At 50.3% G+C, this 48,230-nt stretch carries 37 protein-coding genes; 22 read left to right on the top strand and 15 right to left on the bottom strand.

All coding sequences use genetic code 11. From position 1 onward, the window contains the following. Nucleotides 1-1,514 (bottom strand): filamentous hemagglutinin N-terminal domain-containing protein (locus IQ256_RS13500; RefSeq protein WP_193856063.1); only part of this gene is annotated, 1,514 nt, incomplete at its 3' end. Between the two features lie 439 nt (nt 1,515-1,953). Here IQ256_RS13500 and IQ256_RS13495 point away from each other — a divergent pair. Beyond that, entirely contained in the window at nt 1,954-2,187 is a 234-nt protein-coding gene (locus IQ256_RS13495; protein ID WP_193856062.1) for a hypothetical protein, read from the top strand. Nucleotides 2,188-2,236: 49 nt separating this feature from the next. After that, complete coding sequence (locus IQ256_RS13490; protein WP_193856061.1) at nt 2,237-2,548, top strand: hypothetical protein; 312 nt, start codon at nt 2,237-2,239, stop codon at nt 2,546-2,548. 63 nt (nt 2,549-2,611) lie between these two features. Here IQ256_RS13490 and IQ256_RS29645 read toward each other — a convergent pair whose 3' ends face one another. Together IQ256_RS29645 and IQ256_RS29640 are read right to left on the bottom strand one after the other, a co-directional pair. Continuing rightward, nucleotides 2,612-3,364: a transposase gene (locus IQ256_RS29645; protein WP_370623444.1), complete on the bottom strand. Its 753-nt coding sequence runs from the start codon at nt 3,362-3,364 to the stop codon at nt 2,612-2,614. Nucleotides 3,365-3,377: 13 nt separating this feature from the next. Further along, nucleotides 3,378-3,974, bottom strand: coding sequence for a DUF6444 domain-containing protein (locus IQ256_RS29640; protein ID WP_228024851.1), 597 nt, complete (start codon nt 3,972-3,974; stop codon nt 3,378-3,380). A 645-nt stretch (nt 3,975-4,619) separates the two neighbouring features. On the opposite strand from IQ256_RS29640, the gene IQ256_RS13480 reads away from it, so the two are divergent. The 6 genes from IQ256_RS13480 to IQ256_RS13455 all read left to right on the top strand — a co-directional run bounded on the left by IQ256_RS13480 (nt 4,620) and on the right by IQ256_RS13455 (nt 14,229). After that, on the top strand, nt 4,620-6,716 hold the full coding sequence (locus IQ256_RS13480; RefSeq protein ID WP_193856060.1) for a response regulator: 2,097 nt from the start codon (nt 4,620-4,622) through the stop codon (nt 6,714-6,716). A 306-nt stretch (nt 6,717-7,022) separates the two neighbouring features. Beyond that, nucleotides 7,023-8,189: a pyridoxal phosphate-dependent aminotransferase gene (locus tag IQ256_RS13475; protein WP_193856059.1), complete on the top strand. Its 1,167-nt coding sequence runs from the start codon at nt 7,023-7,025 to the stop codon at nt 8,187-8,189. A 70-nt stretch (nt 8,190-8,259) separates the two neighbouring features. Then, nucleotides 8,260-8,736, top strand: a complete 477-nt coding sequence (locus IQ256_RS13470; RefSeq protein WP_193856058.1) for a GNAT family N-acetyltransferase — start codon at nt 8,260-8,262, stop codon at nt 8,734-8,736. 80 nt (nt 8,737-8,816) lie between these two features. Beyond that, complete coding sequence (locus IQ256_RS13465) at nt 8,817-9,482, top strand: Fe2+-dependent dioxygenase (RefSeq protein WP_193856057.1); 666 nt, start codon at nt 8,817-8,819, stop codon at nt 9,480-9,482. 576 nt (nt 9,483-10,058) lie between these two features. Continuing rightward, nucleotides 10,059-13,922 carry a kelch repeat-containing protein gene (locus IQ256_RS13460; RefSeq protein ID WP_193856056.1) on the top strand — a complete coding sequence of 1,288 codons (3,864 nt, stop codon included), beginning with the start codon at nt 10,059-10,061 and terminating at the stop codon, nt 13,920-13,922. A gap of 112 nt (nt 13,923-14,034) precedes the next feature. Beyond that, nucleotides 14,035-14,229 carry a hypothetical protein gene (locus IQ256_RS13455; protein ID WP_193856055.1) on the top strand — a complete coding sequence of 65 codons (195 nt, stop codon included), beginning with the start codon at nt 14,035-14,037 and terminating at the stop codon, nt 14,227-14,229. Between the two features lie 103 nt (nt 14,230-14,332). Here IQ256_RS13455 and IQ256_RS13450 read toward each other — a convergent pair whose 3' ends face one another. The 3 genes from IQ256_RS13450 to IQ256_RS13440 form a co-directional block, all read right to left on the bottom strand. Continuing rightward, nucleotides 14,333-14,575: a hypothetical protein gene (locus IQ256_RS13450; protein WP_193856054.1), complete on the bottom strand. Its 243-nt coding sequence runs from the start codon at nt 14,573-14,575 to the stop codon at nt 14,333-14,335. A 152-nt stretch (nt 14,576-14,727) separates the two neighbouring features. Then, nucleotides 14,728-15,648 (bottom strand): N-acetylmuramic acid 6-phosphate etherase, encoded by a 921-nt coding sequence (gene murQ, locus IQ256_RS13445; protein WP_228024850.1) that lies wholly within the window; start codon nt 15,646-15,648, stop codon nt 14,728-14,730. Between the two features lie 249 nt (nt 15,649-15,897). After that, on the bottom strand, nt 15,898-16,332 hold the full coding sequence (locus tag IQ256_RS13440; protein ID WP_370623443.1) for a DUF3110 domain-containing protein: 435 nt from the start codon (nt 16,330-16,332) through the stop codon (nt 15,898-15,900). 192 nt (nt 16,333-16,524) lie between these two features. Between IQ256_RS13440 and glyS the strand changes: the two genes are divergently transcribed. From glyS to IQ256_RS13400, 8 genes are all read left to right on the top strand, one after another. Then, entirely contained in the window at nt 16,525-18,672 is a 2,148-nt protein-coding gene (glyS, locus tag IQ256_RS13435; RefSeq protein ID WP_193856052.1) for a glycine--tRNA ligase subunit beta, read from the top strand. 190 nt (nt 18,673-18,862) lie between these two features. Continuing rightward, nucleotides 18,863-20,263 carry a UDP-N-acetylmuramoyl-L-alanine--D-glutamate ligase gene (gene murD / locus IQ256_RS13430; RefSeq protein WP_193856051.1) on the top strand — a complete coding sequence of 467 codons (1,401 nt, stop codon included), beginning with the start codon at nt 18,863-18,865 and terminating at the stop codon, nt 20,261-20,263. Nucleotides 20,264-20,633: 370 nt separating this feature from the next. Continuing rightward, on the top strand, nt 20,634-21,137 hold the full coding sequence (locus IQ256_RS13425) for a DUF2231 domain-containing protein (RefSeq protein WP_193856050.1): 504 nt from the start codon (nt 20,634-20,636) through the stop codon (nt 21,135-21,137). Between the two features lie 29 nt (nt 21,138-21,166). Then, nucleotides 21,167-21,814, top strand: a complete 648-nt coding sequence (locus tag IQ256_RS13420) for a DUF2231 domain-containing protein (protein ID WP_193856065.1) — start codon at nt 21,167-21,169, stop codon at nt 21,812-21,814. A gap of 168 nt (nt 21,815-21,982) precedes the next feature. After that, nucleotides 21,983-22,981: a cytochrome c oxidase subunit II gene (locus IQ256_RS13415; protein WP_370623442.1), complete on the top strand. Its 999-nt coding sequence runs from the start codon at nt 21,983-21,985 to the stop codon at nt 22,979-22,981. Beyond that, nucleotides 22,974-24,704, top strand: coding sequence for a cytochrome c oxidase subunit I (gene ctaD, locus IQ256_RS13410; protein WP_193856049.1), 1,731 nt, complete (start codon nt 22,974-22,976; stop codon nt 24,702-24,704). The genes IQ256_RS13415 and ctaD overlap by 8 nt, the downstream gene beginning before the upstream one ends. Then, nucleotides 24,701-25,315 (top strand): heme-copper oxidase subunit III, encoded by a 615-nt coding sequence (locus tag IQ256_RS13405; RefSeq protein ID WP_193856048.1) that lies wholly within the window; start codon nt 24,701-24,703, stop codon nt 25,313-25,315. The genes ctaD and IQ256_RS13405 overlap by 4 nt, the downstream gene beginning before the upstream one ends. 3 nt (nt 25,316-25,318) lie before the next feature. Continuing rightward, complete coding sequence (locus IQ256_RS13400) at nt 25,319-26,857, top strand: GMC oxidoreductase (RefSeq protein WP_193856047.1); 1,539 nt, start codon at nt 25,319-25,321, stop codon at nt 26,855-26,857. An 80-nt stretch (nt 26,858-26,937) separates the two neighbouring features. On the opposite strand, the gene IQ256_RS13395 is transcribed toward IQ256_RS13400, so the two are convergent. From IQ256_RS13395 to IQ256_RS13375, 5 genes are all read right to left on the bottom strand, one after another. Continuing rightward, nucleotides 26,938-27,720, bottom strand: a complete 783-nt coding sequence (locus IQ256_RS13395) for a trypsin-like serine protease (RefSeq protein ID WP_193856046.1) — start codon at nt 27,718-27,720, stop codon at nt 26,938-26,940. 168 nt (nt 27,721-27,888) lie between these two features. After that, complete coding sequence (locus IQ256_RS13390; protein WP_193856045.1) at nt 27,889-28,752, bottom strand: segregation/condensation protein A; 864 nt, start codon at nt 28,750-28,752, stop codon at nt 27,889-27,891. Nucleotides 28,753-29,073: 321 nt separating this feature from the next. Then, nucleotides 29,074-29,427, bottom strand: coding sequence for a LapA family protein (locus IQ256_RS13385; protein WP_193856044.1), 354 nt, complete (start codon nt 29,425-29,427; stop codon nt 29,074-29,076). Between the two features lie 93 nt (nt 29,428-29,520). Beyond that, nucleotides 29,521-29,934, bottom strand: coding sequence for a hypothetical protein (locus IQ256_RS13380; protein WP_193856043.1), 414 nt, complete (start codon nt 29,932-29,934; stop codon nt 29,521-29,523). A gap of 171 nt (nt 29,935-30,105) precedes the next feature. Continuing rightward, nucleotides 30,106-31,287 (bottom strand): metallophosphoesterase, encoded by a 1,182-nt coding sequence (locus IQ256_RS13375; RefSeq protein WP_193856042.1) that lies wholly within the window; start codon nt 31,285-31,287, stop codon nt 30,106-30,108. A 131-nt stretch (nt 31,288-31,418) separates the two neighbouring features. Between IQ256_RS13375 and IQ256_RS13370 the strand changes: the two genes are divergently transcribed. Then, a complete protein-coding gene (locus IQ256_RS13370; RefSeq protein WP_193856041.1) occupies nt 31,419-32,147 on the top strand; it encodes a glycosyltransferase family 2 protein in 729 nt (242 codons plus the stop codon). On the opposite strand, the gene IQ256_RS13365 is transcribed toward IQ256_RS13370, so the two are convergent. After that, nucleotides 32,144-33,208: an SGNH/GDSL hydrolase family protein gene (locus tag IQ256_RS13365; RefSeq protein ID WP_193856040.1), complete on the bottom strand. Its 1,065-nt coding sequence runs from the start codon at nt 33,206-33,208 to the stop codon at nt 32,144-32,146. The genes IQ256_RS13370 and IQ256_RS13365 overlap by 4 nt on opposite strands. A gap of 396 nt (nt 33,209-33,604) precedes the next feature. On the opposite strand from IQ256_RS13365, the gene IQ256_RS13360 reads away from it, so the two are divergent. The 3 genes from IQ256_RS13360 to IQ256_RS13350 are packed head-to-tail and all read left to right on the top strand — an operon-like array spanning nt 33,605 to nt 35,491. Next, nucleotides 33,605-34,210, top strand: a complete 606-nt coding sequence (locus IQ256_RS13360) for a Uma2 family endonuclease (protein ID WP_193856039.1) — start codon at nt 33,605-33,607, stop codon at nt 34,208-34,210. 12 nt (nt 34,211-34,222) lie between these two features. Next, the gene (locus tag IQ256_RS13355; RefSeq protein WP_193856038.1) at nt 34,223-34,645 is read left to right on the top strand and encodes a calcium-binding protein; all 423 of its coding nucleotides are present in this window, start codon (nt 34,223-34,225) and stop codon (nt 34,643-34,645) included. A 6-nt stretch (nt 34,646-34,651) separates the two neighbouring features. Further along, nucleotides 34,652-35,491 carry a hypothetical protein gene (locus IQ256_RS13350; protein WP_193856037.1) on the top strand — a complete coding sequence of 280 codons (840 nt, stop codon included), beginning with the start codon at nt 34,652-34,654 and terminating at the stop codon, nt 35,489-35,491. 52 nt (nt 35,492-35,543) lie between these two features. On the opposite strand, the gene IQ256_RS13345 is transcribed toward IQ256_RS13350, so the two are convergent. From IQ256_RS13345 to IQ256_RS13335, 3 genes are all read right to left on the bottom strand, one after another. Beyond that, nucleotides 35,544-44,339 (bottom strand): type I polyketide synthase, encoded by an 8,796-nt coding sequence (locus IQ256_RS13345; RefSeq protein WP_193856036.1) that lies wholly within the window; start codon nt 44,337-44,339, stop codon nt 35,544-35,546. A gap of 158 nt (nt 44,340-44,497) precedes the next feature. Beyond that, nucleotides 44,498-46,324, bottom strand: coding sequence for a fatty acyl-AMP ligase (locus IQ256_RS13340; protein WP_193856035.1), 1,827 nt, complete (start codon nt 46,322-46,324; stop codon nt 44,498-44,500). A gap of 270 nt (nt 46,325-46,594) precedes the next feature. Then, entirely contained in the window at nt 46,595-47,293 is a 699-nt protein-coding gene (locus IQ256_RS13335; RefSeq protein ID WP_193856034.1) for a bifunctional 2-polyprenyl-6-hydroxyphenol methylase/3-demethylubiquinol 3-O-methyltransferase UbiG, read from the bottom strand. Between the two features lie 161 nt (nt 47,294-47,454). Here IQ256_RS13335 and IQ256_RS13330 point away from each other — a divergent pair, with 161 nt between their 5' ends. Then, nucleotides 47,455-47,850 (top strand): hypothetical protein, encoded by a 396-nt coding sequence (locus IQ256_RS13330; protein ID WP_193856033.1) that lies wholly within the window; start codon nt 47,455-47,457, stop codon nt 47,848-47,850. Further along, nucleotides 47,840-48,148: an HNH endonuclease gene (locus IQ256_RS30405; protein ID WP_193856032.1), complete on the top strand. Its 309-nt coding sequence runs from the start codon at nt 47,840-47,842 to the stop codon at nt 48,146-48,148. Before IQ256_RS13330 ends, IQ256_RS30405 begins: the two co-directional genes overlap by 11 nt. The last annotated feature ends 82 nt before the right edge of the window (nt 48,149-48,230 follow it).

Here is a 48,230-nt window from a genome sequence, read left to right as displayed (position 1 = left end):
TCCCCCGCCGCCCCAAACGAACCGGCAGTCAGCTTGCCGTTGACAGCAATATCACCAGCGGCAGTAAGGCTAATATCCCCCGCCTGCGATGTCCCCTCTGCAAATAGGTTGTTGTTCGTAGCGATCGCACCCTGTTCACTGCTGAGATTAATATCTCCCCCATTACCTGCTTCGCTACGACTATCTAATAGCCCTGTAGCAACATCGCCTAGCGCTGAAAGAGTAATCGCGCCGCCATTGCCAGTGCGGCTACCCGTGACAATTGCCGCCATCGCCGTATCGATCTGACTAGTTTCATCAAAATCGGCAGCGGCAATACTAGCAGCGCCACCATTGGTGATAATCTGAGCGCCTAATCCCATCGTAAAAGCGGCCACGCCAGGATCGCGATCGCCTGGATTAACCGAGGGAGCATTGATCTGCGCGGTGAAATCGCCGCCGTTGAGCTGAACGCTGCGATCGGGGCTCAGCGTGAGCGATCGCCCCGATAAAAACGTCAGATCGTTGTCGGTAGTACTGGCAATATCATCGTTAATAGTGATGTCGTTGTCGGCCTGAAAGATGACGTCGTTCGTCACTAGCGCCGTGCCAATTGCATCACCATTAAGCAATTCGCCTGCCTGAATAAGAATGTTTTTAGGATCGATTAATAGAGATCCCACTGTGCCATCAGGCGATCGCGTATCTACAGTGCCGACTAGTGCGATCGTCTCACCTGATAGCTCTACTAAACCGGCTGGGGCTAGAATCTGTCCGAGCTGGCGAACGGTGCCACCGTTCAATACAAGCTGCTGCTGCGGGCCTATCGCTAGCACCGCCCGATTTTCGATGGCGCTCTGCGGCTGACGCCTGCCGTATTGAATTCCCGGCGATACGCTCATCGTCAGTAGCGGCAGAGTCTCTGGGCGGAGCGCACTAAACTCAGTGCCAGCTACCCAGAGCTGGTCTGCAGTTGTAGCCGCAAACGAACCCAAGATATCTAGCTGTGCCTCTTCTCCAAATACAATTCCATTAGGATTCATCAAGAACAGATTCGCACTGCCTTCGACACCCAACGTTCCTAGAATATTAGACGCCTGCTCGCCTGTTATCCGCGTCAGAATGTTGGTGATACCCTCTGGGTTAATGAAATAGACCTGCTGCTCTATGCCCACATTAAACTCAGAAAAGCTATGGAACAAAGCAGATCCTCGCGCCGCACCGCCGTCAATTCGAGTGCGACTAGGTGCTTCGATTAGCGTTGAGCGCTCGCTACCTAGGGTGAGATCTGGATTTAGTTGAGCAGTGAGTTGAGTAGTGAGTTGAGTAGTGAGTTGAGCAATTGATTGAGCCGTCGGCTGCCGAGCAACAGATTGTTGAGCTGTAGACTGAGCTGCAGACTGAGAAGCAAGCGGCTGAGGTTCAAAGCGTTCAATTGCTTTAGCGGGCTGTGCCAAACCTAACGCTAGGACAGCAGCAGATCCTAAGACAGTCTCGGCAATTCTTTCACAAAACGGCCTAACTAGCGGATACATAATGAAGGCAAAGCAATAAACGGATCTAGTACTGCGCTGTCAGTCACGCCGCCTGAGTAAGCAAGGCAAAAAGCTTACTAGGGAAACGCAATGAAGCCGTACTTCGGGGGCTGCTAAGAAACCTAGCGTGATTCGTTGAGCAATATTGTTATCTTTTGTTGCAGCCAAAGACAGACGTTAGTGGCTCTTTTTTGCCAACTGTTTGTTTTCGAGCGATTTGATCGGCATAGCGCGAAAAGCACTTTTAACACTTTATACGAACGAAGCTACGAGCTTCAGAAGCCCTCTTGAGTCTGAGGATCTAATTCTGAGCGGCTAAAAAGGACTTCGGATTTACGGTAGCCAACCGATAGAGTAGATATCACTTTTATACCTTTTCTCTGAATGGGAAAACACTTTATACGGCTATGAGCAGTGGCTCTTTACACATATCCTGGATGTGGACTTCCTTTCATATTTTAATCGGGCGCTTTCTTACCGATCGGCGATCGCCATTGTCGAACCTTGGGAGCACGTCGGCTACAACCCTCAAAGCGAGCCGGTTTGCGCCTCGGTAAACGTCGCCTACATCGCCCAGAAGATAATAGATCTACTAAGCGTTCATATCATTAGTGTTGCAGACGCTTTTACACGGCCTCGACGAGATACAGCTACTCTTGCTCAAAAAGCCTAGCTGAACTTACTTTGTCCTAAATTATTCCTGATTATCAGGAGAAATTTCTATGTCCGCTAATCAACAGATCACTAACCAGCAGGCGGTCATCACCGCCATGAGCGTCCTGCTATCGACCACGCCCGATCTTCCTCTAGGCAAACTGTTGAATGTTTGTCTGATGGCCAAAGTTGAGAACAATTCAGCAGCAAAAGCACAAGAACTTTTTGATGACCCTAGCAAGGTCGCCTATTGGGTACAAGAAGTGATCGGTAGCGATGGGAAATACACCCCTGAAGAGTGTCAGGCGCTAGGTGATATGGAATTAACCGATGTGGATAGCTACGTCAGCGAACTAAGCGCAGAGATCGCTGCTCTGTAGCTGCTGTCCTGTAGCCGCCGTCCTAGTGCCATATCCATTCTGACTCGATCAATCTGTAATTGCTCAACTGGGTTGAAAGAGCGATTGACCATCGAGTGCCCTTTCAATCGCCTGCAAGTCAGAAAAGCCTTGCCTTCTGCCTGTGTTGACAACAGAACGAACAGCAGCGAACAAGTCCCTCCCCCAATCAGAGCGAAAGCCATTAGTCACTTTTCGGAAGAGTGTACTCATCCGAATCGCTTGCTCGCTGGAGTTGTTGGTCGGCGGAATCGACGCATCTTCGAGAAACAGAAATAGATTCTCCTGAATCGCTTCGTAGCGCTTTCTCAAACGGATGCCGTCGGCTTGGTCAGGGTCTAAGTCTAAACATCGCCTGAGCCTGCGTTTAATATCCAGTCGATACTGATAGCGCGTTGAGAGGGCCAGCGTATCTCTACGCTGGTGAATGGCGAGTGCTCTAAGCAACAACCGCTTCATCATCGGTGCAAAGACCCTATCGCCCGCATCGATAGCGAACTGAAGGTTACGCCGTTGATGGGCTAAACAGACCTGCCACTGCATAGCAGGATGCTTACGCTGGGCGCTGAAGAGGTCTGAGACCCAAGTCTGAGGCACATGGTCACCCAACACCGAGTAGATCACACTCGCACCGCGCGTCGGACAAATGAGGTGAAAGCAAACATCTTCATTCTGAAATACCCACTCCCACTGGGTCTTACCCGCGACTCTAGCACTAGTTTCATCAGAGCAAATTAGCTCAGCCTGCTGCAACCGCGACTGTATCTCTGCGGTTGGGCTGACCAGACGGGACTTCACACGAGCGAGCAAGTTAGCAATCGCACCTTCTGAGTATCGATAGATTGAACAGTTCTCTCAAGAGCCGGGATAGTCGCTGATAGCTAATCGCATGGCCATAACGCAAGTACGCCACCAGCCGCTCTATCGTTTTGCCGAATGGACTCCCTGGCGATAGCTCATCAGGCACAGGCGCAACGAAGTGACCAGAGCAGTGAGGACAACTGCCTTGATAACGCTCTACCCTAGTCACTATCGGTTCTATCGGCGGCAGCTCTATCTTGTCGTAGCGGCTATGCAGGCGTTGCGAAGTCACGTTCAGCGGCATCTCGCAACTCGGACAACAGGATAACTGCGCCACTACTGTTTTATGCGGATGGGGATGCAACTGCCGACCACCGCCTGCTCTACCCACACTGGCCTCTCGTCGCTCGCTGCCTTTTGGCTGCTCTTTCTTATTGGCCTTAAACCCTTGAGTCGGGGGCCGACTTGAATTCTTACTCGTTTTCTTCGGTCGTTTTTCTATGGCTTCGAGACGCTTGCTGAGTGTCTGATACTTTTCCCACAGCAACTGTATCAAGGCGTCTTTCGCCTCGGATGACAGACCGCTCAAATCAGGGAGTTCTTGCATACCATTACACTATTGACTTTGCGCTTCTGTTGCAAGCCACTTCGGGGGGAGTTGAGCAATTACAACAGAAGTATCGGCGCGGATTCAAAACGAGTTAGAAAGCTACTTTGCAATTCCTCACGAAATTAATCGTTTAAATGCAGCGGCGCTATTAGACAGACAGCAAAGCAAGACCCTTTTGAGCAAGTAGAAGAAGCAACAAACGCTCACACCGAATCTATAGAAATCCACACATAGTTTAAACCACGTGTTTAAACCATTGAAAGCTATAGACTAAAGTTACGAGCTTCCTGTTTACGGCAATCCGCCAAAAACTTTCGTGCAGGTTAAGGCAATAATCGTCTTACAGTATTAGTGACAAGAAGTGTTAGCTCAGTTAAAGCTATCGAGCCTATTACCGAAGCCAATCTATAGGCAAAGGCTCGTCTAAAGCTTACTAGACTAAAGCTAGACTAAAGCTGATAGAAATGGCGCTGATAAAGCCAGCGCTCATGAAAGATAACGCCGCCTGACGCTGCCTAGAGCCAGTATCAGACAGGCTGAATAGGAGCTGCCCGTCGCTTAGTCGGGCACTGTAGCACAGTGCTATAGTACACCTTTGTTATCTGATCTTTATGAGCGGTAGACAATAGTGCTGATAAGACGATGGAACGGGTTGAAGCTATGAATGGATTGGCTGCTTTTTTAGAGCCTGTGAATATTCTTTTGCTCGAAGATAACGCAGCCGATGTAGATCTGCTTTCAGCTATTCTGCTCGATAGTGATATTGCCTGTAGGCTGACTGTTGTTGATCATCGCGCAGCGTTTTTATCGACGCTCAATACCCAGCCAGTTGATATTGTCTTATCAGATTACTCACTGCCTGATTTTGATGGACTCAGTGCGATCGCGCTGGTCAAAGATAGTTTTCCAGATGTTCCTTGTATCTTGGTTTCAGGCGTCTTGGGCGAAGATCGCGCCGTAGGAGCCCTAAAAAGCGGTGCGACCGATTATATTTTGAAGCAAAACCTGGATTGTCTGGTGCCTGCAGTCAAACGAGCGCTGCGAGAACAACAAGAAAGGCGAGCGTTACTCCAGGCTACGGCTGATCTACAGGACAGCGAGACTCGGTTTCGGACTTCTGTCGAAACGATGGCAGACTGCTTTATGCTGCTACCAGCCGTACGAGACTCTGAAGGGTTTATCCAAGATTTCACGGTAGGCTATTTGAACTCAGCGGCCTGTAAGTATCTCTCCGTATCCCAGAGTGGGCAAGTAGGAAACCCCTTGTATACTGTCATCCCAGCCTTCAAGAACACAGCTAGAGAAAAGTCTAAGCGACTTGAAAAGTTTGATTTGTTTTTGGCGTTTTGTGGGGTGATAGAAACAGGCTATCCTTTTTCAGGAGAACTTATTTGTAATGCTTATCAGCTATCCGATCAGTTTGTTGTAGTTGATATTAGAGTTGCCAAGCTAGACGATGAACTAGTAGTGACTTGGCGCGATGTAACCGAGAAAAAACAAGACGAACAGAGATACTTACAGCTATTAGCGACGGCTGACTCTAGCTTTAATCAGGTAGAGCAAGCCAATCAGTTTAGGGATGTTTTTTTAGGAAATCTCTCTCATGAGCTGCGATCGCCCCTATCAACAATTATGGGCTGGCTAGAGATTTCAGGCGATCACCTAGACAATGAAGCGCTGCTATCTAGAGCGATTCAGACCAGCTATCACAACGCGGAGCTCATAGACCGACTAATTCAAGATCTTCTAGATGTTTCTAGGCTGCCTTATAACGGCTTAGAGTGCGATCTCGAATCACTCTCACTCGATAGACTTGTTAGCTTGGTCTCAGATATCGTCGAGACTAGCAAACCAGCCGCTCGAAATAAAAACATCGAGATTACACTTTTGCCTTTGCTGCTGTCAGATAGCAGCAGAGGTTCAATACTAGGTAACTTTGCTAGGTTACAGCAAGTTTTTCGTAATTTGATTTCTAATGCGCTTAAGTTCACCCCTGCGGGCGGTCAGATCAGCGTCAGCCTCGAACAAACCGCCGACTTAATAGCTGTGTCGGTGCAGGATACGGGCATCGGCATCTCGTCTGCCGCAATGCCTCATATTTTTGAGCGATTTTGGCAGGGGGGACAGTCTTCGCCTGCGGTTTCATACCATCGCTTTTATGGTGGATTGGGGCTAGGGCTACCGATTGTCAGCTATATTGTCGAGGCACATGGTGGCCAGGTGAGCGCCGACAGCGCTGGCTTTGGCAAGGGTAGCTGCTTCAAGGTAGATCTGCCGCTGGCTTCAAAGCAGATTTTGTCTGAGGCTGATAGTGCAAAAGCATCAGCGTCTGAGCCGCTAGAGGCGGATTCTCTAGCGGGGTGCCGGGTTCTAATATTTGAAGACAACCCGGATGGACTAGAGGTCTACACATTTATGCTAGAAGCCTATGGCGCTACGGTAGAAGCAGCGCTGTCCGCTGATGCTGGGCTCAAAATCTTTCGAGAATTTCAGCCTGATGTCTTGGTGAGCGATTTGGTGATGCCCGGTAAAAGCGGTTACGAACTGATCAGAGAGATTCGGTCTTTACCAGCAGTTGCCGGTGGCAGCGTTCCAGCGATCGCACTGACTGCCCTATCAGAACCCCAGTACCGTACCCAAGCGCTGCTAGCAGGATTTCAGCAACACGTTGTCAAACCCATAGAGCTGCAAGAGATGGCAGCGATCGTTTCAAAACTGTATCGGCTCAGCTCTACCTAGGCTTTAGGCTATCTAGACTCTAGCCAGGATCTAGCCAGAGTCTAGCCAGAGTCTAGCCAGAGTCTAGCCAGAGTCTAGATAGAGCTAAGTGAGGCTGCATTCTTGCTTTGCCAGTAAAGTTGCTCTAGCTGATGAGAGTATTCTTAGCCATTTTACAAAAGCTGATGAACAGGGTTTCACAGCATATATCTGAAGAATTTGACTTTAACTGTCTATTTAAGGGACAAGAACGTTCGGAATCGATCTACGGTAGTGTACTGACCACTCGCCCACCCCCTTGATGCAGGTTTGGTACCTGTCGTACACATGAAGATCGCCTCTCGAATCAGCCGAGTCAATCCCTCTATGACCCTCGCCATTTCGGCCAAGGCCAAGGCCATGAAAGCCGATGGACTAGACATCTGTAGCTTTAGCGCTGGAGAACCTGATTTTGATACCCCCGAGCATATTCGAGCGGCGGCCAAGCGCGCACTAGACCAAGGCAAAACTCGCTACGGCCCAGCGACAGGAGAACCCGCCCTTAGAAGTGCGATCGCCCAGAAGCTTCAGCAGGATAACCAGCTTGCCTATGAAGCTAAAAACGTCATGGTTACGAACGGCGGCAAGCACTCACTCTACAATCTGATCATGGCGATCATAGAACCGGGCGACGAGGTGATTATTCCTGCGCCATTCTGGGTCAGCTATCCAGAAATGGTCAAGCTAGCAGGCGGTGTGCCGGTGATTGTTGAAACCACTGCCGAGACCGATTACAAGCTAAGCGCCGAGCAGTTAAAAGCGGCAATCACACCCAAAACGCGGCTGTTTATCCTAAACTCTCCTTCTAATCCAACCGGGATGGTCTACACCTCCACTGAGCTGCGAGCACTAGCAGCGGTGATTGTTGAGTCAGATATTCTAGTCGTGTCTGATGAAATCTATGAAAAAATTCTCTACCAAAGAGCCGAACACATCAGCATGGGTAGTTTGAATTCAGAGATTTTTAAGCGCACGATTATTAGCAATGGATTTGCCAAAGCCTACGCAATGACCGGCTGGCGGCTGGGCTATCTAGCTGCGCCTGAGGCGGTTATTCAGGCGGTGAATACGCTGCAAAGCCATAGCACGTCCAATGTGTGTACGTTTGCTCAGTATGGCGCGATCGCGGCGCTAACTGGCCCTCAAGACGATCTGACAATGATGCGGCAAGCCTTTAGCAAGAGGCGGCTCGCCATTATGGAGATGGTCGCCGGCATCGCCGGGCTCAGCTACATAGAGCCTAAGGGTGCCTTTTACTTATTCGTAGACATCAGCCAAACGGGGTTAGGATCTATCGAATTTTGTGAAAGGCTCCTAGCCGAGAAGCAAGTAGCTACAATTCCTGGTATCGCATTTGGGGCAGAAGGCACTATTCGGATCTCTTACGCTACCGACCTAGACACAATCGAGCGCGGCATGAACAGAATAGACGGCTTTGTCAAAGCGTATACTTAGATCTAAACATCTTGTTTCAGACTTCAAGAATCTTGTAATCGGGCACTGTTGTAGTTTCTAGGCATTTATGATGATTCGACCGATTGTACCTAATGATAGGGATAATCTCATTGCTTTGGCCAGCGCGATCGCTCTATTCGAGCCAGATGAAGTCGCCGATATTGCTCGTATGCTCTCCGAACATTTCAGCAATAGTTCCAAGCATAGGGATATGTGGTTCACAGATGAAGAGAACGGCGAGCTTATCAGCATTGCTTATGTGGCACCAGAACGAATGACCGAGGGCACATGGAATCTATATCTAATTGCTGTTCATCCTCGTTATCAAAAACAAGGGCGCGGCGCGGCTTTGTTGGATTATGTCAAACAGACTTTAGTTGACCTGAAGGCGCGCGTATTGCTAGTAGAGACGCTGGCACTAGACGAGTTTGAATATGTTCGTCAGTTTTACCAGAAAAGCGGCTTTGAAGAAGAAGCTAGAATCCGAGAGTTCTATGCAGCAGGAGCCGATAAGGTAATTTTTTGGCAGACGTTAGCTCAGACCTGACAACTTTTCTCACTGGAGTACTTTGCTCGACGGATTTGTTAAAATGCTGGCTCGAGCAGAGCCTGGTGTGAGAAAACCATATGATTGTTTGCATTCCCGACCTACTGACAGGCAAAGAACTAGATTATCTAGAAAAAGCGCTATCTGTCGCTGACTTTGCAGACGGTAGGCTAACGGCAGGATGGCACGCCAAACTAGTCAAACAAAATCAGCAGCTCTCAAAAACGCCAGATACAGAGGCATTAAAAGATTTTGTTCGTAAAGCGCTAAAGCGAAACCCACTTTTTCAGGCGGTCGCTAGACCCAGGGCTATTCACTCTCTGCTGATCAGCCGCTATCAAGAAGGAATGTCGTACGGGCGGCATGTAGACAATGCGTTGATGAAATCAAGCGGCTTTTTGCGCTCTGATCTCTCTTTTACGATCTTTCTCAATAGCCCTGATGCCTACGAAGGGGGCGAACTAGTCATCGAAGGCGCAGATAGCGAAACCCCCTATAAGCTGGCGGCAGGGAGCGCGATTGTCTATCCCTCAACGAGCCTGCACCGGGTAGATCCAGTGGTGAGCGGCGAGCGTCTAGTTGCGGTAGGCTGGGTACAAAGTTTGGTTCGCCAGGCCGAAAGGCGAGAGATTTTGTTCGATTTGGTGACAGCGCAGCGCTCACTGTTTGCAAAAGAGGGCAAAACAGATGAGTTTGACTTGCTCTCTAAAAGTATCGCTAATCTGTTGCGAATGTGGGCCGAATAGTCGGTCAACCCAAAGACGCCACCCTCTGCAAAAGTGTTTACTCAAAACAAAAGAGAGTAAAAATAGCAGTGATAGAGATTACAATACAAAGGTGATCGAATCTCTGTTGTATTGCCATATGATCAGGCAGCGTGAACTTCTTTCAACAAATGCTAAGTTTTTTCATCTGACTCTTCTGTCACCATGTCTTCTAAGTAGGATTACTGATATCGGGGTACTCGATATTGAAAAATGATGGTTGTGCATTTGAAGGATCTAGCCCTCCAATGTATTGAGTTTAGAACACTGGTTCTAAAACGTTGAATCTAGAGCGTTGGAGTTAGATCGCTGGATCTAGAACGTCAGATTTAAGACATGGGTCTAAGTCTAATAACTTAGATTGAATTTAAGTTTTCGGAAATATTTAGATAGCGCTGTGTAGCTAACAACAGATCAGCGAAGACAAATTATTAGCTAAAAGCAGAGCGGCTAAAAACAGGGTGACTAAAGTATCTTTAGCCATCACAGTTTGACGTCCGTTAATTACTGCACATTGCTATTACACACATTGTTTATAGATAAAAAGTAGGGATCAACATGGTTAGACAACAGGCTGAAGACGCTTTGCTAAATGGCCCGATTATTACTGCCAACCACGCCGGCTCAGACGGTACGTTTGTTGACTTTCGCTCGCGTTTCGACGACTTTATCGAATGGACCGTCGATGCGGCTGCAGCAGGCGATTATGATCTAGCTTTTCGATATGCTCTCGCTGCTGCTAGGGAGCGTCCGCTAGCCCTCTCTATTAATGGGGCGACCCAGCTCGACCCACTAGAATTCGACAGCACGGGTAAGTGGAGTAACTGGGATTTAGTTAATCAGACTGCCACCTTAGACGCTGGTATCAACACCATTCGGCTAACGGCTATCGGCAGCAGTGGTGCCAACTTTGACTGGCTAGAAGTGACCCCGCTTGATGTTCCTTCCTCCCCCGATGTTCTTATTTCTGATGCGATCGCCACAGAAGGCGACGACTTTCTCGTTTTTGATGTCTCTCTTTCTACCGCTAGCACTGAAGATATTATTTTGGCTCTGACGGCTACCGACGGGACTGCTAGAGGCGGTGCGGCGATTGATTTTGATATTGACCCGGCTGGAGATCCGATCGACTATGCTAACCAAATGTTTGAGGTTAGTAGCGATGGTGGCAGTACCTGGCAGAGCGCCAACAATGAAACTGAGATTACTTTCGCATCTAATCAGACCCTGCTCAAAGTCAGACTAGCTATCAATGACGATGATGCGACCGAGTCTACAGAAACGCTCTCGCTGCAGGTTGCTAGCGTCTTAGCAGGTGGCGTTGGCAGCATCACAGCGGTAGGCTCCGGCTCAATTAATGACAACGATACGGTAATCGATAACGGCTGCGCCCCGATCTCTTTGTTGCCATGCACAGACATCAGACTAGAAGGCGATTTTAACTTCAGTTTTGAAGGGGCAGATGGCGGGCTGGTTGACAGAGACGGCGAAGGACTCGGTTTCACGATGGTCGATCCCTCCTCTAAACCGAGTAATACCAATCCGATTGCGGGCGTGGTGGGCTATCTACCAGACAATCTGAATGTAGAAGATGGCAAGCTGAAGATTACAACAACTTCAGGGCTACAGGTTCGAGGAAAAAACAGCCAGGACAATGCGCTAGGCGTCGGTCTCAATGTGCCCAGCGAGCAGCTGAGGCTAGAAACGACTTTGGTGGATTTGCCGACTGCGGCGGGTGGGTTTTCGCAGGCAGGGCTCTGGTTTGGACAGGCAGAAGACGGCGGCGTGGGCAGTAGCGAAGATGACTACATTAAGCTAGTTGTTGTTTCTAAATCGCCAGGAGATTACAGGTTACAGGCTTGGTTTGAAGTAGATGGCGCGGTTACTCAGCAAAAACTTATCGATATTCCTGATAATTTGACGTCGCTCGATCTGAGTATTGATATCGATCCTTCTGCTCAAACGGTCACGGCTCGGTACAACACAGGCGCAGGCGCAGAGACGCTCACGACGTTTACCGAGGTGCCTCCTGAGTGGTTTAGCTTCGATCAAGCGGGCCTCAATCCAGAGATTGGCACTCGCAGTTTTGGCGGTATTTTTGCTAGCGATCGCAAGGCCCCTAGTGAGCAGGTATTTAGTTTTGAAAACTTTTCAATCACTGAAACGCCGCTTGATGGCGACCCAGACGACCCAGGTGATCCAGGCGACCCAGGCGACCCAGGCGATCCGGCAGAAACAGCTCTGTTCGATCGATGGTCTATTCCCATCGTCAAAAAGCCCACGGCAATGGCTACAGGGCCAGATGGGCGTCTGTATGTAGCAACGCTTTTCGGAGAGATATATGCCTACACCATCGATGCAGACAATCGCACGTTCACAGAAGAACTGATTGAAACCATTCCTGAAAAAGAGAACGGCAGACGCCTGACGCTCGGTCTGGCCATCGATCCGGATTCTACGGCAACAGATGTCGTATTGTGGGTAGCCCATTCAAACGGCGCAGTTAGAGATGGAGCCTTTAATTCGGGTAAGATCTCTCGTTTGTCGGGGCCAGGATTTACAGAAAAAGAAGACATCATCACAGGACTTCCACGGGCGATCGCCAACCATGCCACCAACAATATCGACTTTGGCCCAGACGGCAAGCTCTACCTCTGGCAAGGCGGCAATACTGGGGCGGGCTCACCCAACACTGCCGATACCGAATTTGGCGATTTCGCTGAACAGCCGCTGTCTGCTGCCGCACTCGTCGTCGATATTCCACAGTGGAAGAACAACCCTACTGATTTCGATGGTGATGTCGCTGCGCTAGAAGGAGAATTCATCGACGAATTCTACGCGCGTAAAGCTCAAGCGCTAGGCCGTCCCTTTACCGAAGTTCAAGTCTATGCATCTGGTCTACGCAACACCTACGACGGCGTTTTTCATACCAACGGTAGTCTCTATGCGCCCGACAATGGTCTGGGCGTGACCGGCACGACACCGCCTGTGCCCCGACTAGGCGATCCAGCCGATCGCTCGATTACGACCCTCTTTGGACAAGTGCCAGAAGATAACCCTGGCAAACAAAAAGATCCGCTCAATCGAATTGTCGAAGGTGGGTATTACGGCCATCCCAACCCCTACCGAGACGAAGTTGTCTTCAAAGACGGGAGCTTTCAAGGATTTAATGCTGACAATATTCCAGTGGGTCATCCAGACTACATTCCACCAATAATCGATCTAGGCACCAACAAATCTGCTAACGGCATCATTGAATACACAGCAGATAACTTCTTTGGTCAATTGCAAGGTGATTTGCTGATTACCAACTTTTCTAAAGGTGATGATATCACCCGAATTGAGCTATCTGACGATGGGCTGATTGTAGAAGACTCTGCCGCTGCGCTGATTGTTGGATTTGAGGACGAATCTCCCATAGAATCATTCATTGACGGGTTCACAGAGCCACTACCTATTGCTATGGGGCCGGATGGCTCGATCTTTGTGGGTGAGTTCAACGGCGGTCAGATCAGCGTCTTAGAATCTGTGGGCACCTGGCGAGCCGATCTGCCAGCCGTACCAGCGCCTGCTGGCATTCTAGATGCGGGCAGCACCACCCTCGACAGCGAACTTTACATGGTCGGGGGCAAAACCTCTACCTCACATGTGAACAGCTTTTACATATACAGCCCTGGCGATCCGATCGATCCGACCGATGATGTTTGGTCAACCGGGCCAGACCTACCGGGCGTAGCTGTTGAGAATCCTTCTGTAGTCTCGTTCGACGGCAAAGTTTATGTCTTCGGTGGATCGACCAGTCCTTTTTCGGGGGCAGTGAGTAATGCGACAGTCTTTGATCCTGCTACGGGCGACTGGACGACGCTAGCGGATATGCCAACAGCAAGGGGAGGAGCCACTGCTCAGGTCATAGACGGTGAAATATACGTCATTGGCGGATTGGCTAACGGGTCATCAGTGGATACTGTGGAAATCTTCGATCCTGTGACGGGTACATGGTCGGCTGGGCCATCTCTGCAAACCGCTAGGGATAACGCTGGCAGCGCAGTGATTGACGATTTACTCTACGTCTTTGGCGGTCGAACAAGAAACGCCGATGACACGCTTACTAGCCTTGAAATATTTGATCCGACGAGCGATCTATGGACAACGGGGAGTTCGATGTCAGTTGGGCGGCGAGCGATGGCGGTAGGTCTGATTGGCGATCGCATTCAGGTCACAGGCGGCGAAGGCGGCGGCAACACATTCTCAGCGCACGAAGAATACATCCCCTCAACCGGCCAGTGGAGAACGCTAACGCCGCTTTCAACCGCCCGTCATGGTGCAGCGTTTGGGACAATTGACAATGTCACCTACGTGATAGGTGGCGGGCCTACAGCGGGCAGTTCTTTCACCAATGCGGTAGAGGCGTTCGACTTTTAGGCTTTCTTTTTACCAGCATCAGTGTGCTAAAGCTAGGACACGCTTGCTATTGATATGTAGTTTCATTAGCTATAGGATATTACTCTTAACCTAGTATATTTTTTGGAGCACCATGGCTAAAAAAATGAAACCCGTAGAGCTTTTTCTCTCTCTAGGTCTAGTCGCTTCTCTAACAGCGGTTGGCTGTACGCCCGAGGGCGGTGAAGACGTCGAGGTCATTGAGACTGAGCCTACTGAGGAAGTTGAACCCACCGAGGAAATCGAAGGCGGCGAGGGCGGTGAAGGCGGCGAAGGCGGCGAGGGCTAGTCTAGTGCCGCTATTAGCTGCTTAAATATGGCGGTGCGGAAACGTTCTCTAACAGTTTTTTGACATTAGAGGTATGCGTTCGAGCACCGTCCCGTCTATCTATCTATCTGTCTGTCTTCTCAGCGGCTTCATCTATACGATTCGTACCTACCAAGATTGCCTGAACCAGAATTCTCATCAGAGTATCAACATCCTCAGGCACACGGTAGCTCTCTAAACCCACATGAATATGCTGTTTAGTCCTATCTAACAAAGCAAATTCCCAGAGCTTGCCTGTGGTGACAGAGCCCAGTAGTGTTGGCTGCTGTGGCGTTCGCTCCCAGTTATCAAGCGCCCCAGTTATCAAGCGCTATGAGTTCGGCGACTAGTTGAGTCATGCCGTGGTCCAAATCTTGGCGTTTCGCTTCTATCACTAACAGTTCGCTGCGCCCTCTAAACAAGTAGTCTAGGTAACCTTGAAGCTGACTGTTTACAGAAAGACGCGTTAACCCAAATATGTTAGCGGGCCGTTGCCCAGTTGCTGGCTTGATCTAGCGCTACTCGCAAGTTACCCTCTGCGGCGGCTAGCGCCTCTATAGCTTTTTCTTTTTCTATATTGGCTAAGTGCATTACCAGCGCCACCTTAACCTGAAGATCGCTTTGATCTAGCAGATCGCTGGCCTGGTTGCGATCTAGCTCAGTGAGATCGCACAGAATACGAATAGCGCGATCGCGCAATTTACTATTGGTCACTGCCACATCGACCATGCGATTGCCATACACCTTCCCTAGCTTTACCATCACCCCGGTCGATAGGATATTCAGCGCCAGCTTGGTAACGGTTCCAGCCTTCAGCCGGGTTGAGCCTGCTAGCACCTCTGGCCCCACAATCAGGCGAATATCGACGTCTGCCTCTACGGGCACTTGCTCGGCTGGGACACAGGCGATAAAGATGGTGCTGGCTCCGCACTGCCTGGCCGCTTTCAAAGCGCCTTGTACGTAGGGCGTTGTCCCGCCAGCGGTGATTCCAACCACCACATCGCGCTTGGTGATTCGGTGATCGATCACGGTTTTAGCGCCGGATTCTGCTTCGTCTTCTAAAGCTTCAGAGCTACGCAGCAGCGCCGCTGCCCCACCAGCAATGATGCCCTGCACTAGCTCAGGCGGCGTACAAAAGGTGGGAGGACATTCTGCTGCGTCGAGCACCCCGAGTCTGCCGCTGGTACCTGCGCCAATGTAGAAGAGTCTGCCACCTTCTCGCATGGATGCGGCGGCGAGGTTGATCGCTTGGGCCAAGTGGGTTCTAGCGTGGGCGATCGCGTCCACCGTCTTTTGATCTTCTTGGTTGAACACATCCACCATCTCTAAAGCGGAGAGCTGATCCAAATTCTGGCTATTGGGATTGTTCTGTTCGGTCAGCAGATGGCCACGATCTTTCATATCACTCACCAGCGGTTCATTTATAGCGGTTTAGGATCGAGGATTAAATAATTCGTCCAAGCTACCGCTTCTTATCACCCTCACCCCAACCCTCTCCCAAAGGGCGAGGGGGCTAGATCTGGCCCCCTTCTCTCCTCCGGGAGAAGGGTTGGGGATGAGGGCTCGGAAACTAACTGTACATCTTGTTTGATCCTTGATCCTTGATTTCATAGCGGTTGGCTCGATAGCAGTTCGCCTGTAGCAGTTCACCTATAGCAGCTTCTCTAGCTGAGCTCGAATCTGATCCATTTCATCTGACGAAGCATCTTGAAAGCTGCCCTTTGCGGTTTCTTCTAGCTTGAGACGAGCAATCTCATTCGGATCGGCATCTGGGTTCCAAGTGGTTTCTTCTACCGCCTTTTCTGGCGGCATCAACAGCGTGCCATCTTCTACTAGTACTGCCTCATAGCCTGCACTTTCACAGAACTCTTCAATTTCTTCTGGGTCAAAAGCTTCTACTGAGGCGGTAGGAAAATCCTGCGCCTCTAGCATCACTGCAAAGCGAGTGGCATCGTCTTCTACTTCAAACATCAGTACTAGCTGGCGTCCTTCCATCTCCAAAGAGTGAATTCCTTCATTTTCGGTACGTGCATTGAACAGAACGACATAGACAGACATAGCGCTGATAGTTAAAGAGACTGACACGTTATTTACATTGGTCAGTGTAGCGATTAACTGTTCTTTTCGCCCTGTTCCCGCCTGCGACTTAGATCTAGTTAGTGGCTCTACCTAGAGAAAGATGAAGAACGGGCAATCGATCTTCCTATTAGCTGAGCGTAGTCGTAGCCTCAACCTTCTGCAATAATGAAAACGCTTTCCCACCGCTTGTGCATGCTCATGGCAACTTTCTTATTAGAAGTCGGCACCGAAGAACTTCCGGCCAGTTTTGTCAGCGAGGCGATCGCCCAGTGGAAAGGCAAAATCCCGGCTGATTTAAAAGAGCAGTCTTTAGAGAGTGAGCGCATTGAATTTTACGGCACCCCTCGCCGCCTAGCGGTAGTGATCAATGGCTTGCCAGAGCGTCAGCCAGACCGGGTAGAAGAAGCCAAAGGCCCCCCGGCAAAAGCAGCCTACAAAGACGGTAACCCCACCAAAGCAGCAACGGGCTTCGCCGCCTCTAAAGGCGTCAGCGTTGATCAGCTAGAAGTTCGCGATACAGACAAAGGAGAATTCGTCTTTGTGCGGCAGACGATTCCCGGTCGTGAGACGGCTGAGCTGCTGCAAGAGCAGGTGCCTGCGTGGATCTTAGGGCTAGAAGGCAATCGGTTTATGCGCTGGGGCGATGGCGATCTGCGCTTTCCCCGTCCGATTCGTTCTCTGGTGACGCTGCTAGACGACCGGCTGGTGCCAGTGACTTTAGAAAATGGATCGGAGGTGTGTGTGAGCGATCGCGTTACGGCTGGTCACCGCGTTCTACATCCAAAAGATGTCCGTTTAGATAACGCTCAAGATTATGTCAGTGCGCTCAAAAGTGCCTATGTCACCGTCGATCCTGCCGAACGAAAAAAGACGATTCTAGACCAGGTAGCCGCAGTTGCTAAGACGGTCGATGGACACGCCGTCATTGATCAAGATTTGCTGGCCGAAGTTGTCGATCTGGTTGAATGGCCGACTGCCATCGTGGGTAAATTTGACGAGGAGTTCTTAGCCCTGCCCTCTAAGGTCACAATCACTGAGATGGAAAGCCACCAGCGCTATTTCCCGGTTCGGCCCTCAGCCGAGGCTGACGAGCTGCTGCCCTATTTTATTACGGTGTCTAACGGCGATCCTGCCAAGTCCGATCTCATCACGCAGGGCAATGAGCGCGTCATTCGGGCCCGTCTTGCCGATGGTAAGTTTTTCTTCGACGCCGATCGAAAGCAGCCGCTAGCCGACTACCTGCCTCAGCTTGAAGCCGTTACGTTTGAAGCTCAGCTCGGTTCAGTCAGAGAGAAAGTGAGCCGCATTGAAAAAGTTGCCGGACTGCTGAGTGATCAGCTGGGTCTGAGCGCCGAGCAAAAGCAGCAGGCTCTTCGCGCCGCTCAGCTTTGTAAGGCCGATCTGGTCACTCAGATGGTGGGGGAATTTCCTGAACTGCAGGGCTATATCGGCCAAAAATATGCGGCTAATAGCGGCGAGCCTACAGCCGTTGCCGATGCTATCTACGAGCACTATTTACCGAAAGGCGCTGGGGACAGCTTGCCTCAGACGCTGATTGGCCAGGTCGTCGGTATTGCCGATCGGCTCGATACGCTAGTCAGTATCTTTAGCATTGGCAAGCTGCCAAAAGGCTCTAGCGATCCGTTTGCCCTGCGCCGGGCGGCCAATGCCATTATTAATATTGTCTGGGATGCTGGCCTGCCACTGCAGCTAAGGCCCGTTTTGGCCCAGGTTGTAGAAGACTTTGCCGCCTCGCGTGATGGCGTTAATGCCGATGAGCTACTGGCTTTGCTCACAGATTTCTTTGACCAGCGGGTACGAACGCTGCTGCAAGATCATCTAGAGATTGACTATGACTTGGTGAATGCAGTTTTTGGGCAAGATACGGCCTATCAACTACGCGCGCTCAGCGATCTGCTAGATGTACGTGATCGCGCCATTTTCCTCCAGTCTATTCGCAACGACACTCGCCTAGCCACCCTGTATGAAACCGTCAACCGCGCCGCTAAACTGGCCGTCAAAGGAGATTTAGGCACCGATGTCCTCGACCCAGCAGGAGTCGTTAATCCCGATCTTTTCGAGCAGCCTTCTGAGCAGGCTTTCTATGACAGTTTGCAAACGCTTTTGCCGCAGACCCAAGCGGCGCAGGCTGAGCGCGACTACAGTAAGCTCGTCGCCGGGCTAGAGCAAAGTGCCCCTACCGTTGCCGACTTTTTCGACGGTGAAAATAGCGTCATGGTCATGGCCGAAGCGGCGGCGGTTCGACAAAATCGACTCAACCTGCTGGGCCTTTTACGCAACCATGCAAGGGTGCTAGCTGACTTTGGAGAGATTGTGAAAAGCTAGCTGGACTGTATAGCCGCCCTACTCTTCGAGAAGAGCACAGCTCTACGACTCCGCTCGGGGCTCGGTTGTCGATTTATCCTGCTAGTCGATCTATCCCGCCAGATGAGCGGAGTCGTAACGCCAAGGGCGAGGCAGAGCCAACGCGAAGCGTCGCCGCAGGCGTTAGACACTAAACCCACCGTTCTCAACCATGAAAACCGCTCACGTCATCGGCCTTGGCCGTTCTGGAATCGCCGCCGCTCGGGTGCTGGCCCGCCAAGGCTACGCTGTCACCCTAAGCGATCGCGGCGCAGCGCAACGGCATCAATCCGATGCCCAGCGGCTAAAAGATGAAGGCATTACTGTCAAGCTCAACCATGCTTTTGATCCCCAAGTTGCCAAAGATAGTGGCCTCGATCTTTTAGTCGTCAGTCCTGGCGTGCCTTGGGATGCGCCCGCCCTGGTGACAGCCCGCGATCTAGGAATTGAGACCATTGGCGAAATGGAGCTGGCCTGGCGAGCTTTGCGCGATCGCCCTTGGGTAGGGATCACTGGCACCAATGGCAAGACCACCACGACCGCTCTAGTTGCCGCCATTTTCAAGGCGGCTGGATTGAATGCACCTGCCTGCGGCAATATTGGCTACGCAGCCTGCGAGCTAGCGCTGACAACCGCGCCCGACTGGGTAATTGCAGAACTCAGCAGCTATCAAATCGAGGCATCGGCTTCTCTCGCACCGACCATTGGCGTCTGGACGACCTTCACACCCGATCATCTCAGCCGTCACAAGACCGTTGAGAATTACTACCGCATTAAGGCTTCGCTACTGGCGCGATCGCAATCTGTCATCATCAATGGCGACGATTTAACGCTCCAGCGCAACGCCAAAGAGCATATCTCTACTCGGCATCACTGGACCAGTATTGACGGCAAAGATGCGCTATCACCGATCGCGGTTGATACCTATATAGAAGACGGCTGGGTGATGTACAAAGAGGAACAGATCGTCGAGACTAAGGCGCTACGGATGGTCGGCGCACACAATCAGCAAAACTTGCTGATAGCGGTTTCGGCGGCGCGGCTAGCTGGAATTGATCGAAGTGCGATCGCGCTAGGGGTGGCTAGCTTTCCGGGCGTTTCGCATCGTTTAGAGCATATCTGCACCTGGCGCGGCGTAGATTTTATCAACGATAGCAAAGCCACCAACTATGACGCAGCTGAAGTCGGCCTGCGATCGGTCGTCGGCCCCACCATCTTGATTGCGGGCGGCGCTCAAAAGGACGGCGATGACACCACCTGGATCGAGCGAATAAAAGAGAAAGCGGCTGTCGTTCTGCTAGTGGGCGACGCAGCTGAGCCCTTCGCCAAAAGGCTTGAATATTCTAATTATCACAGCTACGAGATTGTTCAAACGATCGATCGCGCCGTTGCTCGCAGCACCGAACTGAGCACCGAACTGAGCACCGAACTGGGTACTGAGTCAAATAAACAACAACCGATCAAAACGGTCTTACTCTCGCCTGCCTGCGCTAGCTTTGATCAGTATGCCAACTTTGAAGTGCGCGGCGATGACTTTCGCCAGGTCTGTACCAAGTATCTTGGAGAGCTGTAATTTGGAGACTGAGATCTGGTGATCGGGGTATGGTGATCGCTCATCGAATTCATCAAAAAAGGTATTAGATTTCACCCCTTAAATCTGGGTTTGAGCGTTAGAATTCTATTGCGTCGATATCTCCTTAGACAGCCCCGATTCAATACCCAGAGTCCATTCTATAGAGTTAAGCAAAGTAAAGAAACGTCCGTTGAACAACGTTTAGTCATTTAGTACTTTACATATCCTTTTGATATGAGGCTCACCATTCAGGATGATGTTTATTTTCCTTCGAGTGATGTATTGAGTTACGCATTTAAGTTTTGCCAAGAAGTTTCATCTAGGGTTTCAAGCTAGCGCTTACCCTCGCCGTTTTTTTCAAAGAAAGGCCGTGTTCGAAAATTTACTTCCTCCACTAAATAATCACAATCTGCCCTACCCAGATACGATTCATCCGATCGTGGTGCATTTCGTCATCGCGATGGTGCTTTTTGCTGTCGTCTGCGATGCGATTGGCTACTTTACCAAGAATCCTCGGCTGCATGAAGCAGGCTGGTGGAACATGGTGTTTGCCACTATCTCTATATTCATAGCCATCGTGTTTGGCCAGATAGAGGCTGGGCTATCTATGCCCTACGCCGCTGCCACGGGCGATCTGAACTTGCACACGCTGATCGGCTGGTCTCTCTCTGGCATTTTGGCGGCAATTACAGGCTGGCGCTACATCATTAGGCTAAAGTCACCTGGTAAGCTGCCAGCGGCCTACCTCGGTATGAACGCCGCGCTGACGCTGCTTGTGCTGTACCAGGTTTATCTAGGGGACAGACTCGTGTGGGTCTACGGTCTGCACACCGAGGCGGTCGTCGAAGCAGCGCGGGCAGGGTTGGTGAAGTGATGGTTTTTAATCTTGGATGGCTACTTTCAATGCCGCTTTTGCTAGAGGGAAATGGGCTTCCTTATGGCATCCCGATTCATCCCAATCTGGTGCATTTGACGCTGGGGTTATTTATTGTGGCGATCGCATTCGATATTGTTGCCGCCCTCTACCCGCTAGAAAAACCTATCTTCAAGTTTTTAGCCATCCCGGTGACTAGTGCCGGACTCTATGACGTAGGCTGGTTCAACATGGTCGCAGCGGCCATTATCACCTTCTTTACAGTCGCCGCTGGCTTCTATGAAATTTTGCTCGCCGATCCACCCGACGACGTGCTCAGCCCCTGGGGTCTGAATGCGACTGACACGATGGTTTGGCACGGACTAGGCGGCGTGCTGTTGCTGGCGCTGATTGTTGGTATGACCATCTGGCGCGGGTTTCAGCGCTATCTATGGCGAGAAGACAGAGCCAGACAGGTGGAGTGGAGCTACTTAATCTCAGGGCTGCTGATCTTTGGGCTGATGTTCGCCCAGGGTACTTTGGGCGCGCATTTGGGGGCTGACTTTGGCGTTCATGTCACTGCCGATCGGCTGATCTACGCGGGACTAGATCCCAACAGAATAGACAAAGATCCCGCAGATCAGGCTTTGACTAACCCTCCCAAAGTGGGATCTAGAGAAACAGGCCCCAAAGACTAGTGCCCCAAAGGCTAGCACTAGACAGCGAGTTCTTAAGCATTAGACTTCAAAAATCAGAAGCCGAATAAAAACCGAAGCTTAAAAACTAGAAGATTAGAACCGAAAGCCTTAAAACCGATTAGCCTGATAAAAACTAGCTAAACGAACAGAAGTAAGCCTAGAGGTGACGTGAATACTAACGACGGAACTAGCCAAACCCCCGAACCCAGAACTCGAAACTTAGGCAGAGTGCTCAACCGCCGTCGGATTCTAGGATTGGCTAGCCTGGCAGCGGGCAACTTTGCCATCAGCGTTTGGATGGGTCAGGAAGCTTACAAATGGCTGCCGCCCCAAGCCTCTTCAGAAGCGGTGCTCGTCGATAAGCTATTTAGCTTTATGACAGCAGTTGGCACCTTTATCTTTATCGGCGTGGTCGGTACGCTGCTGTATTCGATGATCTTTCAGCGAGCGGCCAAGTACGACAACAGTGACGGTCCCCCGATCGAAGGCAACGTCAAGCTAGAGGTGATTTGGACTGCAGTCCCGATCATGCTAATTATTTGGATTGGCACGGTCAGCTACAAAACCTATGACCAGATGAGCATTCTCGGCTCGATTGCGCCCAAGGTGATGGCGACTGTAGATACGGTGCCTGGTGAACCGAGAGAGCCCGTACCAGGAGATATCTCACCGAGCGATAATCCCGCGCCGATTGAAGTTCACTCTCGTCAGTGGTCTTGGGAGTTTCGCTATATAGACCAAAACGTCAGCAGCACCGAATTGCATTTGCCGGTCAATCAAAGGGCTAGGTTCAAGCTCACCTCAGATGATGTGCTGCACGGTTTCTACGTGCCTGCTTTTCGCGTCAAGCAAGATATTATTCCAGGCAAAGAGATCGATTTTGCCTTTACGCCGATTCGAGAAGGTCGCTATCGGCTGCGCGATTCGGAATATAGCGGCACTTATTTTGCCGCGAATCAGACCAATGTGGTGGTGGAATCTCAAGAGGAGTATCAGCGGTGGCTGAGTGAGATCGCCCAGAATCCACCTCAGGCCGCCCAAAACCTAGCCTACGAAGAATATTCTCAGGCCGAGCAAGGCACCATCAGCCTCGGCTGGGCCACTGTCAAACCCGCCCCCGCGCCCGTCGTCAATCACACCAGTTCAGAAGAGGATTCCTATGAGTAACGCCACCCTGGAGGTCAAGCCATCAGAGCAGCAGACCCCCACGCCCGAACCGGGAGCCCCCGATAACTGGCGCAGGTTCTTTAGCTTCAGCACCGATCACAAGGTCATTGGCATTCAGTACATTGTCACCGCCTTTATTTTCTTTTTGTTCGGTGGCCTGCTCGCCATGTTGATGCGCGGTGAGCTGATTACCCCAGAAGCCGATTTAGTTGACCGCACCGTCTACAACGGGCTCTTCACCATGCACGGCACGATCATGCTGTTCATGTGGACCTTCCCTATGCTCAACGGTCTGGCCAACTATCTGGTGCCGCTGATGATCGGCGCTAGAGACATGGCCTTTCCCCGGCTGAACGCTGCCGCTTTCTGGCTGGTCCCTGTTTTTGGCGTGATCTTGACCGCCAGCTTCTTTGTTCCCGGTGGCCCTTCTCAGTCTGGCTGGTGGGCCTATCCCCCGGTCAGTTTGCAGAATCCAACCGGTAACTTGATCAACGGACAGGCGCTGTGGTTACTAGCCGTCGCGCTCTCAGGGGTCTCTTCGATTATGGGGGCGGTAAATATTGTCACCACCATTATTAGAATGCGCGCCCCCGGCATGGGCTGGTTCAAGATGCCTGCTTTTTGCTGGACGGTATTCTCTGCTCAGATGATTCAGCTGATCGGTCTACCGGCGCTCACCGCAGGCGCAGTCATGCTGCTGCTCGATCTTACTGTCGGCACTAGCTTTTTCGATCCGGCCAAAGGCGGCGACCCGGTTCTATATCAGCACTTTTTCTGGTTCTATTCTCACCCAGCCGTCTATGTGATCATTCTGCCAATCTTTGGCGTCTTCTCAGAAGTCTTTCCGGTCTATTCTCGCAAGCCACTTTTCGGCTATCGAGTCGTCACCATCTCTTCTGTACTGATCACCATACTGAGCTTGATTGTCTGGGTTCACCACATGTTTGCTAGTGGCACGCCGGGATGGATGCGGATGCTGTTCATGTTTACAACTATGGCTATCTCGATTCCTACGGGCATCAAGGTATTCGCCTGGGTGGCAACGGTATGGGGCGGCAAGCTGCGACTCACTAGCGCTATGCTTTTTGCGCTGGGCGGTCTGACGACGTTCCTATTTGCGGGTATCACTGGCATCATGCTCTCCTCAGCGCCATTCGATATCCATGTGAACAACACCTACTTTGTGGTGGGCCACTTTCACTATGTGATTAACGGCGCGGTGGTGATGGGTTTCTATGCGGCGATCTATCACTGGTTTCCTAAGATGACTGGACGGATGTATTACGAGGGTTTGGGCAAGCTGCATTTTGCCCTCACCTTTATTGGCATCAATCTGATCTTTCTGCCCATGCATCCGCTCGGCCTGATGGGTATGCCAAGACGGGTGGCTTCTTATGATCCCGAGTTTGCCTTTTGGAATGTGATCGCTAGCCTGGGTGGATTTTTGCTGGGCGTTTCGACGCTGCCTTTCATCCTAAATATGCTCAGCTCTTGGACACAGGGCGACAAGGCCGGAGACAACCCCTGGCGAGCGATTGGGCTAGAATGGCTAGTTTCCTCACCCCCGCCGCACGAGAACTTTGAAGAGATTCCGATTGTAGTGTCGCCGCCGTATGGCTACGGCAGTGATGAGCCGCTGGTTTCTAACAATCCGGGTGGAATCTTGGAAGAAGAGCCGGAGAAAACACCCATCGCCAATCTAGCAGGAAAGGCCAACTCATGAGTACAACCAGCGTAGATCCCAACTTGAACACGAAAGCGGCCTCTCTAGAAGGACACGGAGAAGACCATGAAGAAGACCATCGCCTGTTTGGGTTTATTGTTTTTCTGCTCTCGGAAAGCGTTATTTTCTTTAGTTTCTTCACTGGCTACATCGTCTTCAAAACCAGTGCTGGTGACTGGCTACCGGCTGGATTTGAAGGGCTAGAAGTGCGTGAGCCGCTGATTAACACGGCTGTGCTAGTCTCTAGTAGTTTTGTCATTTACTTTGCCGAGCGCTTTCTACACAAAGACAACCTTTGGGGCTTTCGAATCTTCTGGCTGCTGACGATGGCAATGGGTAGCTTTTTTCTCTATGGTCAGGCAGTTGAGTGGATGGGGTTGCCCTTTGGCTTTACCTCTGGGGTGTTTGGCGGTATGTTCTACTTGCTAACGGGCTTTCACGGTCTGCATGTCTTTACAGGCGTATTGCTACAAGGAATTATGCTAGGCCGCTCTTTTATTCCGAATAACTACGAAGAAGGAGAGTTTGGCGTAGAAGCGACTTCGTGGTTCTGGCACTTTGTCGATGTGATTTGGATTCTGTTGTTTATTTTGATTTATGTCTGGCAGTAGCTGATGATTATTGACGACGGGCATTACGACATTATTATTGTTGGCACTGGCGCTGGTGGCGGTACGCTGGCGCAAAAGCTGGCCCCTACTGGCAAGCAAATTTTGATCTTGGAGCGGGGCGATCGCATGGCCCTAGAAGAGCAAAACCGAGCCAACGTAGACGTCTTTCAGAAAGGTCGATATCGCTCGCCAGAACAGTGGTACGACAATGAAGGTGAACCCTTTTCGCCCCAGATGAATTATGCCGTTGGCGGCAACACCAAGATCTACAACGCCACCCTGATGCGGATGCGCGAACAGGACTTTGACGCCGTCCCCTACCAGGATGGCATCGCCCCCGAATGGCCGATCAAATATGCAGATTGGGAGCCCTACTACACCGAAGCCGAACACCTCTATCAAGTTCACGGCGACCAGCACGCCGATCCCACCGAGCCTAAGCACAGCAAAGACTATCCTCACCCGGCGGTAGATCATCCTGCCATCATCGCGCCAAGCGTAGAACTCCTCAAAGCAGAAGGACTTTCGCCGACCTCATTACCCATGAGCTTGACCAAAGATGAAGATGATCCTACTGGAGATTCGGAGATTTTTGGTATAGATCTTGCGATCAAACATGACAACGTCACCATCAAGACCTCTGCTAGGGTAGTTGGGCTCCACACCAGCACGAGTGGAACCGAAATTAAAGCCGTAGAAGCAGAAGTCGGTGAGCAGTCATTTTTGTTTAAATCAGACATCGTGGTGTTAGCGTGCGGGGCGGTTAATTCGGTTGCGATTATGCTAGATTCTGCCAACGACAAACATCCGCACGGACTAGCCAACGGCTCTGACCAGCTAGGTCGAAATCTGATGAAGCACCTGATGACGGTCATCGTTGAGCGAGACTCGGTTAAAAACGATGGCACCTTCATGCCTAGCGTTAGCATCAACGACTTTTATTGGAGTGACCTGCGCGACTTTGACTATCCCCTAGGCCATATTGAAAATAGCGGTGGCCTGTTGCAAGATCTAGTCTTCGCAGAATCTCCCCCGCTGCTCTCAGTGCTGGCCCGATTCTTACCAGATGCCGGGCTCAATCGCCTAGCCAAGCGCTCAATCGGCTGGTGGGCCCAAACGAGCGTACTGCCAGATCCCAACAATCGCGTTTATTGGCAAACTCTCTCCCGCTACGGTCGACCCAAGAAAAAGCTCCGCTACGAGTTTACGCCAAACAATCTAGAAGCGCATGACCGCCTAGTCTATCGCTGGATGGGCGTGCTAAAAGATCTAGAAAATACAGGACTTGGACTGCGGCAAAGTACGGTCTATCCGCGCGGGGAAACGCCCGTACAGGTGACGGGCTACCAGTGCGGCACCGCTCGCATGGGTACGGATCCAGCGACATCTGTTCTAGATCTGAACTGTCGCACCCATGAGATTGACAATCTCTACGTCGTTGACAGCAGTTTCTTTCCGTCTTGTGCAAGTGTTAGCCCGGCGCTAACGGTAATGGCAAACGCATTGCGAGTAGGTGAACATCTAGCAGAACGGATGAGTTGACATCACAAAATAATCAACAGTATGAGCCCACTGTCTTATTTTCCAACGCTTTATCTGTGATCATAGGCAGTCTCTCTATCTCAGCTTCTAGTGATTGATTTGATCCAAGCTATGTGAGAAGAAACTCGGGTGTAATACTCCCAAACACCATAGCGACCTTCGCCCAAGTTGAATGATTTTTGGCCTGAGCTGATGCCTGCGATCGCCCACCCAAACTGCGTCTCGATCAGCGCCGGACCACCGCTGTCTCCAGGCCCAGAAATGCCCTCTAGCTCAGTGCAGTTCGGCGGCGCATCAAAGGAAAATACTAGCCACTGATCGTCTGATTGTTCAATCCGATTCGTAGCCATTCGCATCTTGCCATTTACCTGGTCTGGCCCGATCAAACCAGTACCAAAATCGCCTCTACCTACAAAAGTAGCGATCTTTCCTGCCTCTTCTTTCTGCTGATACAGCGGTAAAGGCATCACATTTTCGACAGGAGCTTTTAGCTGCATAAGGGCGATGTCATTTTTCGCGAGCTCTGTTCCGTCAAAGTCAAGAAACTGAGGATGTAGAACAATCTCTTTTATAAGATAGGTTTGGTGAGCGATCACAATCTCGGCCTCTGTCGACAGCTCTATGGCAACATGCGCCGCACTCAAGACCCAGTCGGACCGAATCAGCATCCCCATGCCATCGCAGCGAGTGTAGAATTCCGGCTCTGGCTGAACAGAGACGACTAGGCTAGGCTTTAGCAGTTCGTCAATCTTGTCATAGGTAACCAATACCTCTTCTTGAAAGCTATCGACAGCAAAAACGGCTGGAAACTGTGCTGATGATACTAGATAAAGAGCAGGGTCAACATCGTGGCGAATGATCATAAATTAAGAGGCTTCAGCCAGCAGGTTTCGCTAACGAGCGTTTGATAATAGCGAGGTTGCCGCTGAGGTAGCTGTTTCCATTCGCCAGTAGTATACACTTACGCTTCAACAGGTACAGGAATATTGCTAAAGTCCCAAACGTTGTATCTGCGCTCAAACGGCAGATCGCTAATCTGGCAACACATAGTCTGGCACTTCTGCAAGCGTTACTTCGTTGAGCTGACGAACTTTGAGATCTTGGTAGAAGTTTTCTTGTAATAGCTCTACTTTTGACTGGGAAGTCAAGAACAACAGTCCCCAAAAGACGCCGACTTTTTCATGCTTGTAGTCAGATTCAGTCAATTCTCCTTTAATCGGTCCGCCCAGAATATCGGGGCGAAAGCTGGCCCAATGCGTTAGCAATAGCTCAAAATCCATCCAGTTGACGGTATCTTCAAACACGTCGTCCCAGTGATTTTCGAGAAAGGCGTTGAGCGCGTCGGCGATCTCATTAAGATTCTCTTGATGGGCCAGCTCAGAGATGGCCCGAACGGCTTCTCTTTTGGAGTGAGGTTTGGCCCGGTGCGATCGCACTCTCGAAGGTTCACTCATGGCGGCGGCAATTGACTCTAGCTGCTCGATCAGCTCCGCTAAAGTCACCTGACGCTTGGCAGGGGGAGGGGCAACTGGACGGCGGTGAATATGCCTTTCTAAGTGTTTAGGCAGCTCGCTGTCGCCATAGTCTTCGTCTTCATCAAAAAAGTCTTCTTCAAAGGCTTCTTCGCTCTGTTCTAACTCATGACGCACTAGGGTATCCGCCTTGAGCAGCACCAACATAGAGGCGTACAGAAAAGCTTGCCCAGACTCACTGAGGCTTGATTCGTAAGAAGATCGCCCCTGCTCTTTGGGCTGAACGGCGGCAGGCTGTTCCTTTAAAGTCTTGAGAAAGCGGTCGATCACCTCAATTACCTGCACATCCCAGGGATCGATTTCCCCTTTCTCAGCCAGGTCTATGAGAAACGCGATCGCGCTTTGAGCTAAGGAACTAGACATAAACAGCTAAGCCGTCCGTTCGGTTGCACAACATAACATTACTTCGCACTTACCCACCTCGCACTCATACGCTCTCTTAGTACATCCACATGAGCCAAAACTGTTGAGAGAAAAGACTCTAAATTGAGAGATGCGTTAATAGTGAGCCGAGCCTACACGAATGCGTACATTAGCACAAGCGCGCTTAACGCTTATTAGCATTCTTATAAAAGCAGTACAAAAGTAGCTAGGTAGACACACACTAAGTACGAACATACTCTAGTACGCCTATTCTATAAAGAATAGAGAATTCTGACACAAAAATTTTGCCCCAAGCAGACCTTATTGAACGAAAGCATCTTCAACATCGGCTTGAGAATCAGCCTGAGGCAGCATCGGCGCTTGCTCTAGCTCGACTCGGTAGCGCTCTACATCTTCTTCTAGCTGCTGAATCCTGAGTTCGCGCTGCTCAATTTCGGGTTTCTTTTGGGTGTAGCTCTGTACCTGTACCCAGACGCTAAACACCCAGGCCAGTGTGGCACCAATACCTGCAGCGATGATCAGCTCGACGCTCAGCGGCGCTTCAAAATCTACCCCTTTAACCACGTGAATAACGGACGGCGTGGTGTTTTCAATGCCAAAGAGCACCAGCGCCAAACAGATTACGAAAATCACTACGAAATTGACTTGCTTCATAGGTTTCGCCTCAAATCAAACTGCATCAATAGAATTTATTCGACAACACTATAGCGGCTAATGGTAAGAATGACAGAGCTTCTGTATAGAAGCTTACCGAGAAATGACAGGCGTACCGGTGAGCTGGATAGTGGTGATGCGATCGCACAGGCCAAACTCAGCTTCCCAGCGAGAAGGGAAATCGGGATCCATAAAGGTGATATCAAAACTTCCCCAGTGGTAGGTCGGCTCACCGTCTGCACCTTCTCGAAAGGTATCGCAGCGTAGGGAAGAAGAGTCTTGCACCCAATAGCCGCCGTAGGTGCCTCGATCGGTATAGACGCCAGCTAAGCCATCGATGAAGATAGTGCCTAAGCCATCGCCATAGGTCCATATAGCAGTATTGTTGCGATCTTCTTGATAGACCACGTCATATTCTTCTGTTGTCCATACCTCATCGGCGATCGCGCTTTGGGGCGTGGCAATCGATAGAATAGCGAAGAGGCCAAACACAGCAGCTCTTTTCATAGCAGATATCTTAGTTGCGTCTAGTCACTAGGATACGAGCCCAGTGACCGCTTTAAGCGCGGGTTAACAGATAGTTATCTTTGGACTCTGTTTGAGCGAGCGTACGGAAAGTACTTCGTTCGAGCCCAGGGGCGCAACAGTAGACTTTGGAATGGTGAACCTTTTATATAGTCAGGTTTCTGTAGGAACATATTGCTGAGACTGTTCGGCAGGCGTGAGGTCTTCTAGGTAAACATCTTGTCGCAGCTCGCGGCTAGTAGGGCCAACAATCTGACGAGGAAGCTGCTGCAGATTGACAACTTCTTGGGTGTTCATGTTGTAGGTGGTGTACACCACGCTGGCAGCCTCTAGAAAAATATCCATGATAGTGAGCGTTTGATAGGGGGCAGTATTGGCGGTCAACAGCGATCGCGGTCCGCTGCCCAATGCGCCGCAGTGCAGTAGGTTTAGCTGACCCGATTTGCCGGGGAAATAAGCATGGTGATGTCCGGTGATGTAGGTGTGTACATTGTGGCGTTCTAATAGGCGCTGTAGCTCGTCGGCCTGGTTTAGATATTCACCGGGGCGATCGCGCCCTTGCGAAACAGCATACAAAGGCAAATGGCCCATTACAATTCGCAGCCGGGCACTTTGCGCTTCAGGGCTAGACAAGGCACGGTCGGCCCAGGCAACCTGTTCGACAGGAACATTCGCCGAAGACGCATCCCAGGCGAGATAGAAGATATCGTTCTGCTTGAAGCTGTAGTAGAACGGAAAGCCGCTAGCTTCGACGAAAGTAAGATCGGTATCGGACTGGTGCCCCGACCAGTACTTTTGTGTTTCTTGGCGGTCTAAAACATAGATAAATTCGCCGTTGCGCTGATAGCTAGAGGCATCATGGTTACCTATCGTCATTGCGAATGGTAGCCCGGCGGCGCGGATGGGAGACAGGATCTGGTCATCAAAGGCTGCCCACATTGCCTCAATCTCTGAAGCAGAAAGATCGAGACTTTGACCCGCTACCATATCGCCAGCGCACAGAACCATATCCGGCTGCCAGTCTGGTAGCATAGCGATGCCTTCAGTGACTTCTGAGCGGTAGTCAGTAGAGCCATAGGCACTATTAAGATCGCTGATCACAGCCAGGCGAATGTCACCACGCTGAGGCGCATAGAGACCCGCAGGCGCAGGTGCGTGAGGAAGCGAAGACGCCGGAGAACTTGGCTGAGTAGAGGCAGTAGGGTTTGCGCTGCTTTTTGAGTAGTCAGAGGCATTAGCCTGAGGAGTAGAAGGACTACACGAGGTGGCTGTAGCGGCTGCACCGCCGAGGGCGAGTCCGCTGAGAATAACAAAGCGACGACGGTTGAGCGGCATAGACGAATAACCCTAGAGAGATCCTTAGATGACAGCGATCGCTTTTAGTATGCCATTTTGCGTTTCAGACGTGTGGCATAAGATAATCAATCGTCTAAGCTCCCTTCACAAAAATTGCAATCGACAAATTAATGAAGCTTTCCATCATTATTCCTATTTATAACGAGATTCATACAGTCGGCGCTGTACTGCAATCGGTGAACGAAGCACTGCCACAAGTTGAGAAAGAGATTGTCGTAGTTGATGATGGATCAACAGATGGCACTAGGGAATGGCTCGCAGCCGCGCAGGCCAGAGCATGGCATGGTTTGTTTAAGGAGGCAGCGTTGACAACAGTTCGATTAGTGCTGCAGCCAAAGAACCAGGGAAAAGGTGCAGCTTTGCGAGCAGGCTTTTACCAGGCGTCTGGTGATGTGATGGTCATTCAAGATGCCGATCTAGAATACGATCCGCGAGATTGGCAAGAGATGTGGCGATTGATTGTCGAAGGCCGGGCCGATGTGGTGTATGGTTCGCGCTTTTATGGCAAACCACATCGAGTGCTCTACTTTCATCATCTGTTGGGCAACAAAGCAATTTCAGCTTTACTAAACATCGTTTGTAATACGACGCTCTCTGACGTGGAAGTTTGCTACAAAATGTTTCGCAAAGAAGTGTGGAAAGACATGATACTCACCTGCGATGGTTTTGGATTTGAGGTGGAATTTACAGTCAAGATGGCGCGATCGCCCAGGCGCTGGCGACTATACGAAGTAGGCATTGCCTATTACGGACGCACCTACGAAGAAGGCAAGAAAATTAGCTGGAAAGACGGCATCAGGGCGCTGTGGCTAATCATCTGGTTTGCAGTTAGAAGCTAGGCGGCCTTGGCGCGATATTTAGCTAAGCCCCACAAAAATCCACCTGCTACTAGCGATCCAAGCGTAGTCAAGGGTTCGGGAACGGTTTGGTCGGCCACAAACTCAGCCATGTCTTCGCCAATAATCTGATGGGCGCGTTCTGTCGGATGATACTCATCCCAGAAATAGTGTTCTCTAGGTGCTTCACAGCGCAACTCTACCGGGAAAACAGGCTGACAAGGATCGATCACGTTGGCTAGTTCATAGGTTTGGGGATTTGCGCGAATCTTGTTGCTAATAGCGATATGGTCATACAGCGCGACTTCAACATTTTCTTGCTGGGCGATCGCCTCTAGTTCATCGCGCAAAAGGCTATTCACCGAATCTGTAAAGCGCTCTGCACCCTCAACCTGGTCAAACTCTATCACCCCTGGCAAAATGTCTAGATCTGAAGAGTTAACCACCATAAACTGTCTCGCACCTAGCGCCGAGAGATCAGAGACACTTTGGCCAATATTGTCTACCGTTTGGGCAGCGAGTTCTTCAACTGTGCCAGACAGACCAAAATCGCTGTACTCAAAGAAATCGTTAGCCGAAGCAAAGACAAAGTATAGAGCGTTTGGATCGGCAGGCGCTCCGCCCAGCTCGGCTGCGAACTGATCTATCTGGCCAAACACGCCGGTATCTTGAAAAGAATCTAGCCAGCTATAGTAGTTACCGCTGCCGCTTTTAGCGCCGCCGACCGCGTAGCTAGTGAGATCCGCGCCTATACCGTCAGCCAGTACTTCAACAGCAGTCGGCCCATTCGTCCATCTGCCGTCGGCATCGTAGAGCCCTAGCGCCGGATCGGCTGGTAAAACAAACGATCCTGAGACGCCCGCCTCGACAGCGCCAGTGGAAATATCAAAAGAAGCTCCCGTGTCGGAATAGCTATCTCCGTAGGCATAAACACGAGAAATAGGATTAAAAGTGGCCGCGCTAGCGTCAAGTGGACTTGACACCAAACCTGCTAAAACTGTCGTACTGGCGAGCAAAGTCAGGGGACTGCGCTGCATCCGCCGACGTGTGACTAATGATTTCATTACTTACGAGCGGAGGTATCCTCGCGTTTTTAGTTTGCTAAGTTAAGATGCCGCCTGAGCCTAAAAACTAAGAGAAAGAATTACCTTTCACCTAATAGTTTCTTCAGCGCCTGCCCTTTAGAAACAACTGAAGAGAAAAATGAATGAGATGTAATCTAGATACTACTACAGTCTGTCATCAAAAATATTGAGATCTTCGTAGCCGAGTGGCTTCATCTGCCTATGAAAGCACTTTCAACACTTTCTCTTTGAGCCGTTTAGCACTTTCATAACCGTGATGCATCGACGGTCTGGCCTATTGGAGATGGACAGAGCTAAGTAGCCGAAGCTGTTAGGAAGCGCAAAGATCAAGATGCGGTTTGCTATACTCAGTAAAAATCAGCCTAGTGTCGGCTTATGACATTTACGTCTGTTCGCTATAAAAACTATGAAGAGTATCTTTATTCTGACCTAGCTTCAGAAGGCGATCTTCGTTTACTCAGTAGTGGAGAGGTCATTGAGTTGCCACCTGAAGATGAAGAAAACACCTATATCGCAGACGAATTCAGCGAGTTACTAAAACGATTGTCTGCTGATAGACGGTTGGTTAAGAGTTCTTCGATAGAAATTCAAGTTCGTCCAGTCGGCGATAATAGAGTCAATAGAAAGCCAGACATCATTGTTTTGCAGCCTGAGCACCTAAAGCGTATGGCTGAGCTCAGGAAGGGAGCGATACTGTTTGGCGCACCCCCTCCCTTGTTAGTCGCTGAAATAGTCAGTCCGGGTAGTGAAAGAACAGAAAACTATCGGCGAGATTACGACTGGAAACGTCAGCAATATGAGTGGTGGCAAATTCCTGAATATTGGATCATCGACCGACATAGACAACAGGTTGCTGTATTTATACTAGGAGAAAATATTTACGAAGGAACCTATTACTATGGGTCTGATGTTATTAAATCCACTGTGTTTCCGATGCTACGAGTAGCGGCTAGCAAGCTACTGTCTGGCAACCTCTTATAATCGCAACCGCAAATGGCAAGACCTCCTATTGACGAAGAACGTGAGCACCGCATCACCTACGATATCATCGTAGATTGTTATGATAAATACGAAGTCTCTATGGGCTGGTATTCTTATCTTCTAGATCACCTGAACTTTCCACTTAAGGCTCAACGAGCAACTGCTAGTTCTTCACACAAAGCGTCAAACCAAAAGCTGCCGAAAGCTGAAGTGGTAAGAATCATCGGCATGTCTGAGACTGATGGGTTCGAGACCGATATATTCGTGGATATAGAATATGATGATGCCAGCCAAACTGATGTTGTGGCTATTCCCTTAAGTCAACTTCAGATAGTAAAGGGTGACGATGAAAGCATGCAGGCTTTCGAAGATTGGCAGTACTGGATAGACCAAGGTAATGAACTTGCGGAGCCAGACGAAGACGAGGAGTACTGACTTTTTATGAAACTGAGTCCTGCAGATGCCCAGCGATTTATGAGTCTCATGCTACCGCTTCAGTGGTATGTCAATCAGGAGGCGCAGATTCTACCAGAAGTTAAAGACTTTGAATCATTTTGTGCGACTGAGGCCGAAGACAAAATACAGGTTCGAGATTATCTTTTTGCTCATACCGAGCTGATTAATCGCTTTGTGCAGGATAACCCAGAAGACATAGACAAAGAGGGTTTAGAGACTATATCGAGCTGGAAAAACTATATTTTCGGAGACTTTTATATAGAGCGCTTTCTAAAGAAGTACAGTATTTTTATTGCCGATGATGATACTGTATATGGGGTTTTGGGCTTAACCAGCGGCCCCTCAGATTTTATTGACAAGAGAAATCTGCCCATTAGGGTACAGACGATCCTGCTACCCTTTCAAAACAAGATTGTCTACGATGGCTTTTTTCGCTTTTACAGCGTTCTTTTTGGCAGGGGTATTAGCTCCAGTCTTAAGCAAGTCTATCTGATCGCAAAAGACAATAACGCAATCGTTCAAACTTTTGATTCATCAGCGACTAAGCAAAAAACGACGAAAAAGGCTGCTGGCAAAAAGTCCGCTGATACGGGCAAAGATTGGGTGCCACTTCTAGAAGAACTATCTACCAAAGCGAAGAGACTCAAAGGCGGAGGCGGTCAACCTACAACCTATAGTCCTGTCTTCAGCCTGGTTCGTGCGAGTCTAGAACTGGCAAAGCTGGCTACTGAATCGCAGCCCGACACGAACAAGCTGATCAAAAAGCACAATCGTATCAGTACATTGCTAGATCAGATGGCAGATGCGATTATTCGAGAGCAGTAACCAAAGTAACGACTACAAAACTTTGCTGTACGAGAGCAGCGATCATCTCGCCTTATTCGGCAAACTCAACAGACGGCATTTGTTCGATTAGGTATTCAACTAAGCCTTCTAGAGTTGGATGCTCGAACAAGAAACTAGCTGGAATGGTTGGTCCCAGGTTGTACTCTAGCTGATTGGCTAATTCGACTGCCATCAAAGAGTCTACGCCTAGATCTGCTAGCGGCTGGTCTAAGGCGATCTCTTCGGGCGAGCTATAGCCGAGCACATCGGCAATTTCTGCTTGAATGTGCGCCATTAGATGATTGCGGCGCTCCGTAGCAGGCACTTGTTTTAGCTGTTCTAGTCCTTGAAGGCGATCGCCTTCATTCTCATCAACAGCAGATCTAAAGCGTTCTAGTACGGGTAGAGAAACGCCTGGCGGCAGTTGAGCAGAGAATCTGGCCCAGTCTATAGACAATACGCCAACTTGACGAGCTGACTGAGCGATCAGCTCACCTAAAGTTTGCAGGCTCTTGTCTGGATTGAGGAGCGTAATGCCCCTAGCGTTCATTCGACTTTGAACGTCCGTATCTAACTGAGCGGCCATACCGGCTTCTGCCCACGGCCCCCAGTTCACGCTCAATCCCGGCTGGCCTAATTTGCTGCGATGCTGCATCAGGGCATCTATAAAAGCGTTAGCCGCAGCGTAGTTGCCTTGTCCAGGAGAGCCGAGTAGAGAAGCAACAGAAGAAAAACAAACGAAGAAATCTACTGATAGAGACTGCGTTGCCTGATGCAGGTTCCAGGCACCTTTGACCTTGGGTGCCATCACCTTAGCGAACTGCTGCCAGGACATCTGAGAGAGCAAGCCGTCTTCTAAGATGCCAGCGGCGTGAATGATTCCCTTCAGTGGGGGTGAGTTCTCTGTGGTCAGCCGGCTAATTATGTTTTCAACGTCGGGCGATCGCGTCACATCTCCTGGCACAACAAAAACACTAGTCCCTAGCGCCTCTAGCTGTTCAATCACCTGCTGAGCCTCTACTGAGGGTGCTCTTCTTGACATCAGCGCTATGCGCTTACCACCTTGTTTTGCTATCCACTGCGCTACCTTTAGACCCAAAGCACCTAGTCCGCCTGTGATTAGATAACAGCTATCGCTATCGATCGAAACGGCTTTATTTTCTTTGGGTTCGATCGCAGGCAACGTCAGCACAATTTTACCAATATGCTTAGCCTGCTGTATGTATCGAAATGCCTGCTGACTCTCCTGAATTGGGAAAGTTTTGATCGGCAACGGACGAAACTGTTCTTGTTCAAACAAGTTACCCAGCTCTTTCCACAAACTGCGAATAATTTCAGGCGTCTGCTTGGTGACTTCCCCTAAGTCAAACGGGAAATACTGGACGGTGGGATAGGTCTGCTGAACCCGCCGCTCATCCCAGATGCCAATCTTGCCTAGCTCAACAAATCGACCGTTCTGGGCGAGTACTTCAAAGCTTTTGTCGATGAATTCTCCGTTTAGACTGTTGAGAACGACATCGACGCCTTTGCCTTCTGTGATTTCTAGAATTTCGTTAGCAAAGTCAAGACTGCGAGAGTTCATAACATGAGCTATGCCCTGCTCTTTTAGGAAATCCCACTTGCTAGGGCTAGCTGTTGCGAAAATTTCTGCGCCAGCACGCTGAGCGACTTGAACAGCCGCCTGACCAACGCCTCCGGCAGCAGCATGAATGAGAACGCGATCGCCCGCTTTCAAATTCGCTAGGGACTGTAAGCCGTAGTAAGCCGTTAAGAAGGCAAGTGGTAGCGTCGCGGCCTCTGCAAAAGTGATCTGAGCGGGTTTGGGAATTACAAATTCTGAGCGGGTAGTAACAAATCGACTGACGCCATCGGTAAGCATGGTAGCCATGACCTGATCACCAATATCGAGATCGGCTACCTGATCGCCTTTTGCCACTACTGTGCCCGCGCACTCAAAGCCAAAAGTAAGCTGGTTAGCCTGGGTAATGCCTAGCTGCTCGGCATAGTATTCTTTTAACAAGCCCAAGACGTTGAGCACATCGCGAAAGTTCAGGCCAGCGGCGGCCACCTGAATTTCTACATCGCGCGGACCCGGCGATCGCCGCTGAATAGGCAAAAGTGAAATATTGTTGATCAGTCCATATTCTTTCAGCTTGAGCTGAAATGACTGACCAGCCGGTATAGGAAGCAGATCTTTTTTTGGCTCGTATGCTGATAGACGAGCAATATAGCGTTGGTTCTGTCGATAGGCGATTTGATCTTCGATAGTAGGAGAGTAAAGTTCATCTATGAGCTGGTCAATATCGGATGAATTTGAGCCTGATGCCAAATCGATCCGACGACAGTTCAGCTCAGGATGCTCTAGCGCGATGACTCGCCCTAATCCCCATAGAGCTGCCTGCTGAATGTGCGGTAGACGCAGCTCCTTTGTTTCTTCTAACTGTGTGATAGACTGAATGACTTGTGTGACTAGCCATAGCGGCGGCGTGGTGCGCGTCTTAGTCAGTGACTGTACGAGGTGAAGCACGCTTTCGCAGTAGTGATTTTGAGCAGTAGGGTCGCACAGGTAGATAATTCCTTCTAGGGGTTGTTCTGATAGCGATGTGATTAGTTGATTGAAGTCGTCTATGCTAGCGGGATTGAGCTGATAGTGTTGAGAGTCTAGCTGCTGATAGGCGCTACTGAAAGAGGCTTTGATGGTGCGATCGCCCCTGGCTTCAATCTGTTCTATCACCTGCGCGCTAACTTCCGCTTTTAGATCGGCAGCAAACACTAGCCACTGCTTTTCAATGGGCAAGATAGGTGCTGGGGCTGGCACCAGGGGCGCTGCCTCCCAAGTCAATTCATATAGAGCAGGCGGTACCTCCGGCTGAAGATAGCGCATCAGAATCTCTCTATTCGTCCGATTGAGCAGCAGTCCTTTGACTTCTGCAACCACCGCACCAGATGGATTTACAAGCTGCACGTTGCTGATTAGCTGTTTCGCACGTTTACTGTTAAAGGCTTCATTTTCGGCTGTATCAGCTGCATCATCATTAGTGACAATAGATGCGATCGCCCACACCGAACTGCCAAGCGCACCGTAAACCTGTAGCGCTTCCACACCCGCTGGCAAGTAGATTTCTTTTGCATTCGTTTCACCAACTGCAGCAGCTAGAATCTGAAAGCTCGCATCTAGCAGTACCGGGTGTAGTCGATAGCGGTCCGCGCTTTTCTGTAGTGATTCTGGTAAAACAATCTTTCCTAGAGCCTGATTTGGCGAAGCCCAGAGCTGCTGGATGGCCTGAAAATCTAAGCCGTATTCTAGACCGAGGGTATGTAGCTTTTCGTAGTATTCAGCTACTGGAACTTGCTGTAGAAAGCTGGCCTTGCACGCGGCTAAATCAATCGGTGAAGGCGACGGACTACCTACTGGCTGTATGGTTCCCTCGGCATGGGCTACCCAGCGAGGTTTTGTTGTTTTATTTTCCGTTTCTTCCGAGCTTTTCTCTGAGCCTTTCTCTGGGCCATTCTCTAAGCTGAAGATTTGAAACTGCTGGGTACCGTCCGCTTGTGGCGTTAGAACAGTTTGAACCGTTGTCGGCTGAGCTTCGGATAAGATCAGTCCTCTCTGGATAACGACATCGGTAATGGTTTGCGTCGAAGAGGAAACTTCAACCGTGCTAGCATCAGCGGCTAGCGCTATTTCGAGATAGGCAGTCGCTGGCAAAATCGCCTGAGAAAATACGCGGTGGCAGGTCAGATAGTGAGGCTGTTGAGGGCTAATCTGAGTTTGGAATTGGATCGGTGGAACGGGTGAAGCAAATCGCTGCCCTACCAGCGGATGTAGCTCACTAGGTGCTGATAGACGACTGAGAAGAGAATTAGTGGTAGAAGCGGAAGCAGTCTCTGGCTCTAGCCAGTAGCGCTGCCTTTGAAAGGAATAAGTTGGTAGGAGAACTTTCTGGTGCGAAGCGAAACGATAGAATTCTGGCCAGTTGATTTTTGCGCCTTTGGTGTATAGCTGACCGAGGCTGTTCAGCATCTGCTGCCAGTCATCTTGTTCTGAGCGAAGGCTAGGTAGCCAGCAACGTGAACCCTCTGACCCTCCCGAACCTTCTGAATTATGGAGCGGCAAGCACTGTTTTCCCATCCCTAGCAACAGCGGCTTTGGGCCAATTTCTAGATAGACATCACAGCTCTTTTCATCCAGGCTGGCCATCCCTTTGGCAAACTTCACGGGTTGTTCTATATGCTGGGTCCAATAGTCAGCAGTCGCGATTTCCCTATCAGCCACTTCCCCAGTTAGGCAAGAGATAAAAGGAACTTTGGGCCGCGAATAGTCAATTTCTCTGGCAATGGTGGCAAAGTCTTCAACCATCGGTGCCATCAAAGGAGAATGAAAAGCGTGAGAGACGGCAAGTTTCTTGTTTTTGATGCCTTGCTCGGTGAGTGTCTGGGCGATCGCACTCACCACTTCTCCTTCTCCCGAAATCACCACGCTACTAGGTCCATTAATCGTTGCAATGCTCACCCGAGCAGATGACTCTTGATAGGGTGCTAGCCATTCCTCAACCTGTTCTAGCGGCGCTAAAATCGACAGCATCTCGCCGCCACTAGGCAGTGCCTGCATCAGCCGCCCTCGCTCTGCGATTAACGACAGCCCCTCTTCCAAACTGAAAACTCCAGCGATACAGGCCGCAGCATATTCCCCGACGCTATGACCGAGCACAAAATCCGGTTCGATTCCCCAAGACTGCCAGAGTTGGGCTAGAGCGTATCCAATAGCAAAAAGGGCGGGCTGGGTATAGGCGGTTTCGTCGAGAGAAGAATCACTAACCGAAGGCTGAGCAACGTCGTCTAGCTGATGATGAGGGTAAAGAACAGCTAATAGAGAAATTTCTTTCTTAGCAAGAATCTCTTCGCACTGATCGATCGCCTGGCGGAAAACGGGTTGAGTCTCGTAGAGCGCTCGGCCCATGTCTATGTATTGCGAACCCTGTCCGGTGAAGAGAAAGGCAATTTTTGGAGTTTTGGTGGCAGCGGCTTTGGGTTTGGGGCTAAGGGTTTGAAGCTGTTGTTGGAGCTGGATGGTGGATACGGTGATAATGGCGAGGCGATGGGAGAAGTGCGATCGCCCAGCACTGGCGGTATAGCAAACATCTGCTAAAGATAAACCGTCGTTTCTTTTCAGCCAGTCTTGATACTGCGATACTTGCGTTTTTAGCGCTGCGTCACTCTTGGCTGAAAGCGTCAATAGGTGCAAGGAAGAGGCTGGCTCTAGATCGCGCTTAGGGACTACTGACTTGGAATCAACTGAACTAGAAGCAACAGGCTTAGGAATAGCTGACTCAGGAGTAACTGACTGAGGAATGGCTGACTTAGAGGCAGGTAGCTCAGGCGCTTCTGAGACGACTACATGAGCGTTGGTGCCCCCAAAGCCAAAGGAACTAATGCCTGCAATTCGCGGTCTGTCTCCAGATGGCCAAGCTTTGTTTTCTGTTGGAATTTCTAGCGGTGTCTCTTCTAGCTGAATATAGGGATTAAGCTTTTCTAGATGCAAATGCTGCGGAATTTCTTCATGCTGCAAAGAAAGTAATACCTTGATTAATCCAGCCATGCCCGCAGCAGCTTCCAGGTGACCGATGTTGGTCTTGACCGAGCCTAGGTAACAAGTTCGATTCTCTGTTTGCAGAGCCTCGCCACCCTCTTTCTCACCAAAAACTGCCTTGAGCGCATTGACCTCGATCGGATCGCCTAGCGAAGTGCCTGTGCCGTGGGCCTCAACATAGTCAATCTGCTCGGCGTTAATATCCGCATTCGCTAGCGCCTGTTTGATCACGCTCTGCTGCGCTAGGCTGTTTGGGGCAGTCAGCCCGTTGCTACGGCCATCCTGGTTGACCGCCGATCCGCGTACAACGCCCAGAATCGGATCGCCATCTTTTTGAGCATCGGCCAGCCGCTTTAGCGCTACCACGCCGCAGCCTTCGCTACGTACATAGCCATCGGCACTCGCATCAAAAGTCTTGCAGCGGCCATCTGCTGCCATCATCTGCGCCTGCGAAAAGGTGACGGTTAGCTGAGGGTTGAGCATCAAATTCACGCCGCCTGCTAAGGCCAAATCACACTCGCCTGTTCGCAGACTTTGGCACGCCTGATGCAGCGCTACGAGAGAAGAAGAACAGGCTGTGTCAATAGCAAAGCTAGGCCCGTGCCAGTCAAACAGATAGGAGAGTCGATTGGCGGTGATGCTAAAGGCGTTCCCCGTGCCATAGTACACATCTGTATTGAGCTGGGTGCCCTGCACGCGCGAATAGTCGCCATTGCTCACGCCTAAGAAAATGCCCGACTGACTACCGGCTAGCTGATCTACGGAAAGTCCTGCATTTTCTAAAGTCTCCCAGCAAACCTCTAATAGCAGTCTCTGCTGAGGGTCCATATACGTCGCTTCTCTAGGAGAAATGCCGAAGAATTTAGCATCGAAGCGGTCGACATGCTTGAGAAACCCTCCCCATCTCGCTAGCTTTGGAGCCGCTAACTTTGACGAGGCTGAATTTTGAGACATCGAATTCTGAGACGCCGAGTTCTGAGCGGATAAAACCGACTCAAGCTGATCGGTATCCCAACGCGAGAGCGGGACTTCGGTAATCGCATCTTGGCCATCTTGTAGAAGCTGCCAAAAGCTCTGAATATCTGGCGCACCCGGAAATCGACAGCCCATACCAATCAGTGCGATCGCCTCTCCTAAACTCACTTTCTGTGCTCGAATTCGCCCTAGATCCTCAGACTCTACCCCCTGTGAGTCTCCAGTCACGAGCTGCTGCGCCAATGCCGCAATCGTCGGAAAATCATACACAATCGTTGGCATCACCGGACGCCCTAACCAGGCTTCTAGCTCAGTAGACATTTCGATTACTTGCAAAGAGCTGAGTCCATAGCTGGCGAGCGGCTCTTGACGATCGATTTCAATCGGCGCTATCTGTACTCTTTGAGCGATTCGATGCGTCAGCCAGTCTTCTACTGCCTGAATTTTCTCCGGCTCTGTTGATAGCTCAGAGAGTACAACAGAAAATTCTTCAGTCGGAGCTGATACAGCTTGCAGATCTCTTTTCCACTCGCCTACTACCGACAGGCTATCGTCTAGAAACTGTCGACGGCACTGCTTACGCTGCACTTTGCCGCTAGAAGTTTTAGGCAAACTTCCCGTTTTCAAAAGCTGGATAGCATAGATCTGGAGCTCATGCGCTTCAGAAACAGCGCGGCGAATCGCTAGAACAATCTCATTTTTTACCTGCTCGTCTTCGTTCAAGCTACGCAGATAAGTGCGCGTCACTTCTGCTGTGACCACTAGCTGCTCAGCCGATTTCTTTTCTATAGAGAAAGCCGCACAGCCGCCGAGCTGCATCGCCTCGTGGGCGTTTTCTACCGTCTGCTCAATATCTTGAGGGTAGTGGTTGCGGCCACGAATGATCACGACATCTTTGAGACGACCAGTAATAAACAGCTCTTGGTCTTGAAAAAAGCCTAAATCACCCGTACGCAAAAAGCTGGCTTCGCTGCCCGCTAGCTTGGCCCCAAAGGTCTGTTCTGTTTGTTCTGGCCTTTGCCAGTAACCCTGGGCAATACTTTTACCCGCTACCCAAATTTCTCCTACTTTTCCGCTTTCACACGGCGTCAGCGTCTGGGGATCAACAATCTCTACTTTCTGTCCTAACCAGCTACGGCCACAGCCGACTACGGGCTTACTTTCTGCGGGGATAGCGCTGGCGATCGCCCGGTCACGCTCTAGCGCATCCGAGTTGACGTGGTATATCACTGGTTCTGCGCTTCTAGATCCACCTGTTACTAGCAGCGTTGTTTCAGCCATGCCATAGCAGGGATAAAAGGTATTGCTTTTGAATCCGCTAGGTGCAAATGTTGCCGAAAACCGCTGTAGTGTTTCAGGTCGAATGGGCTCTGCGCCAGTAAATGCCAGGCTCCAGCGACTCAAGTCAAGCGCGGCAATCTGTTCTGGCTTAGCAGTTTGAGCACACAGCTCATAGGCAAAATTAGGCCCGCCGCTAGTAACGACTTTGTAGTCCGAAATGGCCTGTAGCCAGCGAATTGGCTTTTGCAAAAAGGCCACAGGCGACATCAGAACAACAGTGCCGCCACCGTAAGCAGTTTGCAAAACACCGCCAATTAGCCCCATATCATGGTGAAAAGGTAGCCAAGAAACCCCAGTATGATCCGGTTCGCTCTCAAAGCAAAGGTAGATCATCTTGCTGTTGTGCAGCATGTTCTCGTGAGAAACCATGACGCCTTTGGGCGTGCCAGTAGAACCAGAGGTGTACTGAAGAAATGCCAGATGCTGACTTTTCTCAGCGGCGGCAAGAGCCACATCCCAGCGGTCAAGCGGAGTTGTGGCACAAGATAGCAGCGGCGGCAAATCATCAGTGGCTAGCCAGGTCAGATTCGCAGAAAGCGGATCTTGTTTCCAGCTTTTTTGCGTATCGGCGATCACCTTTTGAGTCGTAAGCGCTAGGGTCGGCTGACAGTCTTGGGCGATCGCCTGCAGTCTTTCTAGGCTTTGGTTGCGGCGCGGTGGATAGGCCGGAACGGCAATAATGCCGGCATACAGACAGCCAAAAAATCCGGTAATAAAATCAAGACCAGCGGGATAGAGCAGCAGGGCGCGATCGCCTGGCTTGGCTCCTGAATGGAGTAGATAGTCGGCAATCTGGCTAGCTTTACTATCTAGCTGTGCGTAGGTTAGTCTAGCTTCTTCGCGTTCGCCGTTTTCAAGAAAAATATAAGCCGTTCTATCGGGATGTTCTGTCGCCCTGAATTTCAGCAAATCTACAAAGTTAGTAATACTGGAATCCAACATCGTTTCTCTTTTGATGACAGGGCTTCTGATGATAGGGCTAGTGACTATTTATCGATTGATAAAACTATGAACGAATCAATAGAGAGATTAATTTCGCGGTAGAAGAACAGCAGTTCGATCTAATTGCATACTCAGACAAAATATCTGTTGTGTCTCTGTTACACCTCTATAGACATCAGATTTGGATCGAGTAAGATTCCTTCAGCCGAGCCGCTGTTCTTCCACTCGTGAATGATGTTGAGTTCACCAGTTATATACTTTTCCTTGCAGGCTCTTCTTTGCGTTTTCCCCGTCGGTGTCTTAGGCGTGCTGCCAGGGCGAACGAGCGCGATCGCGTGGGCCTCTAGCATATGATGCATCGCCAAATTCTGCCGAATCGCTCCAATCACCGCTTCTTGATTCTCTGCTTGATTCAATGACTTCAAATGCCGCGATTCTATCTCTTGGACAACCACCAGTCTCTCTTCTTCATCTACCTCTACGCCGAACACAGCAACCCCAGCCGGACGTAGCGTTGGATGACTTTTTTCTACTGTTGTTTCAATAAAGTGAGGATAGTGATTGTTGCCCCATAGGATAATCACATCCTTGATCCGCCCGGTAATAAACAGCTCATCGCCCTGAAGAAACCCCATATCCCCGGTTCGCAAGAACGGCCCTTCTCCCGCTGCGGTCATCGCCTGAAACGTCTGTTCAGTCTGCTCTTCTCTGTTGAAATAGCCCTGAGCCACGCTTGGTCCAGCCACCCACACTTCACCAATCTCATCTTCAGCGCATCGCTTTAGCGTCTCTGGATCGACAATAGCGATCTGATGATTTGCGCCGATGCTGCCACAGCCAACCACTTTTCTCGCCGCTGAGACATCCTCATTAGCAGCCGGCACAACTTTGTTCTTTTCTAAGGCAGCTCGCTGAATCGACTTGATAACTGGCGGCAAATCTCTGGGCGTGGTAGAGACCATGACAGTGGTTTCAGCCATACCATAGGCCGGACAAAACGCTGCTTGGCGAAATCCCGACGGCGCAAAGGCGGCGGCAAAGCGTGCCAAGGTGTCAGGCAGAACCGGTTCTGCACCATTACCTGCGATCGCCCAGCTACTGAGATCTAATCCGCTTCTTTGCTCTGGCGTAATCTTACGCAAGCACAGCTCAAAGGCAAAGTTTGGTCCGCCGCTGATCGTACCTCGGTAGCGAGAGATTGCCTGCAGCCACCGCAAGGGCTTCAAAATAAAATCTACAGGCGACATCATCACCGCTGGCCCGCCCGCATAAACGGGCTGAATCACCGCGCATACCAGGCCCAAATCGTGATACAGCGGCAGCCAACAAATCCCGATATCTTGGGCGGTATACTGACAAGCCTCATAGATCATGGCCAAATTGTTCAACACATTGCCGTGGCTGATCATCGCGCCTTTTGGCAGGCCAGTCGATCCTGATGTGTATTGCAAATAGGCCAGGGTTTTATCTTCTAACGGTGGCATTTGCCAGCTATCGGCGTTCTGATTATCTAGCCGGTCGGTCTCTATCCAATGAATTTGATCGAGCGGTGGCGTCACGGCAAAAGGCTCTGACAGCCGGGCCATCAAAGGCTGCGTGGTCAGTGCGAACTGGACTTCGGCATCAACAGCCTTGTACTGCAGCTCTAATAGAAGAGATTCGTTCAGCGGTGGCCAGGCAGTGACCGCTACCGCGCCAGCGTATAGACAGCCAAAAAAGGCGCTGGTAAAGGCCAACCCGTCTGAAAGCGGAAAGGTGAGCAGAACTCTAGAGCCAGATGCGCCAAGAGACTGAAGATGAGCTGCGATCGCCCGCGCCTGCAAGTCCAACTGGGCATAAGTCAAACGACCATACTCACTCTCTCCGTTCTCTAGACCGATATAGGCGATTTGATTCGGCTGGTGCTGGGCCCTGTAGCGCAAAATCTCAACTAAAGAAGAGCAGTGATCTAACTGAGTCGGATTACTAGCGAGAGAGGAAACCATAGAAGCTAAATGAAACTAAATCTAAGAAGCCGTGATAGCGCTGCAAGGATACCGAAAAAGAAACAGGTGATAGATGCCGCCAGCCCACTACCCGTGAAAGTACTGAGAATTCAGACGGATTATAGCCTGCTCAAAGGGTCGGTTCAAAGGTGCCAGACAAAATTTGTTGCGATCTGCACTTGGCTTGTACCCTTACCAGCAGGCTACAACCCTTATTAAATAAAGCTCAAATCAATTTGAATGCTTGGCGATCGCCCGTCAACGGCTCTATCAATCGCACTTCGCTACTGCAAACAGCGATAGTCCCATCGGACAGCCCAGTCGGCTCTCTAAAGCCTGAAATAAAGGGACACAGCGGTCAAACCAACCCACCTGCTCACCCGGCGGTGTCACTCGGCTCTTCATTCCGTTTAGCCACCAGCCCGCAATCCCAACCAAATTAAAATAGCTCAATTCACTCTGGGTATAGGCCGCTTGATTCAGCGCTGTTCGCAGAGTCGCAGGCGTATAGCGACGGTGATGGCCGACGGCCTGGTCTAGCGAATTGTAGAGCGATTCGAGCGCAGGCACCTTGATTATCAAGCTGCCACCAGGCGCTAGCATCTGCCTGAGTTTGGCTAAAACCGCCGTATCATCTTTAATATGCTCTAGCACATCGAGCATGATAATAGTGTCGAACGTCTGGGCAAATTCCATCGTCGTGGCATCGGCGGTGATGACTTTGACATGGGCGCTGGCGTTGGGATCAGATTGGAGACGCGATCGCGTTTGCCCTGCATACGCCTCATCTAGATCGACCGCCAGCAGCTCCGAACAGTTTTGAGCAATCAGCGCCGTAAAATTGCCGCTACCGCAGCCTACCTCTAGCGTACGCCCCTTTATATATGGCTGTAGCTGGGCGAAAATCCACTGAGTGTAGTGAGTCGCCGACTGAAGATGATCGAACCACACATCTTGAGCACGTTGCATAGGTAACCTTGTCTACTTGCTGTTCAGTCCTTAACGTATAGCCGATACGTAACCTATTTCAATTCGAACCGCAGTCAAGTCTCAACTTTAGACAACTTTAGAGATTCGTGATCGCTACCAATCGCTTATTATTGTAGTTAACGACTAGTTTCGTATCCAGGATGTCTCCGTTGGTAGAAAGCCGTCAAAGAGCAATATTATTGATTGAGCAACTGTCTCAGGAGAAGCTTCCGGCTGTTATCCAGCTTTTGGAGTTGTTAGCAGAGCCTGTTCAAAAATCGTCTACTAGCGATGAAGAAAATCGGCTGCTTGCTATTATTCAGCGCCGACTTCCTGAAGAACAGCAGCTGAGGCTAAACGACTTACGTCACCGCTGTGAATGGTCTCAGCTAACCGAATCAGAACATGCAGAACTGATCAAATTTGAAGATCGAGTAGAAGAACTTCGAGTAAACCGTTTAGCTTCACTTATAGAGTTAGCTAAGCTGAAAGATGTCGATTTGATGACTCTGAACCAAGAGATTTCATCTTCTAAAGAGTCTTCTCGTGCCGCCTAAATCGGATCGAGTATCGTCTACTCTTAGACAAGAAGTTGCATCAAGAGCTAATCATCGGTGCGAATACTGTCTTTCCCCAGACAATTTTTCACCAGATAGCTTTACTACAGATCATATCTATCCTCGTTTCTTAGGCGGAAAAAGCACTTCTGACAATCTGTCCTGGGCTTGTTTTGGTTGTAATGGTAGAAAACATATCAAAACAAAAGGTGAAGATCCACAGACTCATAAAGCTGTTAGCTTTTTCAACCCGCGAACCCAAAATTGGTTAGCTCAGATCTTGCACCAATCTCGATAAGCCGCTCCAGGTAGAGAATGGATAACTATTTCAAAGCCATAATGAGTCGCAATATCGACATCCCGCTTGATTTGGTTGAGCA

The sequence above is a fragment of the cf. Phormidesmis sp. LEGE 11477 genome (assembly GCF_015207105.1).
Classification (GTDB): Bacteria; Cyanobacteriota; Cyanobacteriia; order Phormidesmidales; family Phormidesmidaceae; genus Phormidesmis.
Note: the sequence above shows the minus strand (reverse complement) of the source record. Positions and strands in the feature narration are given on the sequence as shown.

What these genes read in the sequence shown, in the direction of transcription:
- IQ256_RS13365 (WP_193856040.1), bottom strand. Translation starts at nt 33,208, where the DNA reads ATGAAATCATTAGTCACACGTCGGCGGATGCAGCGCAGTCCCCTGACT.
- IQ256_RS13370 (WP_193856041.1), top strand. Translation starts at nt 31,419, where the DNA reads ATGAAGCTTTCCATCATTATTCCTATTTATAACGAGATTCATACAGTC.
- IQ256_RS13470 (WP_193856058.1), top strand. Translation starts at nt 8,260, where the DNA reads ATGATTCGACCGATTGTACCTAATGATAGGGATAATCTCATTGCTTTG.
- IQ256_RS13395 (WP_193856046.1), bottom strand. Translation starts at nt 27,720, where the DNA reads ATGATCATTCGCCACGATGTTGACCCTGCTCTTTATCTAGTATCATCA.
- IQ256_RS13355 (WP_193856038.1), top strand. Translation starts at nt 34,223, where the DNA reads ATGGCAAGACCTCCTATTGACGAAGAACGTGAGCACCGCATCACCTAC.
- IQ256_RS13455 (WP_193856055.1), top strand. Translation starts at nt 14,035, where the DNA reads ATGGCTAAAAAAATGAAACCCGTAGAGCTTTTTCTCTCTCTAGGTCTA.
- IQ256_RS13350 (WP_193856037.1), top strand. Translation starts at nt 34,652, where the DNA reads ATGAAACTGAGTCCTGCAGATGCCCAGCGATTTATGAGTCTCATGCTA.
- IQ256_RS13335 (WP_193856034.1), bottom strand. Translation starts at nt 47,293, where the DNA reads ATGCAACGTGCTCAAGATGTGTGGTTCGATCATCTTCAGTCGGCGACT.
- IQ256_RS13420 (WP_193856065.1), top strand. Translation starts at nt 21,167, where the DNA reads ATGCCGCTTTTGCTAGAGGGAAATGGGCTTCCTTATGGCATCCCGATT.
- IQ256_RS13480 (WP_193856060.1), top strand. Translation starts at nt 4,620, where the DNA reads ATGGAACGGGTTGAAGCTATGAATGGATTGGCTGCTTTTTTAGAGCCT.
- IQ256_RS13475 (WP_193856059.1), top strand. Translation starts at nt 7,023, where the DNA reads ATGAAGATCGCCTCTCGAATCAGCCGAGTCAATCCCTCTATGACCCTC.
- IQ256_RS13390 (WP_193856045.1), bottom strand. Translation starts at nt 28,752, where the DNA reads ATGTCTAGTTCCTTAGCTCAAAGCGCGATCGCGTTTCTCATAGACCTG.
- murQ (WP_228024850.1), bottom strand. Translation starts at nt 15,648, where the DNA reads ATGAAAGATCGTGGCCATCTGCTGACCGAACAGAACAATCCCAATAGC.
- IQ256_RS13340 (WP_193856035.1), bottom strand. Translation starts at nt 46,324, where the DNA reads ATGGTTTCCTCTCTCGCTAGTAATCCGACTCAGTTAGATCACTGCTCT.
- IQ256_RS29640 (WP_228024851.1), bottom strand. Translation starts at nt 3,974, where the DNA reads ATGCAAGAACTCCCTGATTTGAGCGGTCTGTCATCCGAGGCGAAAGAC.
- IQ256_RS13380 (WP_193856043.1), bottom strand. Translation starts at nt 29,934, where the DNA reads ATGAAAAGAGCTGCTGTGTTTGGCCTCTTCGCTATTCTATCGATTGCC.
- IQ256_RS13375 (WP_193856042.1), bottom strand. Translation starts at nt 31,287, where the DNA reads ATGCCGCTCAACCGTCGTCGCTTTGTTATTCTCAGCGGACTCGCCCTC.
- murD (WP_193856051.1), top strand. Translation starts at nt 18,863, where the DNA reads ATGAAAACCGCTCACGTCATCGGCCTTGGCCGTTCTGGAATCGCCGCC.
- IQ256_RS13385 (WP_193856044.1), bottom strand. Translation starts at nt 29,427, where the DNA reads ATGAAGCAAGTCAATTTCGTAGTGATTTTCGTAATCTGTTTGGCGCTG.
- IQ256_RS13360 (WP_193856039.1), top strand. Translation starts at nt 33,605, where the DNA reads ATGACATTTACGTCTGTTCGCTATAAAAACTATGAAGAGTATCTTTAT.
- IQ256_RS13490 (WP_193856061.1), top strand. Translation starts at nt 2,237, where the DNA reads ATGTCCGCTAATCAACAGATCACTAACCAGCAGGCGGTCATCACCGCC.
- IQ256_RS13465 (WP_193856057.1), top strand. Translation starts at nt 8,817, where the DNA reads ATGATTGTTTGCATTCCCGACCTACTGACAGGCAAAGAACTAGATTAT.
- IQ256_RS13330 (WP_193856033.1), top strand. Translation starts at nt 47,455, where the DNA reads ATGTCTCCGTTGGTAGAAAGCCGTCAAAGAGCAATATTATTGATTGAG.
- IQ256_RS13400 (WP_193856047.1), top strand. Translation starts at nt 25,319, where the DNA reads ATGATTATTGACGACGGGCATTACGACATTATTATTGTTGGCACTGGC.
- IQ256_RS13405 (WP_193856048.1), top strand. Translation starts at nt 24,701, where the DNA reads ATGAGTACAACCAGCGTAGATCCCAACTTGAACACGAAAGCGGCCTCT.
- ctaD (WP_193856049.1), top strand. Translation starts at nt 22,974, where the DNA reads ATGAGTAACGCCACCCTGGAGGTCAAGCCATCAGAGCAGCAGACCCCC.
- IQ256_RS13345 (WP_193856036.1), bottom strand. Translation starts at nt 44,339, where the DNA reads ATGTTGGATTCCAGTATTACTAACTTTGTAGATTTGCTGAAATTCAGG.
- glyS (WP_193856052.1), top strand. Translation starts at nt 16,525, where the DNA reads ATGGCAACTTTCTTATTAGAAGTCGGCACCGAAGAACTTCCGGCCAGT.
- IQ256_RS13460 (WP_193856056.1), top strand. Translation starts at nt 10,059, where the DNA reads ATGGTTAGACAACAGGCTGAAGACGCTTTGCTAAATGGCCCGATTATT.